Raw genomic sequence first — 57,000 nt, 5'->3', positions numbered from 1 at the left:
ACGGTCCCGGCCGGTTCGGTGACCGTCAGGGCCACCGCCACCGTCGGCGGCAAGGAAGTCACCACCACCGTCAACGCCGACTACGCCGCCGAGACCTGCGGCAGCTGACCCTCTGTTCCCGTCCGGAGTAAACATGCCCTTTCTGGAGTACACATGAACGCACGCAACCGCTTGCGCCCCATAGTCGTCGGGGCGGTCACCGTCGTCGCGGCCGCCTTCCCGTCGGCTGTCCAGGCCGAGCCCGGCGACTCGACCGACGTCGAGCTGACCGTCGACATTCCTGAGATCGAGGAGCCGGGCGTGCTCGCGCTCAGCATCGCCGGCAACGCGGTCACCCTGCGGGAGAACGGCTCGGACCTCCTCGTCCGGCAGTTCACCGGGACCCTGCCGACGGTGACCGTCACCGACACGCGCACCGCGGACGAGGTGCCGGCCGGCGCGAACTGGGCCGTACTGGGCAGTTCGAGCTCTTTCACCGGTGCCGCCGGGCAGTCCCCGATCAGCGCCGGTCACCTCGGCTGGAAGCCGCGCCTGATCGACGGAGGCAACAGCGGCCAGGTCACCGAGGGTGAAGAGGTCGTGACGGTGATCGATGACCCGACCCAGCCCGGTAACAACGTCGGCCTGACCGACCAGGAACTCCTGGTCTCCACGTACGACTCGGCCGAGGTCGCCGGCGACTCGTACACCGTGAACGCCGACCTGTACCTGCGAACCCCGGCGGACGTGGCCGCCGGCTCGTACCGAGGGACCCTGACGATCTCCCTGTTCGAGTGATCCGATCCGGCGGGGGCCACGACGGCCCCCGCCGGCCTCCGTTGTCGAAGGACTCCGCCTTGACTGTCCACCTCCCGCGCCGAGCGCTCACCGCGCTCCTCGTCGCGGCCCTCGCCATTCCCCTCACCCCGGACGCGGCGACCGCTGAGCCGGCCCGGGCCACGCTCACCTGGACGGTCCAGCCGGCCGGCGCCGGTGGCCCGGACGGCCGTCGCTGGATCGAGCGCGACCTGGAACCGGGTGCGGTGGTCACCGAACACCTGGCGGTGCGCAACCTCAGCAACACAGCCGCGGTCTTCGCCCTCACTGCAGCCGACGGGTACCTCACGGACAAGGGCCGCTTCAACATGCTCGCCTCGGACCAGCCGTCCACAGACGGCGGGACCTGGATCGCCGTGCAGAAAACGGTGCCCGTCGCGGCGAACGAGACGAAGGTGGTGCCGTTCACCATCACCGTGCCGCGAAACGCCACCCCGGGCGACCACCCGGCGGGCATCGCCGCGTCGATCGCCAGCGGCGCGGGCACGGTGCAAGTGGAGAGTCGCGTCGGGTTCCGGGTGCTGCTGCGTGCCGGCGGCGAGCTCCGCCCGGCCCTGTCGGCTGATCAAGTCAGGGTCCGCTACGAGCGCTCCTGGAATCCGCTGCGCTCCGGCACGATCCATGTGCGGTACGCGGCGGCCAACACCGGCAACGTCCGAGTCGAGGCCCGCGGCCGGGCCGAGGTCGCCGAACTGTTCGGCGCGCACGTCCGAGGCCGGAACGTCAGCGGGGGACAGCTGCTGCCCGGCAGCAATCACATGACAGACGTCCGGATCGGCGGAGTGTGGGCAGTGGGCCGGCTGCGGACCACGCTCACGCTGACCCCGTCGATCCTCGGCACCACAGAAACCAGCACCGTCGCCGCCCCGACGACCGTCACGGTGACCACCTGGGCGCTGCCGTGGGCGCAGCTCATCCTGACGGCTGCGGTCGTCGCACTGGCGCTGGCCCTGCGCACGGCGGTCCGCCTGCGCCGCCGCCGGATGACCCGGATGCTGGAGCTCGCCCGTGAGGAGGGTCGCCGATCCGCGGGCCAAGCCTGAGGTGTGGAGTTCGCTTTCCGGCGGCCTCACCGGGACATCGGCTGGACCCCATGGACGCACGGAAGCCGGTGAGCCGGCCCGGCCTCGGCGGTACCGTTCCGGCTCTCCTCGCTCAACCCGGGGGAACTGAGACGCCGCAGAGTTTGCCAACTCGGCGCGGACGGCGCCGGAAGTCCGATCGAACAACGCGGCGAACGCGGACAGGGTCCGGAGCGACATGCTCGTTCGATGAGCCGAGCCACAAACGCTACGGGGTTGCGGTGGCCGAAACCACCTGATCCTCCGTTCGGGGAACGGATGTCCCGGACCCAGAAGTCCGGGACGTTCTGCGGGCCGGCCGTCCAGAGCGGTTGCTTCCGGCTGACCGTCCGGTCATTCATCCCCGCCCATCGCCCCCGGCCCGGCAGTTGAACAGTGGTATCCCGCTCGATGCGCGGAAACGCCCTGACGGGTATTCGCTGAGGCACGCGAGACTCCGACTGAGTTCGCTGCCCCAGACTTCGGCATCGAAGACCTCTCCATTGAGAGACCTCTATGCCCAATGATGCTGGTGGTAGCACCTTCCGCGTTCACTGCCCTCCTGTTCCGTCTTTGTGTCTGCCGGCCGGACTTCGGGCCCGCGACCGGCCCCGGCTATCCGGGCGGCGGACGAGTGACCCTCACCGCGCAGACTGTCCCGGTCGAGACGGCCCGGCCGGGACAGGCCCCTGGGGACGTGGCAAGCGATGTCGTGGCGCGTAGGGTCTTGTTCGACGGCGGTCGGTCATGACCACCGCCGGCACCGCACCGCAGAAGGGCGGTAGACGCTGTGACCACTGTTTCCGCCGAGCGGCTGGCGACGTTGTTCGTCAATGTCGCCGACACGCTCGTCGACGAGTTCGACGTGGTCGAATTCCTGCAGATGCTCACGCACCGGGTGGCCGGTCTGTTCGACACCGGCGAGGCCGGGTTGATGCTGGCCGACCACCGCGACCGGTTGACCTTCATGGCCGCCTCCGACGAGAGCGCCCGGCTCATGGAGTTGTTCCAGCTTCAGTACAACGACGGCCCCTGCCTCGACGCCTTCCGCACGGCTCAACCGGTGACCAATGTGAACCTGGCCGAGGCCGGGGAGAAGTGGCCCGAGTTCGCTCCGCGCGCCGCCCTGGCCGGCTTCCGGTCGGTCCACGCGTTCCCGCTGCGGCTGCGCAAGCAGGTGATCGGGGCGATGGGCGTGTTCGGCAGCAGCACCGAACTGGATGAGGCGGACTCGCACATCGTGCAGTCCCTGGCCGACGTGGCCGTGATCGGTCTGTTGCAGGAACGCGCCATCCGCCGCGGTGAAGTACTCACCGGCCAGCTCCAGGGCGCGTTGAACAGCCGCGTCGTCATCGAGCAGGCCAAGGGGATCGTGGCTCAGTCCCGGGGCGTGACGCCGGACGCCGCGTTCGGGTTGATCCGTGACTTCTCCCGCCGCAACAACCGCCGGCTCAGCGAGGTGGCCGACACGATCGTCACCGGGTTGCCGAACCTGCCCGACCTGGGTGGCCGCTGACCGGACGCCCGAGCAGAGCCGCGACCTCCAGTTCGTTGCGGCAGCTGGACCACCCAGTCGTCCAGCCGGGAACAGAAAGGTCAGTCCTGCGGGCCGGACCGTATCCCCCTCCAACGACGGCCCGCAGGACTGACCCACTTCCGAGCAAGGTCTGTACGCTCAGCGCGCGTCGCGCAGCGGGGCTCCGACTGCGTGCAGGTGCCGGAGGGCCTGCCGGTACGACTCGACCAGGCTGGTCTCCTCGTACGGGACCCCGGCCCGCTCGCAGTAAGCCTGGACGATGGGCTGCGCCTTGGGCAGATTCGGGGTCGGCATCGCCGGGAACAGGTGATGCTCGATCTGATAGTTGGGGCCGCCCAGGGCCACGTCGGTCAGCCGGCCGCCCGTGACGTTGCGTGAGGTGAGCACCTGCTTGCGCAGGTAGTCCTCGTGACCGGTGGGGTGCGGCATGCCCTTGTGGTTGGGCGCGAAGGTCATCCCCAGGTAGACACCGAAGACTGCGTGATGCACCAGGAAGAACACCAGCGCCTGCAGCGGGGAGAGCACAAGCAGCAGCGCGGTGACGTAGGCGACCAGGTGCATCGCCATGAGGACCGCCTCCAGGCCGCGGCGCTTCATACCCGGGCGCCGCAGCGCCTTGATGCTGGAGATGCGCAGGTCGATGCTGAGCAACGTCAACAGCGGAAAGAACAGGCCGGCCTGGTGCCGGTTGACGAAACCCTTGATCCCGCGCCGGCCCCACGCCGACTCGGTCGCCCAGATCAGCAACTCGGGCTGCACGTCGGGGTCGAGGTCGTCGTGGTTCGGGTTGTTGTGGTGGCGGGTGTGTTTCTCCATCCACCAGCCGTAACTCATCCCGACGGCGACGTCGGCCGCGATCCGGCCCGCCACCTCGCTGGGCTTCTTGGTGCGGAAGACCTGCCGGTGCGCGATGTCGTGAGCGAGCAGGGCGACCTGCGAGAACACGATCCCGAGCAGCGCCGCCACGGCGACGGTCCACCAGGACGAGCCGATCAGGACGAAAGCGGCCCAGGCGCCGGCGAGCATCGCGGTCACCACGCTCGCTCGTACGGCGTAGTGAACGGGGGCCGCTCCAGCAGACCGGCATTGACAATCTGGCGGTTCAGCGCGGCGAAATCACTGCCGGTCGTCCGGGGGCGTGCCGTCACAGATGCGCTCATGGCGCGACTCCTAGAAAAAACTTGCCTGCCTCGTACGGGATTCCGCAGTGACAGACAAGGCCTGATGACAGGCCGCGGAGTCTGGACGGCCGCCGCTCATCGCCGGAGCGGATTTGCGGTCCCCATCGAATACCCGGGGGCCGGGGTGGCAAACCGGCCCGTCAGTATGGCTGTCTCACACCGGGCTACACTGATGTACGCGAGACTGCGACGACTCTCGCTGCCCCAGACCTCGGCATCGACACCCTTCTGCATCGAGGGAAGCTCATGCCTGGACCTGCTGGCGGCCCCTCCGGCGTTCTTTGTCCGCTCGACGCCTCGCCGTCCGACATTCTGGCCACGTCGACCTGGGCCGTCCGGGCGCCCCGCCGACTACAGGAGCTGCGCCTTCTGATCATGGCCGCCCAGAACGAGCTGACGGAATCTGGGCCGTTCCCTGACCGGACCATCCTGATCCGTCACTTCTACGGCCACCAGAGCCAGGCCGAGGTCGCCCGGCAGATCGGAGTCTCCCAGATGCACGTCTCCCGGCTGATCGCTCGGTCGTTGCGGCGGCTCTGCCACGCACTGAATCCGGACAACAGCTGAACCGCCCCATGTTCGCCGACCACGAAAGGCAGACCCGGTGAGCATCGAACCGTACGTGGTTTTCGTCCTCGCCGCCGTCGCCGTGGTCGTGCTGGTGCGCTGGGTCGCCAACCGCACCGGTCTGCCCGCCGCCGCCCTGCTGCCCATCATCGGGATCGCCTACGCGCTGCTGCCCGGCCCCAACATCTCCCTCGACCCGCACGTCATTCTGACCCTCGTGCTGCCGCCGTTGCTGTACAGCGCCGCCCTCGACTCGTCGCTGATCGCGATCCGGCGCAACCTGCGCACGGTCACCAGCCTGTCGGTCATCCTCGTCCTGCTCACCTCGCTGCTGATCGGCGTCGGGTTCTCGTGGTTCGTCACCGGCGCCACGCTGGCCGCCGGCATCGCGGTCGGCGCGGCCGTCGCACCGCCCGACCCGGTCGCCGCGCTGGCCGTCGCGCGCAAGGTCGGGCTGCCGCCCCGCATCGTCACGCTGATCCAGGGCGAGGGGTTGCTCAACGACGCGACCGCCCTCACCATCCTGGCCGTGGCCGTCGCGGCGGCCACCGGCAGCGGCTTCTCGGCGCCGGCTGCCCTTGGCCAATTCCTGCTGGTCACGGCGGGCGGGGTTGCCGCCGGTGGACTGGTTGCGTGGGCCAAGCGTCTGCTGTCGCGGCCGTTGAGCGGCGATCCGCTGATGGCCAACGCCGTCTCGCTGGCCACCCCGTTCGCCGCCTACCTGCTCGCCGAGGAGTTCCAGGTGTCCGGCGTCCTGGCGGTGGTCGTCGCGGGCCTGATCGTCGGCCACCACACGCCGCGTTCGGCCTCCGGCGCGGGACGGTTGCAGACCAACGCGGTCTGGCGGCTGGTCGACTTCCTGCTCGAGGGCTTCGTCTTTCTGCTGATCGGTCAGCAGCTGCCCGCGGTCATCCGGGGTCTGTCGCAGTACGACACGGCGACCATCGTCACCGCGGTCGGCATCACGGTCGGGGTCGTCCTGGTGCTGCGTCCGCTGTGGCTGCTGCTGACCCAGTCCTTGCCCCGTTCCCTGCACCTGTGGCTGGGCAGCGGCGACCGGGGCGCCGACCGGCTGACCGGCCGCGAGGTCACCGCGCTGAGCTGGTCGGGCACCCGGGGTGTGATCAGTCTGGCCGCGATCTCCACCCTGCCGCTGATCACCAGCACCGGCGCGCCCTTCCCGAACCGCGATCTGCTGCAGTTCTGCGCGTTCGTCGTCGTCCTGGTCACCCTGGTCGGCCAGGGCCTCACCTTCGCGCCGCTCGTACGCCGGCTCGGCCTGCACGCCGACCAGAACGACCAGGCCCGCCTGCGCAACGAGGCGCGCGCGGCCGCGACCGAGGCCGCCCTCACCGCGCTCGCCGAGCTGCGGGGGCAGGAGCACCACGACATCTCCGGTCAGGCGATCGACACCATGAGCGGCCAGTTGCGCGCCCGTCTCGCGCGCTACGAGGGCCGGCTGGCCCTGCTGCGGGACAGCGACTCGACCGACGCGCCGATCTCGCCGCGCTACGAGGCCGCTCTGCACGTCCGCCGGGTGACGATCGACGCCCAGCGCGAGGAGCTGCTGCGCCGGCGGGACGCCGGACAACTGCCCGACGAGGGGCTGCGCGTCCTGGAACGCGAGCTCGACCACGAGGAACGGCTGCTGCCCGACCGGCCGGCCCGGCTGCCCTGAGCCGTTTGAACACCAACCGGCCGGGCAATCCGCCGCCGGCCCCACCAGGAGGAAATATGATCACTCAATCCGACCTGCAGTACCTGAACGGCGTCGCCATCCACACCCCCGACGGCACGAGGATCGGCTCCGCCGGTCAGGTCTATCTCGACGACCGCACCGGCGAGCCGGAGTGGATCAGCATCCACACCGGCGGTGCCGGGGAGTCCTTTGTGCCCGTGGGCGCGGCCGTCCTCGCCGGCGACCGGCTCGAGATCCCGTACGCCCCGGCCCAGATCGCGGCCGCACCCCAGATCGACGCGGACCACGACCTCACGCCGGCCGACGAGGACGAGCTGAACGCCTACTACGGCCTGCGCCGCACCGGGCAACTGCGGAAGTACACGGTCAGCGACGAGACCTCATCGGAGTTCCGAGGCTGACGGCGCCACCGGCCCGGTGTCCGAGTTCACCGACGACGCCACCGGCGGCAGCGCCGGCTCCGGTTCACCGGTGCCGGTGTCCGGCGTGTCCGGACGCTCGGTGCCCGGCGGCTCCCGGTCCGGGGTGGGTTCCCCGCCCGGATGGCTGACCAGATAACGGACCGCGGTGTTGACCACCGCCAGCAGCGGGACGGCGACCAGCCCGCCGACGATCCCGGCGACGAGGACGCCGGTGGCGATGGAGAGGATCACGGCCAGCGGGTGCAGCGCCACCGCCCGGCCCATGATCACCGGCTGCAGGACGTGACCCTCCAGCTGCTGCACGGCGATCACGATGCCGAGCACGATGAGGGCCTTTACCGGGCCGACGGTGACCAGGGCGACCAGGATGGCCACGGTGCCGGTCAGCGTGGCGCCGATCACCGGGATGAATCCGCCCAGGAAGACCAGGGCCGCCAGCGGCAACGCGAGCGGGACGCCCAGCACGGCCAGGCCGATGCCGATGCCGACCGCGTCGACCAGGGCCACCAGCACGGTGGCGCGCACGTAGGAGACCAGGGTGTGCCAGGAATAGTGCCCGGCACGGGCGGCCGGGATACGGGCGCTGCGGGGCAGCAGCCGGCACAGGAACGTCCAGATCTGGCCGCCGTCGCGCAGATAGAAGAACAGCGTGAACAGCACCAGGAAGAAGCCGGCCACGAGCTCGCCGACGGTGGTGGCCGTGCTCAGCGCGCCGGTGGTGAGCGCGCCCTGGTTGTCGGTGATCGCCGTGCGTAGCCGGTCCAGGCCGTCGCTGAGCTGGGTCTGCGACAGGTGCAGGGGGCCCTGCACGAGCCAGGTCTGCACCTCGGTGATGCCGTCGGCGATCTGGGTGCTCAGATCGTCGATCTGCGCGATGACGGTCTGCACGATCAGCGCGAGGCCGCCGAACACCACGAGCAGCGCGGCGAGCAGGACGAGCCCCGCCGCCAGCGACCGGTTCGTCCCGCGCTTGCGCAGGGCGGCCGCAACCGGCTCGAACATGGCGGCCAGCAACAGCGCCACCGCCACGGGGATCACCACCACCCGCAGGAGACTGACGACGCGGATCAGCAGATAGGCGACCGCGACCAGCAGGATGATCCGCCAGGCCCAGGCGCCCGCCGTACGCACCCCGCGTGGGATTCCGTCGTCGACGGTCGCGGTGTGCTCGACGAGCATCACCGGGGAGCCGCCCCCGTCTAGTTCCGGGGCGGCGGTGAACGGGGGGATCACGGGCCCGCGCCGGGCGGCGGCGAGTCGTGCGCGTGCTCGTTGACGAGCGGTGTCGGCCCAGACCATGGGGATTGCTCGGCTCCTTCACAACAGAAAGGCGCAGCGGACCGCCGGCGACAAGCGGGGCGGATCCGGGGCGTCCGGACAGAAACGCGGTTGGACAGCAGGCCGCAGGGGTCCGGACGGCCGCCGCGAGCGGCCGGCAAGGCGGCCACGGCATCGAGCACTGTGCCCGGTCGATACCCGGGCCGCCCGGGGGCAAACAGCTTCGGCCCGCCCCGGGTGTTTCGCGTCGTCCGTCGAGGGCACCCACACTGCGGAACCGCTGCTTCGACTGGGCCGCGTCAACCGGCAAGGCCAGACCGTGAGCGCGGGAGAGGATCATCATGGGACTCGATGACAAGATCGATAACAAGGCTCAGGAAGCCGAAGGCAAGGCCAAGCAGGGCGTCGGCGAGGCCACCGACGACAAGGACCTGAAGGCCGAGGGCAAGGCCGACGAGAAGTCGTCGAAGGTCAAGCAGGCCGGCGAGAAGATCAAGGACGCCTTCAAGCGCTGAGCGTCACATCGGCAGGCCGGGCCTGCACCCGCGCGCCCGACAATTCCTGATCGGATTGCCGTCGTCGCCGCCCCCGCATACCGGGGGCGGCGATGCTCGTTTCCGACCCTTTCCTGCCTCCACGAGGACGTCCGCCATGCCTGCACCGACACTGTCAGCCGTCGTCGTGAACCCACCGAAGTGCCGGACCTCGATGAGTTGCGCGCAACCATCAACAGCACGCTCGGCGCGGACCACCATCGCGGGTTGCTCACGGACGCCGCAGTCCTCCTTCGCCGCCACACCGACAACTCGAGGAGCACCCCATGACCGACCGGCACACCGTGATCCGTTCCCGGCGCGACCTCTGCGCAGCACCGGGCCAGTGACGCCACCGTGTCCCGGGCGGCCGACGTCATGACCACTCCCGCTCGCATGAGCTCGGCCGAACGGCGGATGGCCCGCGCGGCCCCGGCGCCGGCCGACGGTTTTGTCAGCGAGATGCCCACCGTACGGGGTCTGGCTCTGCATGTCCGGCAGCGCGTGGCGTCCGGCGAAGCGCAGCCCGCATGGCTGCTCCTGCACGGCCTGGCGGTGTCGCACCGCTATCTGATGCCGACCGCGGCCGCGCTGCCCGGCTCGGTCTACGTGCCCGACCTGCCCGGCTTCGGCCTCTCCGGCACACCGTCGGCGGTGCTGACCGCCGAGCAGCACGCCCAGACCGTGGCCGCGTGGATGGACGCGACCGGCCTGAGCGGCCTGCACGTACTGGGCAACTCGTTCGGCAGTCAGGTCGCCGTCGAGCTCGCGATCCAGCGTCCCGATCTGGTCACCTCGCTCATCCTGGTCGGGCCGACGGTCGACCCGGCCGCGCCGACTGCGGGCGCGCAGATCCGCCGGTGGCTGCTCGATCTGGTCCGCGAGGATCCGCGGCAGGTTCCCATGCTGCTGGCCGACTTCCGCGACGCCGGCGGCCGGCGCGTACTGCGGACACTCGGGCACGCCGTCGATCATCACATCGAACGCCGCCTCCCCCTCGTCACGGCGCCGGTCATTCTGCTGCGGGGCCAGTTCGACTCGATCGCCTCGCCCGACTGGATCACCCGCGCGTCCGCCCTGGCCGGCTCCACCGCCACCGCCGACATCCCGGGCGCGGCGCACAACGCCGTCACCACCGCCGGGCCGGCGGTGGCCGCCCAGGCCGCCGCTTTCGCCGACCTTCAGCCGGGCTCCCGTGACAACCGCCGGATGACGCTGGGACCGACCACGTCGGCGGCCCAGGCCCGGCGCCTGGCCGAGCGGGCGCTGCACGACTGGGACATGCGCGACCAGACCGACGACGTGCTGCTGGTCACCACCGAACTGGTCCAGAACGTCAGCCGGCACACCGACGACGGCGGCGAACTGACCCTCAGCCGCCGCCACGACGCCGTGCTCATCGAGGTCACCGATACCGATCCGCGGTCTCCGCGGGTGACGAACCCGGCACCGGCCCGGCCCGGTGGCCGCGGGCTGCTCATCGTCGCCGCGACCGCACACCGATGGGGCAACCGGCCCGTCCGCTGGGCCGGCCACGCCGGCAAGACCGTCTGGGCCGAGATCGCCCGGCGGATGCGTGACTGAGACCGGCCCGCTCAGCCGGTACTCGTAGGCGTGCAGTGTCGCTCCAGAGTCCGGCCGGGGCCAGCAGGCGCGGGTCGATTTTGTGGACCAGGAGCTAGATGTGGGATCCGGCCTCCGGAGATGGTTATGACGGGCTGACACCGTACGGTCCCAACCTCAACCAGGGCACCGAGTCCACACTCGTCCTGATTTCCACTTTCAGCACCGGACTGCTCCCGGCGGCGGCTGAGCGGCGCCGAACCCGGGGTCGCCGGATCAGAACGGTGGCGCGTCCTCGCCCATCAGCACCAGCGTGACGCCACCCTTGCCGTTCTTGAGCTGCTGCACCACGACCTTGCCGGTGCTGCCGTCGGGCAACTCCAACACAAAAGTCTTTCCGACGGCGTCCTTCGGGCCGTTGCCGCTGGCGTTCGCGGGCCGGAAGTCGCCCGCCCACGGTTGAGCCCGGCCGTTGCGGACCGGCTCGGCGAACAGCGCCGCCGTCCCCGGGGTGCGGGTGCCGTCGGAGGAGACAAGTGTCGAGGCGCTGCGAAAGGTAGCCATATATCGCAACGCTATCCCAGTTCACACCCGACGGAGTGCCGGAAAGCGTGCCGATTAAATGACGCGTTCATTCTCGGACCGGCCGCTCCGCGAAAAGCAGCGTAGGGTCACTGTGCCGCACGATTTCCGCGCCGGACCAGCGGCTGTCCAGCCCGTCAGGCCAGCACGATGCCGCACGCACACCGACCCGTTCCGGGAGGTTCGACCATGTCCAAGGATTCGACGGCCAAAACGAACGTCAAGAAAAAAGGCAAGACGATCAAGGAAAAGCAGACGGCGAAACGCCTGAAGCGCGCGGAACAGAGCACCACGTCGTCGAAAATCCCGCCCACCGGCCACTGATCGTCGCGGCCACCGGGTCCGGCCGAGCACCGCCGGTCCGGCCCGGTCCGCCGCCGAGGCCGTACGGTTCAGGTATGACGAGCACCTACTCGGGTCCGGCCAAACTGCTTCTGGTCGAAGGCGCCTGCATTCCGGCATGGCCTCCCTCACCACGAGACAGCGCGGAGAGCTCAACGGCTGGGGTGGCACGTTCCGCCCGGACGAGATCACGACGGAGCTGCGCGACGCGGCCGACGCCCGCCCCGGTCGACGATCTCCCACAGTGTCGGCACCGGCCGATCGATCAGGCGAGTCTGCGGGGCGGCATGAAGACACGAACCCGCCTGGCGTTCAGGCGAACAACGAGTTCCCCGGTGCCGGTCCGGCCGGTTGGCCGAGCAGTTGACGAAGTCGAGCCAGCGCGCGGGCACTTTGAGAGGTCACTGTGCCGGTCGGCAGTCCGAGCATCTCCGCCACTGACTCGACGCTGAGGTCTTCCCAGTAGCGCAGCACCACGATGGCCCGGTCCCGCGGTGGTATGTGGCCCAGCGCGTCGAGAAGCGTGAGCCGCAGATCGGAATCCTCTCCTGTTGCGGGTGCATCGTTGAACTGCGCTGTCACCACCTCCTGAGAGCGTTTCGCCCGGTGGTGGTCCAAGAAGGCGCGGGAGAGCACCTGCCGGGCGTACGCGTGCGGGTTGTCGCGCCGGCTGATCCGCGGCCACTGGACGAACATCCGGGCCAGTGTCGTCTGGGTCAGATCGGCTGCCAGATCCCAGTCACGGCACAGCAGGTAAGCGGTGCGCCGTAGCTGGCCGGCCGAGGTGCGGGCCTAGTCGACGAAGTCGTCGTCGGCCTTGCTCACTTGTCGAACTCCGTCGGCAGGTGCGGGAAGGCGGCAGCGCCCTGCTTGTTGAGGGCCGGGTCGATCTTCACACCCCACCGCGGGTCCGCGCCCACCTCGGCGGCCTCGCGAGCGGTCAGGGCCGGCCGCATCTTCTTGCCGCCCAGCTCAGGGCATCCGTACAGGTCGAACTGCAGAAGCGTGTCGTCAGCGTGCCGGACGTACACGATGGTCTGCTGAACGCAATTGCCCGGAACGCTTATCGTCTGGTACTCGGCGCCGTTACCCAACGGGATCCAGGTGCCTCTGAGCGCAGACCTCTCGCCGGTGAGCTCGGACATGGTGCGGGTCATCACGTGCAGCCGGATCATCCCCGGCCCCTGGCCCCGGTCGAGGAAGGTCTGGACCGACACGTCGCCGCCCTCGACGACACCGGCGTACTGGCTGGTCTTGCCATCCGGCAGGTTGTCCACCAACAGTTTCAGGAGGCCGGCAGGGGTGCCCTTGACCCGAGGACTCCCGGTCGCCGGAGCGGCGCTGCTCACGCTCGGAGCCGGGGCCGCCGCGACGACTGCCGCGGGGGCCGGCGCTGCGGCGCTGCGGACGACGAAGGTGGCCGCCAGACCGGCCACGACGAGCACGGCCAAGCCGGCGCCGCTCACCCGGAGTCGCCGGGCGGTCCGCATCCGGCGGCCCTGGGAGACTGCGTCGCTCACGAGATCACCCATTGGCGGCTCGGCCCACTCGATCTTCTGAAACTCGTCGCGCATGCTGGTCATCCTCACGTCGCCGCCGATTTCAGTGTCTCCACGAACTGACGCGACCGTTCTGTTTCAAATGTGACGCAGGACACATGCAGTGGCAGCGTCGAGCGCGCCTTGAACAGCCAGCCGATCGTCACCTCGCTTCCGATCCGTGGGACCCGATCTTCCATGCTTTATCCGCAATACCGCGTCGGCGGCCGGAGCGGGGTGTGTCCGCGGCACCCGGGATTGGCACGTTGCGCAGCGCGATAGGCGGCCCGACTGGTTCAGCGGGCCGCCGTTCGGCGTGCCCGGCCGGTCTCCGGCACACGGTCCGGTCCGAACCCCGCCGCGCTCACCGGTCCCGACCGGCCGCGTTCACGGTCAGAGCGATCATCGCGACGTCGTCGTCGACCTCGGCGAACGTGGTGAGCAGGCCGGCGAGCGCCTCGACGACCGTCGGGGCGCTGGTCGGCGCCTGCTCCGCCACGAACTCCCGCAGCGTCTCGTCGCCGTACCGCGCGCCGGTCCCGGTGCGCGCCTCGGTCAGCCCGTCGCTGTAGAGGATCAGGGTGTCGCCCGGCCCCAGCGGGATCGTCCGGGCGACCAGACGCGGCTCGGCCAGGATGCCGACCAGCGTGCCACCGTCGGTGGGCTGGTAGGCGACCGAACCGTCAGCCCGCGCGACGAGGGCCGGTGGGTGGCCGCCAGAGGCCACGGTGGCGGTGTAGCCGCCGTCGCTCCGCTCCAGGATCCCGAAGATGACGGTGCAGTGCCGGTGTCCGGGCGCGGCGTAGTCCTGGTAGAGGACGGTGTTGAGATTGCGCAGCACAGCGATCGGCTCGGAGTCGTAGACGGCAGCCGCCCGCAACGTGTACCTGGCGGCGGCGGTCACCGCGGCGGCCACCACCCCCTTCCCACGGACGTCGCCGAGGAAAAAGCCCCACCGGTCACCGGACAGCGGGAAGAGGTCGTAGAAGTCGCCGCCGACCTCGTCGGCCGAGGCCATGTGGTAGTGCGAGGCCGTCGTCATGCCGGGCGGAACCGCCAGCGTCACCGGCAACAGGCTGCGCTGCAAACCGGCGACGAGCAGGCGCAGCCGGTCCCGCTCCTGGTCGGCTGCCTGCCGGGCCTGCAGGAGCTGGTTCTCGTAGGCGCGTCGCTCGCGCGCGTCGAAGACAGTCGTCCGGATCAGCAGCGGGGCGCCGTTGTGCCCCGGCTTGACGGTCGAAGTGATCAGAACCGGTAGCGAGGTGTCGTCACCGGTACGCAGCTCGAGGGCGACGCCCTTGGCCTCGCCCTGCAGCCGCAGCAGGGGTGCGTAGCGGGTCTCGAACAGGATGCGGCTGCCGGGCGCGAGCAGGTCGGCGAAGCGCCGCCGGCCGATCAGGTCCGCTCGGGCCAACCCGGTCCAGACGAGCAGGGTGGTGTTGATCTTCGCGATCGTGCCGTCCGGCAGCGTGGAGACGAAGCCGCAGGGGGCTTCGTCGTAGAGGTCGGCCAGATCGTCCTCGAGCAGGGCCGGGAACAGGTCGGTGGCCGGCGCCGGCGGTTGCGGCGCCCCGCGCCGGCGGTGCGACCGGCGACCGAGCGGCCACCCTAGGCGCGGACGCACTCGGCAGCCGGCTGTCCTGATCGATTCACCCTTCGAGTCTCTCATCCGGGAGGGGAGCACGTCGCATCCTGGTCGTGTCGTCCAGGAACCGGCGACGGCTCGCGGGTTTACCGATCCTCGCCCCGGGCACGCTGCTGACAGGCGTCAATGTCGGTCCGCACACGTCTCCCACCCGGCCCGCGGGCACCACCGCAGCACTGAGGAGATCGGCATGACCCCGCTCAGCTCTTCCCCGCCCCCGCTCCCCCGGCAGGTGACGGCCCCGATCGCGGACGCCACCGGCTGGACCGAGCTCGACGTCCAGGCCGTGGACACCGCCCGGCTGCTGGCCGCCGACGCCGTGCAGGAAACCGGCAACGGCCATCCGGGCACCGCGATGAGCCTGGCGCCGCTGGCGTACCTGCTCTTCCAGGACGTCATGCGTCACGACCCGAACGACGACCAGTGGCTCGGGCGCGACCGCTTCGTGCTGTCGGCCGGACACACCAGCCTCACCCTCTACTCCCAGCTGTACCTCAGCGGATACGGGCTCGAGCTCGACGACCTGCGCGCCCTGCGCACCTGGGGTTCGGCAACACCGGGCCACCCCGAGTACCGCCACACCCGCGGCGTCGAGATCACCACCGGGCCTCTCGGTCAGGGCCTGGCCGGCGCGGTCGGCATGGCCATGGCCGCACGCCGCGAACGCGGCCTGCTCGACCCGGACGCCGCACCCGGAGGCAGCCCGTTCGACCACCGCGTGTACGTGATCGCCTCCGACGGCGACCTCATGGAGGGCCTCACCGCCGAGGCGAGTTCCCTGGCCGGCCATCAGCAACTCGGCAATCTCATCGTCTTCCACGACGACAACCACATCTCCATCGAGGACGACACCGGCATCTCGTTCAGCGAGGACGTCCCGGCTCGCTACGCCGCCTACGGCTGGCACGTCCAGACCGTCGACTGGAAACGGACCGGCATGTACGTCGAGGACATCGACGCGCTCCGGGCGGCGATCGAGGCGGCGAAGGCCGAGACCGGCCGGCCGTCGCTGATCGCGCTGCGGACGATCATCGGCTGGCCCGCTCCGACCAAGCGGAACACCGGCCAGGCCCACGGGTCCGCCCTCGGCGCGTACGAGGTCGCGGCGACCAAACGGGTGCTCGGATTCGACCCGGAGGTCACGTTCGCCGTCGACGAGGACGTCCTGGCGCACACCCGAAGGGTCGTCGAACGCGGAGGCCGCGCACACCGGGAGTGGTTGCCGGGTTTCGAGGCCTGGCGCAGCGCTCACCCGGACCGGGCCGCGCTGCTGGACCGCCTGCAGAAACGGCAGTTGCCCGACGGCTGGACGGACGCGCTGCCCACGTTCGTTCCGGACGCCAAGGGTATGGCCACCCGCAAGGCGTCCGGGGTGGTTCTGGCCGCCCTCGCGCCGGTCCTCCCCGAGCTCTGGGGCGGATCAGCCGACCTGGCCGAGAGCAACAACACCACCATGACCGGCGAAGCCTCCTTCATCCCGTCCGCCCGGCAGACCCGCGAATGGACCGGCGGACCGTACGGCCGGACCCTGCACTTCGGCATCCGCGAACACGCCATGGGCGCCATCCTCAACGGCATCGCCCTGCAGAGCCTCACCCGCCCCTACGGCGGCACCTTCCTGGTCTTCAGCGACTACATGCGACCCGCTGTCCGACTCGCCGCACTCATGCAACTGCCGGCCACCTTCGTGTGGACCCACGACTCCATCGGCCTCGGCGAAGACGGCCCCACTCACCAGCCCATCGAACACCTCGCCGCGCTGCGTGCCATCCCCGGCCTCGACGTCGTGCGGCCCGGCGACGCCAACGAGACGGCGATCTGCTGGCGCACCATCCTCGAACACACCGACCGGCCCGCCGGCCTGGTCCTCACCCGGCAGAACGTGCCGGTGCTCGAGCGCGGCCCACACGCGTACGCCCCCGCCGCCGGCGCCGCCCGTGGTGGCTACGTCGTGGCCGGACCCGACACCGCCGCGGACGTGCTGCTCATCGGCACCGGCTCCGAAGTACAGATCGCACTCGACGCCCGCGAACTGCTCGCCGACGACGGCATCACCGCCCGGGTGATCTCCATGCCGTGCCGCGAATGGTTCGCCCAGCAACCAGCCACCTACCGCGACGAAGTCCTACCACCGGACGTACGAGCCCGGGTCAGCGTCGAAGCCGGCATCGGCCAAGGCTGGCGCGACATCGTAGGCGACGCCGGACGCATCGTCAGCCTCGAACACTTCGGCGCCTCCGCCGACTACCAACGCCTTTACCACGAATTCGGCATCACCCCACAAGCCGTCGCCCAAGCCGCCCACGACAGCATCCGCGACACCACCGGCCCCGTCCGCCCCGGCGGCGTCCAGCTCACCGCCACCCCCACGGCGGGGGGAACGGGCGACCGACCTGCCTGAACAGACCCGGGTCACCCGGCTGCGACGTGGACACCGTTTCGGCGTACTGTGAGGTTGACAATAGGAAATGATGCTGCCCTGGTCCTCGGCGGTTCCCGCAGACAGGAAGGGGTGCGGCCATGACCGGCAGCTCACATCCGGCCGCTGCGCTGATCAGGCGCGGCCGGCCCGCCGATGACCATCGTGGATGAGTTCCTCGCCCGGGTGACAGGCTTGGTGGCGGACGAGCCGGCCCGGCCCGGTGACCGCCAGGGCGTCGCGGGGATTCTGCGCCGGTTGTGCAGCGCGGCCGAACGAGCTCTGTCCGCCTCCGGCGCCGGGGTGAGTGTGCTGGCCGGCGGCGGGATGCGGGGTGTGGCCGCGGTGTCCGAGCCGGCCTACGAACTGCTCGAGGAGCTGCAGTTCTCGCTGGGCGAGGGGCCGTGCCTGGATGCGTTCGCCGGTCGGCAGCCTGTTCTCGTACCTGATCTCTCGGACGGGGCGATGGTCCGGTGGCCGGGGTACGCGCCGGCGCTGCACGGCCGAGGGGTACGGGCCGTGTTCGCGTTCCCGCTGCAGATCGGCTCGGCGCGGCTGGGGGCCCTCGATGTCTTCCGCGCCAGAACGGGGTCCTTGACCGACGATGAGTTCCGGGAAGCGTTGACCTTCGCCGACATAGCGGTGACGACGCTGCTCGACGGTCAGGCCCGGGCGGCGCCCGGGGCCGCCGCCGACGGCTTGGACGACGAGGTGGTGGGGCAGCGGGCGGAGCTGTTCCAGGCACAAGGAATGGTGGCGGTGCAGTTGGGTATCTCGTTGGTGGATGCGCTGGCCCGGCTCCGTGCGTATGCGTATGCCGAGGACAGGGCCTTGGGCGACGTGGCGCGCGACGTGGTGGCACGTAGGGTTGCGTTCGATAGCGGCCAGTCGTGACCGCCGTCGTCCGGTTGTACGGGAAGGGCGGTAGGCCGCAGTGACCACTGTTTCCGCCGAACGGCTCGCGACGCTGTTCGTCGATGTCGCCGACACGCTCGTCGACGACTTCGACGTCGTGGAGTTCCTGCAGATGCTCACCCGGCGGGTGGCCGGCCTGTTCGGCACCGGGGAGGCCGGGTTGATGCTCGCGGACGAACGCGGCCGGCTGACCTTCATGGCTGCCTCCGACGAGAGTGCCCGCCTCATGGAATTGTTTCAGCTCCAGTACGGGGACGGGCCGTGCCTCGACGCCTTCCGAACGGCTCAGCCAGTGACCAACGTGAACCTGACCGCGGCCGCAGAGAAGTGGCCCGCGTTCGCACCGCGTGCTGCCCAGGCCGGCTTCGAATCAGTGCATGCCTTCCCGCTCCGCCTGCGCAAGGAAGTCATCGGTGCGATGGGCGTGTTCGGCCGCGCCAACGAGCTGGACGAGGCGGATGCCAGCATCGTGCAGTCGCTGGCCGACGTGGCCGTCATCGGCCTCCTGCAGGAGCGCGCCATTCACCACGGCGAGGTGCTGACCAGCCAGCTGCAGGGCGCTCTCAACAGTCGCATCGTCATCGAACAGGCGAAAGGCATCGTTGCCCAGGCCCGCGGGGTGAGCCCGGACGACGCCTTCACCCTGATCCGTGACTTCGCGCGCCAGAACAATTACCGGCTCAGCCAGGTTGCCGAAAGCATCGTCACCGGCCTGCCGAACCTGCCCGACCTGAGCGGTCGCTGACCTCTCCCCGTCGTGGTGTGCCCGCCCGCGCGGTCAGGCCCCCGGCCGGTCGCCGACCGGCCGTCGGAGCAGGGCCGCGAACTCCAGTTCGGAGTAACTGGGTCGCGGGCCCGTCAAGAGCGGGTCCCGGCCCGGTCGCATCGATCGCAGTGCCTCGCCGACGCGCCGCCGGACAATCCCGGTGATCCAGATCGTGGCGTCGGCCTCCGGCGCGCGATGGCAGCCGGCCAGCCACCACACCTCGACGTAGCTGGCCGCGAGGATCTGGCCGGGTTGTACGTTGTCGGGCAGGTTCCCCAACTCGGCCCGGGCCATCGGTGAGGTCCGGTCGAACAGCGCGACGAACGCGGCCTCGTGACCGCGCGAGATCAGCTCGATCAGCGTGGAATCGCTGGCCCGGGCGAGACTCTCCGACGCGGGGTCCGCGCCGGCCCGCACTGCGGGTCCGGGATGACGAATGTTTCCGATCATTGACGCTCCAGAGCCGCGGGCCATCAGGTGCCGCCGGGGGCTGGAGCGACCGGCCCGGGGTCTGGGAACCGTGTGGCCAACGCTACGGCGTCGTGACGGGCGAAACCACCCGTTCGTCCGTCCGTGGACCGGTTTGCCGATCCGGACGACGGAACGGTGATCCTGCGGGCCGACCGTTTCCCCCCTCTGACGGCGGCCCGCAGGACCGACCAACTTCGAGAAAAGTTCGAGAGTGCCCGTTCGCGGGCCGGACGCGGACGCTCAGCGGGACGTCGGTGCGACGGTGCCGCTCCCAGCTCGCCGGTCACTGCTCGCAGCCCGCAGCGGAGCTCCGACGGCATGCAGATGACGCAGCGCCTGGCGGTAGGACTCGATCAGGCTGGTCTCCTCGTACGAGACCCCGGCCCGCTCGCAGTACGCCCGGACGATGGGCTGCGCCTTGGGCAGGTTCGGGGTCGGCATCGCCGGGAACAGGTGATGCTCGATCTGATAGTTCAACCCACCGAGGGCAGCGTCGGTCAGCCGGCCGCCCTTGACATTGCGCGCGGTCAGCACCTGCTTGCGCAGATAGTCCTCGGTGCCGTCCGGGTGCGGCATACCCTTGTGGTTGGGGGCGAAGGTCATCCCCAGATAGACCCCGAACACCGCGTGGTGCACGAGGAAGAACACCAGCGCCTGCAGGGGCGACAGCACCAGGAACAGCGCGGCCGTATAGACGATCAGGTGCAGCGCCATCAGCCCCGCTTCCAGGCCCCGGCGTTTCATGCCCGGCCGCCGCAGCGCTTTGACACTCGAGATGCGCAGATCGATGCTGAGCAGCGTCAGCAAGGGAAAGAACAGCCCGGCCTGGTGACGGTTCACGAAGCCCTTCACCCCGCGGCGCCCCCACGCCGACTCGGTGGCCCAGATCAGCAACTCGGGTTGCACGTCCGGGTCGAGGTCGTCATGGTTCGGATTGTTGTGGTGGCGGGTGTGCTTCTCCATCCACCAGCCGTAACTCATCCCGACGGCGAGGTTGGCCACGATCCGGCCCGCGATCTCACTGGGCCGTTTCGTGCGGAACACCTGCCGGTGGGCCACGTCGTGCGCCAGCAGGGCCGCCTGTGAGAAGACCAGTCCCAGCAACCCGGCCACCCCGATGTTCCACCAGGACGAGCCGAGCAGGAAAAAGAGAACCCAGGTGCCCACGAACAAAGCGAACACGACAGAAGCTCGTACGGCATAATAGGCCGGCCGCCGTTCGAGCAGCCCGGCCTCGGCGATCTTCCGGTTCAGGGTGGAGAAGTCACTACCGGCGGACTTCGGCCGTTGTTTCACTGGTGCGCTCATCGCGCGACTCCTAAGAACCTGCTGGCCGGCGCTTCAAGGGACCGGCGAGCATCAAGCTGACGAGGAGGCCGCGGAGTCTGGACGGCCGGCGCATCTCCGCCGGAGGCGGTGAGTGCAGTAAATAGATGTTACCCGCTCAGCGGGGCGGCAAACAGGTCGACCGAGGGTCGAGGTGCCGAGCGGTGACGGGCTCGGACGGCGCGACCCGCACAGTGAAGGTGCCACCGTCGAGGCAGCGAACGGTCATCATCGACCGCGGCTGACCGGCCAGATAACCGAGGCTGACGGTGCGGTCGGCCAGCACCACCTGATGCGGCCGGGCCGTCCAGCCCGCGGCGCCGAGCAACAGGCGCGTCACCGGTCCGCAGAGCTGATCGAGCGCGGGCAGCAGAACACGCAACTGCGCACCGAGGTTGTCGGAACGGGGCCACCAGCTGTCATCGAGCAGCAGGTCGTTGTCGTCGGCCGGCTCGAGCCCGGCTCGCGGGCGGGGAGCGGTAACCGGATCGGATCGATCTTCCAGAGGTGTCACTGTCGTCCCGTCGTCGGGGACCGCCGCGGGCGCGGGTCCGACCCGCGGAACAGGCGAGGACGAGGCTCACGGAGGCCGTGAGGCACACGGTCATCGGCCGCGCGCGCCGACCGGAGCCGGCACCGATGACAGTTCCACCGGTCAACGTCCACAGTACGCGCCGCACGGAGGCGGGCGCGTACTGTGAAGGAACACCGGCTTCTCGACGCCTCCTCCGACGAGCGCATCGCGCCCGCCCCTCGATGGCGCGGACGTCGCCAACAGGAGGGCACCCCCGATGACCAGAGCCACGATGACCCGCACCCCACGAGCGCCGGACGACGCCGTACGCCTGCGGATGGACCCGGTGGCGTCCCGGACCACCGCCCTCGACGGAGCCTGGTGGCCCCGGTCGACCGACGCGGCCGCGGAACTTCCCGCTCTGGTGACGGCTCTGGCCGGCCTGCGCGGTGAGATCACACACGTGCTGCTGAACTCCGCCGAGTGGGACGAGCCGCACCCGCGGCGGGTCATCGCGGGCGGCCGGGCGGTGCGGCTCGGCTGGTTCACCTCTCAACCGGCCGGGCTGATCACCGTCATGACCGACTTCGGGCATGACCGTTTCGACCTGCTGGTCGTGCCGCCGGACGCGAGTCCCGCGTGGGCCGAAACCTTGTTGGACGCCGCAGCCGATGCGGCCGACAACCGCCGTACGCCCGAACTGCTGGCCACGGCCGGGCCCACCGGCTGACCGCCGGTCGTCCACGCTCCCCCGGACCCCGGGAGCCCGGACACCGGCACCTGCTCGGCGGGAACGAAACAAGAAACGGGTCTACACTCAAACGCGCAAGCCTTCACACGAAGGCGGCTGCCCCAGACTTCGGCATCGATGACTCTCTTCTTCGAGGGGAATTCATGCCTGCTGTCGGTGCAACCTCCTCGGGCCTGAAGCGCCAGCCCGGCTGTCCGCCGTCCGATCCGCTGACGGCGATGTCGGCCCTTCCGCCCGGGCACCCCGCGCGGCCGGCGTTGCGAGACAAGGCGATCGAGACGTGGCTGCCCATGGCCGTACGGCTCGCCTCCCGTTACCGCGGCAACGGGCAGCCCTTCGACGACCTGGTCCAGACCGCCACCCTGGGACTCATCAAGGCGGTCGACCGGTTCGATCCGAACCGCGGGGTCGTCTTCGCCGGCTTCGCCATCCCGACCATCCTCGGCGAGCTCAGGCGCTACTTCCGCGACCGGGCCTGGTCCGTACGGGTACCTCGCCGCATCCAGGAGATGCGACTCTTGATCAGCACGAGCCAGGACGAGCTGACGCACGAACTGGGCCGGTCCCCGACCGCGGCTGACATCGCCGCGCACCTGGGCGCCACCGAGGAACAGGTGCTGGAAGGACTCGAAGGCGGCCTCGCCTACTCCGCGGTGTCGTTGTCCGCATCGACCGGCCGGAACGGCCATCACAAGCTCGGCGACACTCTGGGCGCCGAGGACCACGAGTACCAGCTGGTCGAGGCCCGGGCCTCGATCGAGCGCGCGATGTCCATCCTCGACCAACGGGATCGGACGATCCTGATCCTGTATTTCTACGGCAACCAGACCCAGGCCGAGATCGCCGGCCAGGTCGGGATCTCCCAGATGCACGTCTCGCGGCTGCTCACCCGATCGCTGCTTCGGCTACGCCACGTGATGGACCCGGGCCCCGCCACCGTTTGAGCACGACCCAGCCGGGTATCCGCCCACCCGCCTCACCGACCGCGAGGACATCCCGCCCATGCGTGCACCGACCACCTCCCGGCCGCCACAGCCCGGCGTTCTGCGGACCGCCGTCGTCGTCAACCCGACCAAAGTGGCCGACCTCGACGACTTGCGCCACACCATCACCGGCGCCCTGAACACCGCCGGATGGCCCGAGCCGATGTGGCTGGAGACCACGGCCGACGACCCCGGCGCCGGACAGTCCGGTCAAGCTGTGCGAGACGGCGCCCAGCTCGTCTTCGCCTGCGGCGGCGACGGCACCGTGATGGCGTGCGTGACGGCCCTCGCCGGGACCGACGTAGCCCTCGCCGTCCTGCCCGCCGGCACCGGCAACCTGCTGGCCGCGAACCTGGGCCTCACCGGCGACGTCGCGACCGCCGTCGAGGTCGTCCTGCAGGGCGGTCGCCGCCGGATCGACGTCGGCGTCGTCGGCGAGCAGAGCTTCGCCGTGATGGCCGGCATGGGCTTCGACGCCCACATGCTCGACGCGACCAACAGCACGGCGAAGAAGCACATCGGCTGGCTCGCCTACGCTGCCGGAGCGGCCAAGCATCTGCGCGACCGTCCCATGCGGATCAGCATCACCCTCGACGACCGGCTTTCGTTCACCCGCCGCCCCCGTACTGTGATCGTCGGCAACGTGGGCCGCCTGCAGGGCGGCATGCGACTGCTCAACGACGCCCAGCCCGACGACGGACTGCTCGACGTCGCCATCCTGAGCCCCCGCACCCTGCGGCACTGGGTGTCGCTCGGCTGGGACCTGCTGCGCCGCCGGGACAGCGTCGCCCGGATGGAGACCTTCACCGCTACCCGCGTGCAGATCCGCAGCAACCGGGTTCAGCCCCGGCAGCTCGACGGCGACCTCATCGAACCCGGCCGGGAACTGCTGGTCACCGTACGGCCGAATGCGCTCCTGCTCTGCGTGCCGCAGCCCGACACCGACCCTGACCTGGCCCACGACGCCGATGCGGCCCAGCGCGAAGCGGACGAGATCCGTGATGCCGTCGCCGCGCAGAAGGCGCAGTGACACCATCGGTCTCTATCGGGCTGCACGCCGGCCCATCGGGAGGAGCACCTTGATAGCCCAGGGCGACCTGCAGTATCTGAACGGTGTCGACGTCTGCGCCCCCGACGGCACGAAGATCGGCTCCGCCGGCCGGGTGTATCTCGACGACCGGACCGGCGCACCGGAATGGATCAGCGTCCGGATCGGCGTGACGGGCGCCGAGGAGTTCTTCCTGCCGCTGGAGGAGGCGACTCTCGCCGACGACCGCCTCGAGGTTCCGTTCGACCGGGCCCGGATCGAAGGCGGTCCGCGGGTCGACGGCGGTGGCATCACCACGGCCGACGAGGACAAGCTCGCCACCTATTACGGCCTCGGCTCCGGCCCGGCGCGCCTGCGGAAGTACACGGTCACCGAGCAACAGCCGGCAGCGGCGCAGCACGGGCGCTGACCGGCCCGACAACCGCGCCACCGCCGTCAGGTGCCCGGGCCGGATCCGGCCGGACCGCCTCGCGCGGCGGTCTCGTCCTCGTCCTTGACCGCGAGGTCGGCCGGACGGCCGGCGGCGCTGGTCGCCGTCAGCGCGGCCGCGAAAAGCAACAACTGGTTGATCGCGTTCAGGAAGACCAGCAGCCCCACCGAACCCGCGACGAGTTGGTAGGCCGGGTTGGCCTCGGTCAGCCGCACGTACAGACCACCGAGTGTCTTGAGCAGCTGCAGCCCGAGCGCCACCAGCAGCGCGGGCCCCAGCAACCGGCGCCACGGCATCCGTATGCGGGAAACTCCCGTCAGCGCGCCCGCGGCGAGAACCGCATTGAATCCGATGCCGATCAGCAGCCCGGCCGCCTTCAGCAGCCATTGTGACAGCTTGATGCTCGTGTCCGCTGCCTCCACCGCCTCGTTCGCGGCTGCGGTTGTCGCATACGCCAAGGCCAGCGAGAGGATCACCAGCAGACCCAGTCCGACCAGTACCAGAAGGTCCACGAGCACCCGGACGGCCAGGTTGCCCGGATACTCCGGCAGCTCCCACATCCGGCGGATCGACGACCGCAACGCGTCGATCCAGAACCACCCGGTGATCGGCAGACCGAAGAAAGCGATCACGCCGATGGTGCCCCGGGCATCGCTCAGCGCCTGCACGCTCACGCGGGGCAGGTCCTCGGCGAGGTAGCTCTCCACGGACCGGCGCACTGCCGGATCGTCCAGCACGAAGCCGAGGACGGCGACGCCCAGCAGTCCCAACGCGAACGTGGCGAAGAACGAGTAGTACGTCACGGCGGCCGCCAGCCGGCCGCCGTCAGCTCGGTCGTACCGGACGCCGGCCCGCACCAGGTGGTCCAGCCAGCCGGCGCGGTGACGCAGCCGCCGCCAGAGGACGCCGGCCGCCGACAACCGACGCTGACCTGCCACGGGGTCGTCATACCCGCCCGGCCGCCGGCTACGCCGGCACTTCCCGGCCCGCAGCGCATGGTGCGGCTTTCGCTCCGGCCGGCAGGCTGAGAGCCTCGGGATCGTCCAGACCGGTGAGGTCGATGAGGAGACCGGCCGGATGCGCGGTGAGGCAACGCCGCAGCACGTTGAAAGTCTCGATCCGCAACGTCACACTCCACCGGCCGTGGACCGCCAGGACGATGATGGCGCCGTCCTCGACGCTGTCGACGCTGATCCCGGACTGCACAGCCGGACGCTGCTCGATCACACTGCTCCTCGACAGGACACCTTGAAGTGCGCTACCGGGGGCTGGGGCAGCAGGAACGTGGTCTTCCCGGACAGCCCCGCGAGGGGCGTCACTCCGACACGGTACAGCTGCACCGGCCGATCTGTTCCGCCCGGCGACTGAACAGCCGGTCCCGGGCGGGTGCCCGATCGCCCCGGGCCGGAGGCCTGTCGAGCACGACCCGGGTAGCGTCATGACATGGCAACCACAGTGCTACGCGTACGACTCGTCGGCGGCGACCGCATGGACATCACGTGCAACGAACCCGGCATCGCCGACGAGGACGAGCTGGTGGAGCACGTGATCTCGACCCTCGCCCAGGACTCCGGAGCGTTGCGCACCAAACACGGCGAGCGCCTCGTGGTGCTCTACGGCCGAGGCGTCGCCGCGATCGAGGTCGCGCCGCGCGGCGCGGTGATCTGAAGGAGCGCCGCCCCGGCCTCGGGCATCGTCGGCCGTGCCCACTCATCGGCGTATAGTCGCGGTGAACGACCAAGACGGTCTCGGTTCGGTCGTTCCAGTCGCCCCAGCCCCCGGCGTCGCGTGTCATCCACACGTCACCTCGGGAGCGTCATGTCGCCAGTCAACACCCCGGTCCGCGCCGCTCCAAGCGGGTGGACCACCGGGCGGGTCCCGTCATGACCACCATCTCCACCAGTCAGCTGTCGAACATTTTCGTCGAGGTGGCCGACACCCTGACCGACGATTTCGACCTCGACGACTTCCTGCACATGCTCACGGTCCGCACGGCCGGCCTGATCGGCGCGGCCGCCGTCGGAATGCTGCTCGCCGACGAGAACGACGAGCTGCAGTTCAGGGCGGCCTCGCAGGACAACGCCAAGTGGCTGGAACTCTTCCAACTGCAGAGCCACGAAGGACCCTGTCTCGAAGCGTTCCGCACCGGCCGTCCGGTCATCAACGCCGACCTGCCCGCGGCGTCCCATCGCTGGCCGCTGTTCGCCCCCCGTGCGGTGGCGGCCGGATTCCAGTCGGTGCATGCCTTCCCGCTCCGGGTGCGGCGGCAGGTGATCGGCGCGTTGAACGTCTTCGGGGCGACGGTGGGAGCCGGCTTCGACAACGCTGACGTGCCGATCGTGCAGGCTCTGGCCGACGTCGCCGCGATCGGGCTGCTGCACCAACGCGCCCGGCAACGCGCGCAGACCCTGACCGACCAGCTCCAGCGTGCCCTGGAGAGCAGGATCATCATCGAACAGGCCAAAGGCGTGATCATCCACGCGTTCGACGTGAGCCCCGACGAGGCGTTCCGCCTGATCCGGGCGTACTCCCGGCGCCGCAACACCCGCATCGCCGACCTCACCGCCGCCATCGTCGCCGACCCGGCCAACGTCCCCGACCTCACCGCGTCAGCCTGACCAGGCCGCCGAGCTGCACCTGCGATGGGCGGACGGCGTACCCGGCAGGCGTACCATCAGTTCTGTCGCTCCAGACTCCGGCGGCCCCACATCGCGCCGCACGTGAATCCAGGAAGCAGACAATGACTATCGCCAAGGCAGATGTCCTCGCAGTTCTTCGTGAGCGTGGTCAGCACCACCGGGCCGACTTCGTCGACCGGGAGTTACCCGAGCGCATCGATCCTGTCCGGCACAGCGGACTGCTGGCCACACTCCACCTCGACCCGGCCGAGTTGGCCGGATCCGGGCCCGCGTGAGGGTCGGCCTCCTGGGGCCGGTGGCATGGCGGACCCCGCCGCGAGCGTACGGCCCCTGGGAACAGGTGACCGGGCTGCTCGCGGAAGGCCTCGTGGCCGCGGGCGTCGACGTGACCCTCTTCGCAACCTTGGATTCGATCACCACGGCCCGGCTCGACGGCGTGTGCCCGCGCGGGTACGCGGACGATCCGTCGACCGACGGCCGGATAGCCGAGGCGATGCACGTCTCGCATGCCCTGGCGCAGTCGCACGAGTTCGACGTCGTGCACAGCCACCTCGACTGGCTCCCCCTGGCCTTCGCGCAGCACTGCCGGGCGCCTCTGGTCACGACCGTGCACGGGTTCTCCAGCCCCCGGATCCTGCCGGCCTATCGGACAAGTGACTCCTCGTTCGTGTCGATCTCGGACGCCGACCGCAGCCCGGACCTCGACTACGTCGCCACGGTGTACCACGGCGTCGACGTCGAGGGACTTCCGTTCCACCCCGCCGGGGGGCCTGGTCTGGTCACCTTCGGCCGGATCCACCCGGACAAGGGCACCGCCGCGGCGATCGAGATCGCCCGTCAGGCCGGACGCCCGCTGACCCTGTGCGGACCGGTCCAGGACGAGCGGTACTTCACCGAGGAGGTGGAACCGCACATCGACGGTGACCGGGTCGTCTTCCTCGGGGCGGTGGGACCGCAGCACCGGGCCGAGATTCTCGGCGGCGCGGCGGCCCTGCTGCATCCGATCGACTTCGACGAGCCGTTCGGTCTTTCGGTGGTGGAATCCATGATCTGCGGCACGCCGGTCATCGCCTACCCGCGCGGCGCCCTGCCCGAGATTCTCGACGAGGGCGTCACCGGTCATCTCGTACGAGATGTCGACCATGCAGTCGCAGCCGTGGCCGCCATCCACGCGGTCGACCGGGCCGGCTGTCGTGCACGGGCTCGAGAACGCTTCAGCGGCGGCCGGATGGTCGCCGACTACCTGGCCGTCTACGAACGGCTGCTCGTCGAGGACGGGCACTGAGCCCGCTCCGCTCTTTCGACCCGGCCGGTGAGCAACCGCTGCGGGCCGATGACCGAAAGGCACGGCACATGACGATCAGGTACGGATTCCTCAGCACTCACCCACCCACCCACTGCGGCCTGGCGACCTTCAACTCCGCACTGGCCGCCCAGTTGGACAAGGCCGGCATCCCTGGCGGCGTCGTCCGCGTGGCCGCGCACGGCACCGACCGGGCGCCCGCGCCCGGCGTAGTGCACACCTGGGCGGCGACGACACCGGCCGGCTGGCGAGAGACCGCCGAGGTGCTCAACACCTTTGACATCGCCGTCATCCAGCACGAGTACGGCATCTACCCCGGCCGCGACGGCGGAGAAGTCCTCTCGGTGCTGCACCGGCTCACTGTGCCGAGCATCGTCGTCCTGCATACCGTGCTGACCCGCCCCACCCCGAGCCAGAAGTCACTGCTCGAAGAGATTGTGGCGTCGGCCGGCGCGGTCGTCACGATCACCAAGACCGCGTACGACCGGTTGCTCGCCGGCTACCGCGTCGACGCCGCCAAGGTCTCCGTGATCCCGCACGGCGCCTCCGACTACGCCGGCGCCGAGGAACGCCGGCACACCCAGCCTCACCTGCTGACCTGGGGCCTGCTGGGACCGGGCAAGGGCATCGAGTGGGCGCTGCGCAGCCTGGCGCTGCTGCAGGATCTCGAACCGGCGCCCGTCTACACCGTGGCCGGACGGACCCACCCCAAGGTGGTCGAGTTGCACGGCGAGGCGTACCGGGCGGGCCTCCACCAGCTCGGCGCGTCCCTCGGCGTCGCCCACCAGGTGCGGTACGAATCGGCTTACCTCGACGATGCGGAATTGCGAGCCCTCGTCCGCTCAGCCGATGTCGTGGTGCTGCCCTACGACTCCACCGAACAGGTCACCTCGGGTGTCCTGGTCGAGGCGGTGGCGGCCCGCATCCCGGTCGTCGCGACCGCGTTCCCCCACGCGGTGGAATTGCTCACCGACGGGCCCGGCCTGCTCGTACCCCACAAGAAGCCGGTCGCCCTGGCCGCCGCGATCCGCCGGATCGTCACCAAGCCCGCGCTGGCCGCCACCCTGCTCGACCGCAACGGTCACGGCGGACCCGCCGTCCGCTGGCCGGCCGTCGCCCAGCGTTACCACGAACTGGCCGCGACGCTGCTCACCGCCGGCGCCGGCCCGGTCGCTGTGGCCGGCCGGTGACGGTCCGGACAGCGGTCGCCGCGCCGGCCACCGGCCGGACCGTTCCGGCCCCCACCTTCGAACACCTGGCCCGGCTCACCGACGACACCGGCCTCTTCGAACACGCTCGCCACGCCACGGCCCGCCGCGAGCACGGTTACTGCACCGACGACGTCGCCCGTGGCCTGGTGGTCACCAGCCGCCAGACCGCTCCCACGGCCGAGGTGCTCCGCCTCGCCGAGTGCTATCTGAGCTTCCTCACCCACGCGCAGGATGCCCAGGGCGCCTTCCACAATCGACTCGCGTTCCAGCGCAACTGGACCGACCAGCCAGGCCTCGGCGACTGGTGGGGCCGCGCACTGTGGGGCCTCGGCACCGCCGCCGCCCGCAGCCCGGTCCCGTGGATCCGCCACGAGGCCCTCCTCGCCTTCAACCTCGGGGCAAGGTGCCGGGCCACCGCTCCGCGGTCCATGGCCTTCGCCGCGCTCGGCGCCGCCGAGGTGCTTCGCGCCGATGCGGACAACGAGCCGGCGGCGGAGCTGCTCGTCGATGCCGGCGCCGTCATCGGTCATCCTGGTCCCGACCCGAGCTGGCCGTGGCCGGAGCAACGGCTCACCTACGCCAATGCCGCCCTCGCCGAAGCCCTCATCGTCTCCGGCGACCTCCTCGACGACCCACCGGCCCGGTCCGCCGGTCTGCGCATGCTGACCTGGCTGCTGCGTATTCAGACCCGCGACGACCACCTCTCGGTGCTTCCGTCGTCAGGCTGGCAGTCCGGCGGCCCACGGCTGCGCCACGACCAGCAACCGATCGAGGTGGCGGCGCTGGCCGACGCCTGCGCCACCGCCGCCGCTCTTACCGGCGACCAGATCTGGCACACCGGAGTACGCCAGTCCGTCGACTGGTTCCTCGGCGCCAACGACATCGGCCAGGCCATGTGGGATCCGGCCACCGGCGGCGGCTACGACGGGCTCACCCTGCACGGACCCAACCTGAACCAGGGCGCTGAATCCACCCTGGCGCTCGTCTCCACCCTCCAGCACCGAAGCGGGCCGGTGCGGACGTTGCCGTCTTCCCCACCTCGGTAGTCTCCCGCCCCTGGCGGGTACTGTCAGCGGTGTCAACGCCCCGGACCCTGGCGCCGCTTCGCCCATGTCAGGGGTCGGCATGAGAACTTTCCAGATCGTCGTCTCGCCCGACGTCGTCGATGTCCTGCGTCATGAGCACGAGCAGATCCGGCAGCTGTGCCTCGACGTGCAGGGAGCTGGTCGCGACGGCAAGAAGTATCCGCTCGCCGCTCTGCGCCAGGCCGTCCATCGGCATCAGCTCGGGGAAGTCGCCGTCGCTCACCCGGCCGTTCGCAACCTCGGCCCCGACGGCGACGCTGTAGCCCTCGACCTTCAGGTGAAGGGCGACCAGCTCGACCGCTCGCTCGCCGAACTGGACCGGCTCGGAGTCGGACTGGCCGACTTCGAGGTCCGGTTCGCGGCCGTGTGCGACGGCCTGCTCGATCACGCCGCGGATCAGGAGAGAGCCGAGTTCCCCCTGCTCCGCCGGTACGTGCCGGCCCAGCGCCGGCACATGATGGCCAGCGCCATGCAGAACGTCAGGATCATGGCCCTCGGCTGACCGGCGGACCTCTGCTGAGGAGCCGCCGTCAGCGGCGGCGTCCGGCCCTGGGATCAGAAAGGCGGCGCGTCCTCGCCCATCAACGCCAGGGTGACGCCACCTCGGCCGCTCTTGAGGCTCTGCACGACGACCTTGCCGGTGCTGCCGTCGGGCAGTTCCAGCGTGAAGGTCTGTCCGACCGCACTCTTACCGAGGTCGACGGCGTCGTTCGCGGGGCGGAAATCGCCGGCCCATGGCGGAGTTCCGCCCTTGCGCCCGGGCTCGCTGAAAAGCGCGGCCGTGCCCTGGGTTCTGGTGCCGTCCGAGGAAAGAAGCGTCGAGGCAGTGCGGTAGGTAGCCATATACCGCAAGGCTATCCCCTATTTCCCTCATCCGCGGGACGGGAATAACCGGTATCAGCCTCACCGCCGGGCCCGCGGGCCGGCTGATCTTTCCCTAGCGACCAGGCTGAGCGGAAACGGTGGCCCACACTACTTTGCCGCCGTGGGTCGGCACGGCGCCCCAGTCGTCGGCGATCGTGTGAACCACTCTCAGACCACGCCCGCGGGCGGCTACCGGGGCCGACCGGGCCGGGCCCGGGGCCGCGCTCATGATCGGGAACCGGGAGTCCCCGTCGCGGACGGCGACGTGGAGCCGACCGGCCCGCCGGAACACGGTCACCACGATGTCGGTAGCGGCATGATCCACGGCGTTGGACACCAGCTCGGACACGATCAGCGCTGCATCCGGCTGCAAGTCGGGCCGGCGCCAGGCGTGACAAGCCCGCGCGACGAGGTCGCGAGCCATTCCCACGGAGCTGGGCCGAGACAGCATGCGGGCCTGCATCCGGTCGGCTCGTGACACTTTGCCACCGATCGCGATGCGCGCCTGCGACAGGCTGGCAAACACCAGCGGAGCCTCTTCCTGATGCCGCAGCCGATAATCCAGCATCGTCGCCCGGGGCGAGCAGAACATCAGGTGCACCGGCGCCGGCCCGAGCCGTGCCGTCCGCTGCACCGCCAGCCAGTACGACAGGCTCACCCCGTGCTGATCACCCACCCCCCGAACATCGATCACGATCGCCTCGCACGGCCCGGCCAGACAGTGCCGCAGGGCGTCAGTGATCTGGTGGCCGAGGTGCTCCGACCACAAGCCGTGCACCGTCATCTCGACCACGGTGGCGCTGGCGTCAGCGATGACCCTGACCGACACCCCGCCCTCGTAGGTTCCGGTGGTGACGAAGTACGGAGACCTGAGCGGCCGACGCCATTCACGCCGATCAAAGCCGGTCACCGACAGCTCTCGCCGCAGGCGCCGCCGAAGCTGAGCGATGACAGTTCGGTAGCCACGGCGTCCTCCCGAGGGGACTGCTGGATGGCACCGAGCAGATGCCCGGTGAAGAGTGCACCACCGGGGTCTCGGGCGACACTCCTACCGTACGCCTGACCGAACCGGGCGACGCCCCGCGCCACAACCCGCCCATCCGGCGCCGGTCAGGTTCATCCGCGAGGGTGTACTGGACCTGGGCCGGCTGAGATACCGTCGTGCTGGGCGGAGCGACACATCGCCCCTCCGGCTACCCCGGCCCCCGGTAGCGCACCATGTTCTGCCTAGGTGCCGGGAGCAACTGTAGTGGTAGACCAACAGTCATTCCATTCCTCAGCGGAATCACCAACTGTTCCCAGCCGGCCGGTCTCCTCGCCTGAACCTCCGTATCTGCTGACGGAAGCACCCAGCGGTGACGGGACGGGGGTCACCATCGTGGGAGACACCAGTACGGCGGTGATCGAGCTCAGGGCCCACGGCCCGTGGTCATCGTTTTTCGGCGAACAGGTCACCGCCCGATTGCGGCTGTGCCTGGCCGGGCCATCCACCGTGATCATCGTCGATCTGCGACATCTGGACGATCCGCACGCGGCCAGTCTGCCGTTCTGGCTCGCGGCTTGGCGGCAGGCCCGGCTCGCGCCGGCGCCGGCCCGGGTGGTGTTCTGCCTGTCCCCCGCGACGGCCTTGAGCCGGCGACTCCGCAACCGGCAAGGGCCCCAGCCCCGGGTGTGCGCCACTTTGGCGGAAGCGCGGGTCGCGATCACCGAACGGGCCGCCCGAGCCGACCGTTTCCAGGTCCGCCTGGCCCCGCTGCCGGCGTCCGCGCGGGCCGCACGAGACCTCGTCGCCCAGGCGTGCCACGCCTGGAACCTGGCCCGGCTGGAACCTGACAGCGCCCTGATCATGTCGGAGCTCGCCGCCAACGCGGTCGAACACGCCGGCACAGATTTCACCGCCACCGTGACCCACGCCGGCACCGGCCTGCACCTCGCCGTACGCGACAACGCCGCCCGATTTCCCCATTCGAGTGAATTGACGCTCGGCGGCCCGCAGCTCCCGCCTCTGGAACGAGGGCGAGGACTACGGCTGATACACGCGATCGCCGCCGGGTGGGGCGCCACGCCGACCCGCGGCGGCAAGGTGGTGTGGGCGTCAGTCGATCGTTCCCCGGCCGGACGTGCGACCGGCCGCGGTGGCGCTTAAACTGGGTTCACCCAGTCGTCCCAGCCCCCGGCGACACATCACTCTGTGCATGTGTCCTCCCGGGAGCCACCATGATCTCGAACCGTCCAGCGGCAGAATCCGCCGACGCCACCACCGGCGCCAGGCCGGTTGATCAGTCCGGTCCGGGCCGCGTCGAGCCTGGTCGTGTCAGTCTGTTCGATCCGAATGCGCGCCGCCTGGCCCGGGCCGCGATCGACCTCGACACCGGCCTCATCGTCCAGATCGTGCAGACGTCCGTCGACAGCGTCGGCGTGGTCTCGACGTGGGAGCAGCTCGTGCAACCGGTCTGGCGATACCTGGGATCACGAACCGGCGACAACGATCAAGACGCCGCGGCCGAACACCTCTACGTGCAGTCCGCCATGACGGCCTTGTCCGGCCGGAACCGGCCGCGCCGCCCGTCCCCGCAGTCCGTGCTGCTGGCCTGCGCCGACGAGGAGTTCCAGGTGTTACCGCTGGAGACGCTGGTCGCTGCCCTCGAGGAATCCGGCGTCTCTTGTCGTGTGCTGGGCGCACGCGTCCCGCCGGCCGCCTTGGCCACCGCGGCCCGGCGCCTGCAACCGGCTGCCGTCATCGTCTGGTCACAGAACCGGACAACCGCCGGCCCGGCCCAGATCGACGAGGTGCTCGACGCTCAACCCGGCGCGACGATCATCGCGGCCGGCCCGGGGTGGGCCACCGCGAACCTGTCCCCGCGGGCGGTTCGGTCGACCGACGTCAGCACCGCGCTGGTCCTGACTCTGGCCGTCCTCGAGGGCCACAACCAACCGCCGACGAAGCGGGCGGGACAGGTGTGGTCCGGGATGTGATCGGCGCGCCGGGTCCTCGTCCCCCCGCGCAGGCCTACGAGCCTGCCTGTTGAAGGCGAGGGCCCGCCGCCCGCACGGTGGCCGCGGCCTGAGTGACCCGTGCCGGCCGAACAGAGTCAACGAGAGCACCGCACGTTGATCGACACTGAGATGGCTGAGCGGCAGGGACGCCGTCTTCGGCCCGCGATCCCACTCGTACAGTTGTGGGAAACGCTCCTTCGAGGCAATTCGGCCCAGGCAGCGGTGATAGATCGACCGCGCGAGATGCGATCGGGTCTCGGGTTCGGCCAGCCGCACGACCTGCGCCTCCCGGCAGGCGGAGGCCAGCGTCTCCGCAACGATCTCGCAGGCCACGTCCACATCATCGAGCAGAACTGACGCGATGGTGAGCAGTGCGGCGGCGTGGTGTTCACACAGCGACCGCACCGTTGCCGCGGTCGCATCGACCGCCGGCGAGCGGTCGGCGGGGACAAAAGAGTCTTCGATCATGGGGCCCACCTCAGCGGGTCAGTGAGGGCACTTGGCTACTGACACACCGCCGGGGTCGGGAGCGGTGCATCGACCATACTGCGGGTCGCGCCGATGTACAGCCTGGAGCTGACACTCTCTTCGCCGTCGTGAATCGTCCATGGTGGCCAGCCGCGCTCCGCACCGGACGCGGTGGCCCGGTTTCACGCGGACCGACCGTCCCGACGGCGACTCAGCTCGGCTGGACTTCCTGGTGGCCGGAAAATCACGGTACCCGGACGCCCGGACAGCGATGCGTCGTTGCACCGCCGTCCGGGCGCGCTCGCGGTCCTGGTCGCGCCGTTGATGCCGGCAGCGGCGGACCTCGGACGAGCTGCGGTTTCCCCGGGCCGTTGCCATTCTCTTGCCGGGGTGCACTCCGCAGACGGTCAGGAAGAAACGTGGTCCTCCACGACTGCTGCCCCGTTGCGAGTCGACGTTCCGGGACAGGACGACTGAAGCGTCCATGTCGATCTCACCAGCCAGGCACACGTGGGCCCGGCTGTCGCCGGGCAAGGCCCGAACATGATCGTCAGATCATCGCTGGAATCAACGAAGCCGTCGGAATTCAGGGGCATGATCCCGCCTCTGCGTGGCGTGCGGCATGCCGGGTCCGGGGCAACAACCCCTCCGCGGAGCCGACGTTACCCGCGATGTGGCAAACAGCAAGGTCGCCGGAGATTCCGTCACAGCTCGCTCCGCCTCGCGCCGCGGGTAAAGTCCGATCATGGACGTCGTCGTGGTGGGCGCAGGCATCGCCGGGCTGTCGTGTGCACGGGCACTGGCCGCGGGCGGGGCACGGGTCCGCGTCGTCGAGCGTGGCCGGGTGGTGGGCGGCCGGCTCGCGAGCAAGCGCTACCACGGCCGGTACGCCGACATCGGCGCCGCCTATCTGGTCGCTGACGATCCGGATTTCGCCGCGCAGCTGAGCTCGTGGGAGTCGCGCGGACTCGCCCGGCCCTGGACCGACACCCTGCGGGTCCATCCCGGCGGCGCCCCGGCCACCGGACCGATGCGATGGGCGGCCCCCGGCGGCCTGCGCTCGCTGGCCGCCGACCTGGCCGCCGGCCTCGACGTGTCGTTGTCGGCCCCGATCGACGCGGTGCCGGCTGACGCGGACGCCGTCGTGCTGGCCATGCCCGGTCCACAGGCCGTACGGCTGGGACCGCCGCCGTCCATCGTCGCGGCGGCGAAGGCGCAGACCTGGAATCCGGTGATTGCCGCCGTTCTCACGTATCCGTCCCGCGAATGGGGCGAGTGGCACGGCGCCTTCGTCAATGACCACCCCGCCCTGGCCACCGTCTGCGACGACGGCGACCGCCGAGGCGACCGGGCCCCGGTCCTGGTCGCCCATTCGACCCCGGGGTTGGCCGCCCAGCACCTCGACCACCCGGAGTCGGCCGGTCCGATCCTGGCCGAGGCCGTCGGCGAGGTGCTCGGCCTCTCTGCCGCGCCGGAGGTGCAGGTGCACCGCTGGACTTATGCCCAGCCCGAGCCCGTCGACGCCCGATACGCCGTCGACGGCCGGGTCTGGCTCTGCGGCGACGCCTTCGGACGCCCACGCGCCCAGACCGCGTGGCTGTCCGGCCGCGCCGTGGCGCAGGCCCTGCTCGGCTGAGCCACCGAGAAGACCGATCCGGCCGACGCTTCACCGTGATCCACTGTGGCCGCATTGATTGACAGTTTTCTGTGTTGGGTGCACGCTAAGTGCCATACGACGCGTGTTCGCCGGGTGCGCGTGACCCGGCCGGGGCACAGCGGTCGGCGCCGGCTTCCGGCGCCCGTGCGGTGACGACAGGGCAGCTCACCTCACGTCCCGATGGCGTTCGACGCCGGGTGACCTCTGGCTGCCGGGCCGAGATCCCCAGCTTTTCCGCATGGGCTGTGCGCGCCCGCGGCAATCCCGCGCGCCCGGCCCGGCCTCCCCCAGGAGTGACGATCATGAAGATCAGACGCAGACTGCTGTACGCCCTGGCCTCGATGCTGACCCTGGCCGGTCTCGCCCTCGCGGCGCCCCGGCCGGCCTTCGCGGCCGCGCTGACCGAGGTGACCAGCTTCGGCAGCAACCCGGGCGGGATGCGCATGCACATCTATGTTCCGGACACACGCCCGGCCAACCCGGCCATCGTGGTCGCCATGCACGGCTGTGGCGGCTCGGGTCCGGGCTTCTATTCCGGCAGCGAATTCGCCGCGCTGGCCGACCGGTACGGGTTCCTCGTGATCTACCCGTCCGCGATGCAGGAAGCCGGCTTCGGCAAGTGCTTCGACACCTGGTCGGCCGCCGCCAAGCAGCGCAACGGTGGCAGCGACCCGGTTTCGATCGCGTCGATGGTGGCCTACGCCGGCCAGCGCTACGGCGGCGACCAGAACCGCGTGTACGCCACCGGAAGCTCGTCGGGCGGCATGATGACCCAGCACATGCTCTCCCTCTACCCCGACCTGTTCAAGGCCGGCGCGTCCTTCATGGGCGTGCCGTTCACCTGCTTCGCCAACGCGGCCGACTATCCGCCCGGCGGCCAGTGCACCGGGGGCAGCATGAACCGCACGCCGCAGCAGTGGGGCGACGCCGTCCGTCAGGCGTCAGCCGGCTACACCGGGGCCCGTCCGCGGGTGCAGCTGTGGCACGGCACCAACGACACCCTCGTTCCGTACTCGTTGCTGCAAGAGTCGATCGAGCAGTGGACCAACGTGTTCGGGCTCAGCACCACGCCCTCGTCCAGCGACACCCCGCAGCCGAGCTGGAACCGCCGCCGCTGGGCCGACCCGGCGGGCACCGTCCAGGTCGAGGCCTACAGCATCCAAGGCGCCGGGCACAGCCTGCCCAGCACCGGCATGGCCGCGGCCGCCATCGCCTTCTTCGGGCTCACGACGCCGCCCACCACACCCCCGACGACCCCGCCGACCACTTCGGCCTGCCGGGTCACCGCAGCGGTCAACGCCTGGAACACCGGGCTGACCACGAACCTCACGATCACGAACACCGGCAACGCCCCGATCACCGGCTGGACCCTGGCCTTCGACCTGCCCACGGGGCAGACCGTCACCGGTGGGTGGAACGCCTCCTACGCGCCCACCTCCGGACGGGTCACGGCCACCCACGTCAGCTACAACGCGAACCTGGCCGCCGGCGCGTCCATCAGCATCGGCTACCAGGCCACTCACACCGGCAACAGCGGAGCCCCCACGGCGTACTCCCTCAACAGCTCCACCTGCACCACCGGCTGACGAGGGCAGTCGCGCACGGCTGAGGACCGGGCGGACGGCATGGCGGCACGTCGTCCACCCGGTTCCGAAGCTCGGACGGCGCGCCGCCCCGGGATCCCGGGGCGGCGGGCCGGCATGGGAAGATCCTCGGAGCCGCCGGCCGCGCGGGTTCGCCCCGCCCGGCGCCGGCGCCAGCCCCCGATCCTGCCGGAGCCGTCGCGTGACCAGGCCGTACGACATCGACGAGATCTTCCCCGACGACGCCACGGGCACGGTGAGCCTGCCCCGGCGGCAGGCCGGCAGCTCACCCCAGGACCTGGCGGTGACCCTGCTCGCCGACTACACCCTGGGCACCGGGGCCGAGCTGCCGTCGGCCGCCATCGTCGCCCTGCTGGCCGAGGCGGGCGTCAGCCCCGCCGGGGCCCGGACCGCTATCAGCCGACTCGCCCGACGTGGCGTGCTGCAGGTGCGGAGGCAGGGACGGCGCAGCGCATACCGGCTCACCAAAGAGGCAGCCGCCTTCCTGTCCATCGGAGGCAGCTCGATCGTCTCGCCGGCCACCGGCGCCGAACGGTGGGATCAGCACTGGACTCTGATCGCTTTCTCCCTTCCGCAGGCCGAACGCACGCGGCGACAGGAACTCCGCGATCAACTGCGGTGGATGGGGTACGCCCCGCTGTACGACGGTCTGTGGATCTCACCGCACGATCTGCCGGACAAGGCCCGGGCGCACCTGTCCGGCTTCGCCCCCGGCACCATGACCGTCTTCCGGGCCCGCCACGTCGAGCTCGGCGCCCGAACCGGCCGGGCGCCGCTGCAGGCCTGGGACACCGCGGCCATCGCCCGCGAGTACGAGGATTTCCGGCAGCACTGGCACCTCGGGCCGGCCCGGATCGAGGCCGGGCGGCTGACCGGGGCCGAGGCGGTCCGGGCCCGCACCGAGGTGATGGACGCCTATCGGCGCCTGCCCGTCCTCGACCCGCGCCTGCCTCTCGAGCTACTCCCACCGGGATGGCCCCGGGAACCCGCTCGTGAGTTGTTCGTCGCCGTCTACGACGGCCTGGCCGCCCGCGCCCAGGACCATGTCCGCGCCGTTGCGGCCGAGTTCTCCGACGGTCCGGTCGACGGCATCCGCGCCCACACCGTCGCCGATCTCGCCGCCGGCCTGAAGCCCGACCTCTCCTGACAGGCCGATGTTCTCGCCCTGGACGTGCATGCCACTGCTCCTCAGCGCGGGTGGGCCGATAACGCCGAAGGCATCCGATGGCGAAGAGTCGCGCGATAGTGTCAGCTACGAGCGAGAGGTGCCTGTGTGTCGACCCGAGCCAGGATAAACAAGCCCGTCGTACTCCTCGTCGACGACGACCCCGATGTCTGCACCGTGATGGGTCGCATGCTCGACGTCCGTGGATTCCGGGTCCTGACCGCCACTGATCCTCGAGGGGCCATGACCATATGCGAGCAGCAGGGCGCCGACATCAACGTCCTCATCGCCGACCTCTCGCTCCCCGGTGACCTGAACGGCGACCTGGCACGTCGCATCACCGACGCCCACCCACACATCAAGACCGTGTTCGCTACCGGAGTTCCCCGGCACATCGCCTTGGCGACCGGGCTCGTCCCGCCTGATGCCCCCTATTTCCAGAAGCCGGTCAGCGCCGACGCCCTGGCCGGCCTTCTCCGTAGCCTCTGGCAAGATCCAGCGGCCGGTCGGCAGTGAAACGCTGACGAGGCGCCTCAGCCCGCGGGCGAATCCTCGACACCGACACCTTGGCCACTGCCGCCGTTCTCGTCGACCAAACCCTCCCAGATCCCCAGCGAGCGCCAGTTCAGCGACGGGTTGGCGGCGGCATCGGCGGCCAGCTCGGCGTCGTCGAGCAGGGTGACCAGGCGGTCGCCGGGCAGCCGGGGGCAGCGAGCCATCGTCCGGCGGACAAACACATCGGGGTCGGTGGTCAGAAGGTCGATCACCGCCGGGTCCGCGGCCGGGTCGTGGGCGACCAGATCCCGTACGCGGGGATCGGGGTGATCGGCGAACCGGGCCAGCCCGGCCCGGGGAAACTGCGGCCGGGCCAGCAGCTGGGTCCGGTGCCACCCCTCGAGGAAGCAGCCGAGCAACAACTCACCCGAGGCCCCGGATGAGTTCAGGGCCAGCGTGGCTCGCACCTCGGCATCGGGATCGGCGGCGAGCCGCTCGACCACCTCGGGTCGCAGGTCCGCGCGCTGCGCCGCCCGGCGGCGAAGCCGCGGATTGGCCGAGCGGGCCCACAGCGAGGCCAGCTCCGGTTCCAGGTCGGCCTGTCCGTCCAGGATCGCCTGTTCCGCTTGCGAGACGTACGCATGATTCGCTACCGCTTGGCGGACGGCGTCATCGGGATCGGCCTCCAGGGCCGCGACCTGATCGGCGGTCAGGCCGGCCCGGCCGGCGATCACGACGCGGACTTCGGCCGCCGGATGGTGTGAGAGCGACTCGACGAGGGCGGGCGAGAGCGTGGGGTTGCGGGCGATAGTCCGTACGGCGTCGACGTCGTCGGAGGTGGCCACCTGCTCGGCCAACGCGGGCGAGAGCGGCCGCTCCAGCACGTGCCAGAAGGCATGACAGTGGTGTTCGGGCAGGTCGGCCGGCTGCATGATGCGCTCGTGCTCGGCGATCGTCGCGGCTGCGGCCGACGCCACTTCCGGATCGGGATCGTCCAGCATGGCCGGCAGATCGTCGCGCCGCAGGTTGGGCACCGCGGCTCGGCGCACCCGCGGATCAGGATGCCGGGCAGCGACGGCGACCCGCTTCCAGTCCGCGAAGAAGAGCTCCGCGAAGAGCTCGTTGCTGGTGTGCAGCACGTCGTCCGCTGGGTCGAGCAGGTCGGTCATCAGCGGGATCAGCAACTCCGCGGGGAGCGGATGCCGGGTGCTGAAGACGCTGACGCGGACCCGCCAATCGGGATCGGTGAGCAGGCGGCCGCGAAGCGCCGGGGCCAGCCCCACGTGCCGAGCGAGAGCGCTCCGGACCTGGCGCGACTCGTGGGCGGCCATCCGCTCCTGCACTTCCACAGGCAGGGAAGCGCGAGCCGCGAGCCCACGGGCCACCGGCTCCGGCCAGCGCTCCATCAGGCTCAGAAGCGCAGCGGCGGGGACCGACGGATTCTCCGCCAGCCCCCGCAGGACGAGATCGCGCTGCAACTAGGCGCCGATCCGGGGCAGCAGCCGCTCGAGACCGGTCCAGATGCGCGTCGAGTTGTGTGAGTGCCAGGCCGCGCCCGACCAGTACGTGTGGTTGCGCCCTGCAGGGCGTTGAGGCGGCGAGGGTGTCGCCCGGGTGGTTCGGCACCCCGACGGTTCCCGGGTGCCGGAGCTGATCGAGCTGGCCACCTCTAACGGGTCAGGCCTGCGGATCCGAGACGCCGGTTCGGCCGGACCGGCGCATTCCGAGAAAATTCTTAAAAGCGTTACGCCGGTCGCGGAAATTCGGCCGGACAATCACCTTCTTGAATGCCCAGTAACATCCTGGCAACATCACCCTTTGAGGTGGGAGCGCTCCCATTTGCCCCGTCCCCATCAGAAGGGCCAGTTCCCCATGAACTCCCGTATCCCCCGGCGCCGTCGCCTGCTGCTGCTGGCGGCGGCGGCCAGCACAGCGGTCGCCGCAAGCATCGCGGTGATCGGCACCGCCGAGGCCGCCAGCACCCTCGGCGCCTCGGCCGCACAGACCGGACGCTATTACGGCGCCGCGATCGCCGCCGGCCGGCTCGGCGATTCCACCTACACCCGGATCCTCACCTCGGAATTCAACTCGGTCACGCCCGAGAACGAGATGAAGTGGGACGCCACCGAGCCGCAGCAGGGCCGGTTCAATTACACCAACGGCGACCGCATCCTCAACCAGGGCCTGTCCAACGGCTCCAAGGTGCGCGGACACGCCCTGCTCTGGCACGCCCAGCAGCCCGGTTGGGCCCAGTCGCTGTCCGGCACCGCGCTGCGCAACGCCGCCATCAACCACGTGACCCAGGTCGCCACGCACTACAAGGGCAAGATCTACGCCTGGGACGTCGTCAACGAGGCCTTCGCCGACGGCGGCTCGGGCGGTCGGCGCGACTCCAACCTGCAGCGCACCGGCAACGACTGGATCGAGGCGGCCTTCCGCGCCGCGCGCGCCGCCGACCCGGCCGCCAAGCTCTGCTACAACGACTACAACACCGACGGCATCAACGCGAAGTCGACCGGCATCTACAACATGGTCCGCGACTTCAAGTCCCGGGGCGTCCCGATCGACTGCGTCGGCTTCCAGTCCCACCTCGGCACCGGCATCGACTCGACCTACCAGGCCAACCTGCAACGCTTCGCCGACCTCGGCGTCGACGTGCAGATCACCGAGCTCGACGTCGCCCAGGGCGGCAACCAGGCCAACATCTACGCCACGGTGACCAGGGCGTGCCTGGCCGTGTCCCGCTGCACCGGCATAACCGTGTGGGGCATCCGGGACACCGACTCGTGGCGTGGCGGCGAGAACCCGCTGCTCTTCGACGGCTCCGGCAACAAGAAGGCCGCGTACACCTCGGTGCTGAACGCCCTCAACGCCGGCGGCACGACCACGCCTCCCACCACCCGGCCGCCGACAACCCCGCCGACCACGAACCCGCCGACCGGCGGCGCCTGCAGCGCCACCGTCACGCTCAACTCGTGGAACGGCGGCTTCGTCGCCAACGTCAAGGTCACCGCGGGCTCGGCCGCCGTCAACGGCTGGACCGTGAGCACGTCCTTGCCGTCCGGCAGCGCGATCACCGGCGTCTGGAGCGCGACGAACACCGGCACGTCGGGCGCGGTCAGCTTCCGCAACGTCGCCTACAACGGGCAGGTCCCGGCCGGCAGCTCCACCGAGTTCGGTTTCCAGGGCACCGGCACCGGCCCGGGCAACCTCACCTGCGCCGCCGCCTGATCCCGTCTCCCGCCGGCCCGGGGTGGCCGGGCCGGCGGGACCCCTGCGCCCAGAAAAGAGCCGAAGATGTCCCGCACCCGCACCCGCCTGCGCCTCTGGCTCGCCGCGAGCCTCGTCCTGGCCGTCGGCGTCGCCGGCGCCACCGTCACCACCAGCGCCCAGGCCGCCGCGGGTTGCCGGGTCACGTACTCGATCACCAACCAGTGGGAGGGCGGATTCGGCGCCGCCGTGACCGTCGACAATCTCGGCGACCCGCTCACCGGGTGGCAGCTCGGCTGGTCGTTCACCGCCGGGCAGAGCGTCACGCAGCTGTGGAACGGCACCGTCACGCAGTCCGGTGCGCAGGTGACGGTGACCAACGCCGCCTACAACGGCAGCGTGCCCAGCGGCGGCAGCGTCTCCTTCGGCTTCAACGGATCCGGTTCGGCCAACCCGGCCCCGGCGAGCTTCACCCTCAACGGCGTCACCTGCACCGGAGCCACGACGCCGACGACACCTCCGGTCACCACACCCCCGGTCACGCCCCCGCCCACCACGCCACCACCGGACCCGTCGGCCCCGGCGACGTTCACCAACCCGGTCGTGTGGCAGGACTTCGCCGACGGCGACATCATCCGGGTCGGCGACGCGTACTACTACTCCGCCTCGACCATGCACTACTCGCCCGGCGCGCCCGTCCTGCGCTCGTACGACCTGGTCAACTGGGAGTACTACGGCCACTCGGTGCCCCGGCTCGACTTCGACTCCGGCGCCTACGACATGTCCGGCGGCCGGGCGTACGTCAAGGGCATCTGGGCCTCGGCCTTCAACTACCGCCCGGCCAACAGCACGTACTACTGGCTGGGCTGCACCGAGTTCAACCGCACGTACGTCTACACGTCGGCCAACGCTGGCAGCGGATGGTCCAAGAAGGCGCGCATCAACAAGTGCTACTACGACGCCGGGCTGTTGTTCGACAACGACACCCCGTACGTGGCGTACGGCAACGGGACGATCAGCGTCGCCCAGCTGTCGTCCGACCTGACCTCCGAGGTACGGTCGCAGACCGTCTACACCACGCCGTCGAGCATCGGCACGCTCGAGGGCGCCCGGATGTACAAGCGCGGCAGCTACTACTACATCTGGCTCACCCGGCCCGCCAACGGCCAGTACGTGCTGCGTTCGACCAGCCCGTTCGGCCCGTACGAGCAGCGTCAGGTCCTGCTCAACCTGCCCGGCCCGATCTCCGGCGGCGGGGTGCCGCACCAGGGCGGCCTCGTGATGACGCAGAGCGGTCAGTGGTGGTACATGGCCTTCACCGACGCCTACCCGGGCGGCCGGATGCCTACGCTGGCCCCGATCACGTGGAGCAACGACGGCTGGCCCGTGCTGCAGACCGTCAACGGCCGCTGGGGGGCGAGCTACCCACGGCCCAACCTGCCGTGGCACCCGGTGGCCCCGATGACCGGCAGCGACTCGTTCACCGACAGCACGCTGGGCCCGCAGTACGAGTGGAACCACAACCCGGACACGTCCAAGTTCAGTGTGGGCAACGGGTTGCGGCTGTCGACCGCCACCGTCACCAACGACCTCTACAACGCCCGCAACACCCTGACCCGGCGCATCCAAGGCCCGTCGTCGACGGCCACCGTGCAGCTCGACTACTCGTCGATGGCCAACGGTGACCGGTCGGGCCTGGCCATGCTGCGCGACCGCTCGGCGTGGATCGGCCTCCGTAAGGACAACGGCACCACCCGGGTCTCGATGACCGACGGGCTGAGCATGTCGACCAGCGGGTGGTCGACCACCGGCACCGGCAGCGAACGGGCCGGCGCGGCGGTCAGCGGCGGCCGGATCTGGCTGCGGGTCAGCGCCGACATCCGGCCCGGGTCCGGGCGTACGGCGACGTTCTCGTACAGCACCAACGGCACCACCTTCACCAACCTGGGCCCGGCCTTCACGTTGAACAACGACTGGCAGTTCTTCATGGGCTACCGCTTCGGCCTGTTCAACCACGCCACGCAGGCCCTGGGCGGCGCGGTCACCGTCAACCAGTTCGCGGTGAGCACGCCATGAGCAGAGTCCGCAGCCTGCTCGCCCTGTGCGCGCTCGTCCTGACCGTCCTCGTCGTTCCTGGGCCGGCACGCGCCGACAACCCGATCGTGCAGACCATCTACACCGCCGATCCGGCGCCGCTGGTGCACGACGGCCGGGTCTACCTCTACACCGGTCGCGACGAGGACGGCTCGACGTACTTCACCATGAAGGAATGGCGGGTGTGGTCGTCGGCCGACATGGTCAACTGGACCGACCACGGCTCGCCGCTCAACCTGGCCAGTTTCAGCTGGGCCAGCGACAACGCCTGGGCCGGGCAGGCCGTCGAACGCAACGGCAAGTTCTACTGGTACGTCCCGATGAAGGTGCGCGCCACCGGGCGCATGGCCATCGGCGTCGCCGTCGCCGAGAGCCCCACCGGCCCGTTCCGGGACGCGCTGGGCCGCCCGCTGGCCGACACCAACGAGATCGACCCGACCGTGTTCATCGACGACGACGGCCAGGCCTATCTGTACTGGGGCAACCCCAACCTGTGGTACGTCAAGCTCAACCCGGACATGATCTCGTTCAGCGGCAGCCCGACGAAGATCGCGTTGACCACGGCGGGCTTCGGCTCCCGCAGCGGTGACGCCAACCGGCCCACCCTGTACGAGGAGGGGCCCTGGGTCTACAAGCGCGGCGGTCTGTACTACATGGTCTTCGCCGCGAAGTGCTGCTCGGAGTTCATCGCCTACTCCACCGCGCCCGGGCCGCTCGGGCCGTGGACCTACCGCGGGACGGTGATGCCCACGCAGGGCAGCAGTTTCACCAACCACCCAGGCATAGTCGACTTCGCCGGCGGCTCGTACTTCTTCTACCACAACGGCGCGTTGCCCGGCGGTGGCGGTTACACGCGTTCGGTCGCGGTGGAGAAGTTCAGTTATCGCTCCGACGGCACCATTCCGACCATCACCATGACCACGGCCGGGGCGCCGCAGGTGGGCACCCTGGACCCGTACCGCCGCCAGGAGGCCGAGACCATCGCCACCGAGTCGGGTGTCGAGACCGAGGCGTTGAGCGGCGGCGGGCGCAGCGTCAGCTTCATCGACAACGGCGACTGGATCAAGGTCAAAGGCGTTTCCTTCGGTACGGGATCCGCGAGCTTCACGGCTCGGGTCGCCTCCGCCGGAAGCGGCGGCCGGATCGAGCTGCGGCTCGACAGCAGCACCGGCACCCTGGCCGGAACGTGCACCGTGCCCGGCACGGGCGGCTGGCAGACCTTCACCGACGTCACCTGCCCGGCCGCCGTGAGCGGCACCCACGATCTGTACCTGCGGTTCACCGGGGGCAGCGGGAGCCTGTTCAACGTCGACCGCTGGCAGTTCGCCCCGGCCGGCACCACCACCCCGCCGCCCAGCACCACGCCCCCGCCCACCGGCGCCGGGTGCACGGCCTCGTTCCGCACCACCAGCACCTGGAGCGGCGGGTTCCAGGCCGAGGTCACCGTCACGGCGGGCTCGGGCGCGGTCAACGGCTGGCGGGTCGGCTGGACCCTCGCCTCCGGGCAGAGCGTCAGCCAGGTCTGGAACGGCTCGCTGACCACCAGCGGCACCGGCGTGACGGTCGCCAACGCCTCGTACAACGGCGGCCTGGCCCCTGGCGCCTCGACCACCTTCGGCCTGCTGGCCACGGGCAACCCCTCGACGCCGGCGCTGAGCTGCGCCACCGCCTGACCCGACGACAAGGAGAAAAGTCGTGCGACATCTCGGCCCCCTCAAAGCCGCGGCCCTGGCCGCCGTGCTGGCCGCCACGGGCATCGCCGTCGCGACCGGTCCGGCGCAGGCCGCAACCGGATGTTCCGTCCGGTACACCGTGACCTCGCAGTGGCAGGGCGGTTTCGGCGCCGAGGTCGCCGTGACCAACCTGGGCGACGCCGTCAACGGATGGACCCTGACCTGGACGTACGGCTCGGGTCAGCAGATCACCCAGGCCTGGAACGCCACCGTCACCCAGTCCGGCTCGGCCGTCACGGCCCGCAACGCGAGCTACAACGGCTCGATCGCCACCGGCGCGACCGTCTCCTTCGGCTTCAACGGCTCGTGGACCGGCAGCAACACGGTGCCCACGGGCTTCGCCGTCAACGGCGTGACCTGCGGCGGCGGAACCACCCCGACGACACCGCCCACCACCCCGCCGACGACACCGCCCACGACACCCCCGACGGGCAGCGGCGGCTGCGGACGGACTCCGACGCTGGCCGACGGCACCCACACGATCCAGAGCGGCGGCAAGAGCCGGAGCTTCATCCTGCGTGTGCCCCGCGGGTACAACAACAGCACCCCGTACCGGATCATCTTCGCCTTCCACTGGCGGGGCGGGTCGGCCACCGACGTCAGCTCGGGCGGCACCAGCGGGGCCGCGTGGTCCTACTACGGCCAGCAGGAGCAGTCGAACAACACCGCGATCCTGGTCGCGCCGCAAGGCCTCAACGCCGGCTGGGCCAACAGCGGCGGCGAGGACGTCACCTTCGTCGACGACATGATCCGGCGCCTCGAGAGCGACCTGTGCGTCGACCCGAGGCTACGGTTCGCCACCGGGTTCAGTTACGGCGGCGGGATGAGCTACGCCCTGGCCTGTGCCCGGCCCACGGTCTTCCGCGCCGTCGCCGTGTTCTCCGGCGCCCAGATCAGCGGCTGCAGCGGCGGCACCCAGCCCGTCGCGTACCTCGGCATCCACGGGATCAGCGACAACGTGCTGTCCATCGCGCAGGGCCGGGCGTTGCGGGACAAGTTCGTCGCCAACAACGGCTGCACCCCGCAGAATCCCCGGGAGCCGGCCGCCGGCAGCCGGACCCACATCACCACCGCGTACGCCGGATGCCGGGCCGGACATCCGGTCGTCTGGGCCGCGTTCGACGGCGGCCACCTGCCCGGCCACGTGGACGGCACGACCGCCGAGAGCGGCGTCACGACGTGGACCAAAGGCGAGGTCTGGAAGTTCTTCTCGCAATTCCAGGGAGCATGATGAGAAAGAGAATCACCACTGCCCTCGCCTCGGCCGCCGGCGTGCTCCTGGCGTCGGCCGCCGTCGCGGTGGCCCTGCCGGCCGGGGCCGCGGCCGCGGGCTGCTCGGTCAAGTACGCCGTGTCGTCGCAGTGGCAGGGCGGGTTCAACGCCGACGTCGCCGTGACCAACCTCGGCGACCCGCTCACGAGCTGGGCCGTCACGTGGACGTACAGCGCCGGCCAGACCGTCACCCAGGCCTGGAACGCCACCGTCACCCAGTCCGGCTCGGCCGTCACGGCGCGCAACGCGAGCTACAACGGCTCGGTCGCGACCAACCAGACCGTGTCGTTCGGGTTCAGCGGCTCGTCGGGCAGCACCAACCCGGCGCCGGCCAGTTTCGCCGTCAACGGTGTGACGTGCACCGGCGCGACGACGCCGACCACACCGCCCACGACCCCGCCGACCACCCCACCCACCACCCCACCGACCGGTGCCGCGGACATCACGGTGAACGCGGCCACCAAGTACCAGACGGTCGACGGTTTCGGCGCCGCGACGCCGATCTGGGGTGGCACGTGGTCCACGGCCGAGACGCAGACGCTGGTCGGGCTCGGCGCGGGGCAGTTGGGGCTGTCGATCGTACGGACGGGCATCTCGCCGGTCTCCGGTGAATGGTCGACGCAGGTCAACGCGCTCAAGGCGGCCAAGTCGTCCGGCTCCGGGGTGAAGATCCTGGCCTCGCCGTGGACTGCCCCGGCCGCGTGGAAGACCAACAACAGCCGGGTCAACGGCGGCAAACTCAAGACCGACTACTACGACGACTACGCCGGTCACCTCAACAGCTACGTGCAGTACATGCGCGGTCAGGGCGTGCCGATCGACGTCACCTCGGTGCAGAACGAGCCGGACTGGCATCCCGACTACGACTCGATGGACTGGAGCGGCACCGAGCTGCGCACCTTCGTCCGCGACCAGGGCGCCAAGGTGCAGAACACCAAGCTGATGGTGGCCGAGGCGGTGAACATGAACTACGGCTACACCGACCCGACGCTCAACGACGCGAGCGCCCGCAACAACATCGGCTACATCGGCGGGCACCTTTACGGCACCGAGGACTCCGGGCGGCTCAAGCCGTACACGCTGGCCGAACAGAACAACAAGCCGGTGTGGATGACCGAATGGAACTTCCACGAGGCTGACGGCAACGGCTCCAACATCTGGGGCAACCCGGGCAACCAGGCCGTCTGGGACGAGACGCTCGACGACATCATGCGCACGGTCCACAAGTCGATGGAATCGAACTGGAACGCCTACATCTGGTGGTACGGCAAGCGCTACTACTCGTTCATCGGTGACGGTGAGGCCGCGTACGGCACCACCGCCGGGGCTCCGCTCAAGCGGGGTTACGCGTTCTCCCAGTACGCCAAGTACGTCCGCCCCGGCTACCAGCGTGTCGCCCTGGCCAAGAGCTCCAAGGCGAACCCGCTCGAGGTGACTGCCTACTCCGGCGGTGGCAAGACGACGCTCGTGGTGCTCAACCGGTCGAACACGGCCGTCAGCAACGCCGTGCTGCAGGCGCCGCAGAACATCACCCGGGCCGAGCACTACCTGACCTCCCGTACGGACAACGCTGCGGCCCAGCCCACCAGCGTGAACGGCGCCCAGGTCACCGTCTCCGTCCCCGCTCGCAGCATCTCCACGGTCGTGCTGACCCACTAGGAAAGGACCCCGATGCATCTCAGGAACAGAAAGGCCGGTGTCACCGCGGCCGGTGTCGGCTTGCTGGCGGCAACCGGTGCGCTCGTGGCTCTGCCCGCCGACGCCGCCGCCGCGGGCTGCTCGGTCAGCTATGCCGTGTCGTCGCAGTGGCAGGGCGGTTTCAACGCCGACGTGGCGATCACCAATCTGGGCGACCCGGTGAGCGGCTGGACGCTGACCTGGTCGTACGGGTCCGGGCAGTCGGTGTCGCAGGCCTGGAACGCCACGGTGACCCAGTCCGGCTCCGCCGTCACGGCCCGCAACGCCAGCTACAACGGCTCGATGGCCACCGGCGGTCAGGTGTCGTTCGGCTTCAGCGGCACGTGGACCTCGGCGAACCCGGTGCCCTCGAGCTTCGCGCTCAACGGCGTGACCTGTACGGGCGGCACCACCACCCCGCCGGCCACCACCCCACCGGTCACGACGCCGCCGGTGACCACGCCGCCCCCGACGACACCGCCGGCCACGTGTTCCCTGCCGTCGTCGTACCGCTGGAGCTCGACCGGCCCGCTGGCCCAGCCGAAGTCCGGATGGGCCTCCCTCAAGGACTTCACCATCGCCCCCTACCAGGGCAAGCAGCTCGTCTACGCCACCACCCACAGCAGCAGCGCCACCGGCGGCTGGGGCTCGATGAACTTCGGCCTCGTCGACAACCTCAACCAGCTCGGCTCGGCCACCCAGAACACCATGAACCAGGGCACCGTCGCGCCGTCGCTGTTCTACTTCGCACCCAAGAACATCTGGATCCTGGCCCACCAGTGGGGCCCGACCTCATTCTCCTACCGCACCTCGACCAACCCGGCCAACGCCAACGGCTGGTCGGCCGCGCAAACACTGTCCACCGCGAAGATCACCGATTCCGGCACCGGCGTGATCGACCAGACGATCATCGGCGACGACCAGAACATGTACCTCTTCTTCGCCGGTGACAACGGCAAGATCTACCGCCAGATCATGCCGATCGGCAACTTCCCCGGCAGCTTCGGCGCCAACTACACCACCATCATGAGCGACACCTCAGAGAACATCTTCGAGGCGCCGCAGGTCTACAAGGTACAGGGCCAGAACCAGTACCTGATGATCATCGAGGCCCGGACCAGCTCGTGGGAGCGCTACTTCCGCTCGTTCACGGCGACCAGCCTGAGCGGCACCTGGACCCCGAACGCAACCACCTACAACAACCCGTTCGCGGGCAAGGCCAACAGCGGAGCCACCTGGACCAACGACATCAGCCACGGCGAGCTGCTGCGCACCAGCGCCGACCAGACCAACACCATCGACCCCTGCAACCTGCAACTGCTCTACCAGGGCCGCGCCACCAACTCCGGCGGCGACTACGGCCTGCTGCCCTACCGGCCCGGCCTGCTCACCCGGCAGCGCTGATTCCACCCGATACGGCCGTCGCGATCATGGGTCGCGGCGGCCGTCGGCGGGTGCTCGAAGGCCTTGACGACAACACCCTCGAAGGCATCGCTCCGGGTGACATGCGGCGGCGACGACCTCCCCCGTCTACCGCAGCACCGCCGACCTGCGCAAACTGCTGCAACAGACCAGTGGGACAACGTTGGCTCCCACGACGGCGGCACATCACGCCCGCGCACGGTTCACCGCGCAGCTACACGCTCGACGTGACGCCCCGGGCGCAGTCGAGGCTGTGGTGCCACGTCTGGTAGATCCCCGCGAGTACCTGCACCGTGATGAACCCCTGGCGGCCGCCGAGGTCAGCGATCATTGTCCATCCACGACCGCAGATCCGCAGAGGCGACGCGCCGGACGAAGACACCTTGCGGATCTGCCGGCCCGTCATCAGCGCCGCGCTCAACGACCTGGCCACCACGGCCCCGTGATCCCGCAAAGGGCGGGCGGCGAGGTGCCAGCCCGGGTTCGGGGACAGCCAAGATGATCTGGTCGGGTCAAACGCAGGATCCTTGAACGGAACGGTCTCCCCCAACTACGCGGCGGAACCCTACCGCCAGTCCAGGCCAGAGGTAGCCCATTCACGTGGACGCCGCGCCCAAAACGGGGGGTTTTCGGGGGGCATACTTCGCCAACAAAAGTGGTGACCTGCGTTTCCGCAGGTCACCGCTTAGATTTTGTCGGGCTGACAGTGTCCTGGCTCAGGACATAGGAAACCCCTGTCTCAAGACATAGGCAACAGTGTGTCGGGACATCGGAAACGCTGGATGCGTTGATCGTGTGGAGTGTCCAAAGCCCGTCTCGTGATCACCGCTGTCGTTGTCGAGGGTCGTAGCCAGGCCGAGGTCGCCCGTGCCTACGGGATGTCCAAGGGCTGGGTGTCCAAGCTGATGGCTCGTTACCGCGCCGAGGGCGAAGCCGCCTACGAGCCTCGCTCACGCCGCCCGCACACCTCACCCACCGCACTCGAGCCATCGACGGTCGAGCTGATCGTGGCCGCGCGTAAACACCTCACCGAACGGGGACTGGACGCCGGCCCTGACACCATCCGGTGGCACCTGCAACACACCCACGAGGTCACGGTCTCGCGAGCCACGATCGCCCGGCACCTCACCGCCCAAGGCCTCGTCGTTGCGGAGCCGGCCAAACGACCCAGGTCGTCTTACATCCGCTTCGCCGCGGAACACCCAACGAATGCTGGCAAGCCGACTTCACCCATTACCGGCTCACCCACCCCGACGGCCGGCCCGGCGCCGACATCGAAATCCTGTGCTGGATCGACGACCACTTCCGCTACGCCCTCAGGGTCACCGCTCACCGGCGCGTCACCGGCCCCACCGTGCTGCACATGTTCCGCGAAACCGTTGCCAAATACGGGATCTCGGCGTCCACGCTGACCGACAACGGCATGGTCTTCACCACCCGGCTGTCCGGCGGCAGCCAACGCGGCACCCGCGACGCAACGGCCTGAAACACGAACTACACCGCCTGAAAATCACGCAAAGAACTCCCGGCCGAACCACCCCATCACCTGCGGCAAAGTCGAACGATTCCACCAAACCCTTAAACTCTGGCTCCACGCCCAACAACCGCGACCAGTAACCATCACGCAATTACAAGCTTTGATCGACACCTTCGTCGACGAGTACAACCATCGCCGGCCCCACTGATCCCTGCCCCACCGGGCCACCCCCGCCACGGCCTACCACGCCCGCCCGAAAGCCACCCCCGGCGGCACCGGCGGCACCGCAACCCACGACCGGATCCGCCAAGACCGGATCAGCAAAGCCGGCACCGTCACCCTGCGCGTCGCCGGCCGGCTGCGCCACATCGGCGTCGGCAAGACCTACGCCGGAACCTACGTCACCCTGCTCGTCCAGAACCTCGACGTCCGCGCCCTGCACGCCACCACCGGCGAACTCCTCAGAGAACTCACCATCGACCCGCAACGCGACCACCAGCCCACCGGCCGGCCACCCGGCCCAACCCGAACAACAAAACGCCCGAACCCACGAAAACGTAGGTCCGGGCGTTTCCGATGTCTTGAGACATCACAACGTCGGGCTGACAGGATTTGAACCTGCGACCCCTTGACCCCCAGGCAACTTATGATCTTGGGTGAGCTCGGCCAACATGCCGATGACCTGCATGACTTCGTCCACCGCCGTCTACGGACATCCGTCATCGTCACCCGCGATTGTCACCCAGTTAGTCACCCGAGGCTGGTCGGATCGCTGTCTTCACAGTGCCGTACCAGCCATCTGGCGAACCGTCTTCAGTTCGCCAGTCCATGGAGTCCACACCAACCTCGATCCGGTATACCGGGTTGTATCCGGTGTCTTTGATCTTCTCGAAAAGCGTGAGGGCGCCTGCCCAAGCCTCGGCCATCGTGGAGTGCCGAGTCTTCGTCGCGGCGAAGATATGTGTCACCGAGTCACCAAGGATCTTGACGCTCCATCCCAAACTGGACGTATCGAGGGCATGTTCGCGCAAGGTCGCGACGAGTTGATCGTACGAAGTCATCAGACAATGCTTCACGGCTGCGGGGACAAGTCAAGGACGGCGATCGATGATCACGCTGTCGTGTCCAACGGCGTGGCAACCAGAAGGGTCGATCGACCTCGTGCGACGTGGAGGCTGAGATCAACTGGAGTCTAGCCACAAGACAAGATAGTTTGGCCGGCGGCTCGACGGTTGCTCCACTATGTTCTAGATCACGACTTCGGCCCTTCGCGGGAAGCAGGAAGCAATGGATTGGGTGGCACTGCTTCAGTCAGTCGCTACAGTCGCGACACCAGTAGGCGCCGCTGTTGGTGTGCTCAGCCGCAAACGGCGTTTGCGTACGAATATCAAGGAGAATCTGGCCCTCGCGGAGGAGCTTGACACGAATACGGTTCTAAAAGAGCACACACCAGTCGCACTCTGGATGCATAAAAGAATCGTAGTTGATGTGGCAAGGCTTACGGGCGAAAAGCTGGGAACGCCTAAGAAGCCAGTAGCATGGGGAACCGTCGTATTTGCCCTCATACTGGCGGGCCTACTTGGAGCAGTCACTTACTACTGGAACCGCAACGATTTTGCTTGGTATTCAATCTTCCCAGCAACCATATCGGCCTTACTGCTTATCTCAGTAGCCGGTATGTTCATGAATCGAGACATTGCTCCCGATAGCGCGGAAATACCAGCGAACGCAACGCCTTTGACCTGGGCGAATCCTGGAGAAAAGATTGCCGCTTCAATTGCAATGTCTGCAGAAGAAGCAGAAGAGCGTTATGCCGATTATGGCCAAGTCGGTGTTGCCGTGAGGTTTGTCAGCCTCCTACACGCGGGGAAGTACGAAGAAGCACTGGAGCTGGCGGAACCGAACTGGCTGCTGTGTCGCGTACAGGACTGGTTAGTAAACAACAAAACCAAGATCAGCGATGATGAAGCGGAGCTCGCCCTGCTTGCCGAGTCGCTCTCCTCTAGGCGAGAGCCTGAAGAACTGTGGCGTGCGTTCACATCTATAGAAGCCGCGCAATTTAGCGAAGCATGGAAGGCTTTTGATCCTGAAAGCATAGGAATCGCGAGCCGGGAACGGCTCATTGGCAACGACTATGCGAGAGTAATTCTGACGCCAATTGGGGGCTCCAGTGGTTACGTAGTTGAAACCGCCACTCACCTGGCCAACGCGCTAGTTATTCTGGTACATCGTGATACCTCAAAGTGGATTGTTTCGAGCCACTTGGGGATTGCCCCTCCAGCACCCGGGTTGCCGCCTGCATGGTGGATCCTGCCCAGTGCAGACGGTTAGATCGCTGATAGATAGCAGCTAGAGCCGCATTCAGTCCGACCAACCCGGCTGAGGCTCGAAGTAGATGTGCAACTCAAGCATCGGATCGTCGCCTGACGGTTCATAGCTATGCCGTCGCCAGTGAACCGCTTGAATCTCAACAGCTCCGTCTTTGCTCGCAACCCATTGTGCCGCGCGATTGAACAACTCTGCTTCGGTGTTAGCGCCGAGATATATCGCGCGTACGTTCTTATCTACACTCGGTTGATCTTGATCCACCGAACAACCTCCAGGCAAGCGGGCCGCCGGTCGCATCGACGACATTGAGCCCCTAGTGTAACTACATGACTGCGGAAGGTAACCACGCGGCTGAAGCCAATGACCGGCTCGTCATCACACGCGACATGCTGATCAACGAACGGCGTTGCACCCTCAGAGTCACTGTCGCTGACGGCACAGCGAGCGTCTCGTTTGACGCCACCGAAGTCGATGCCAGCACGGTGGGCAACCTGCACGGCACTATCGCGCTCGGCGACCTGGTGCCGGTCACGAGAGCTCTCACCATGACGCTGAGCAGTGCTGCCAAAGCGCTCGGCCTGACCAAATCGGAATACGCCGCCGAGCTCGACGAAGTCCGACGTTCCCATACGCGGGCCGGGCAGCCGTGGTCGGCCGACGAAGATGCCCGACTCATAGAACGCTATCGTGCGAGTGCTTCGCTGCTCGAACTCAGCAACGAGTTCGAGCGCAACATCGGCGGTATCGCCTCTCGCTTGAAGTTGCACGGCTTCCGACTGCCGTCAAGACGTGATCCCACTGACGATGATCCGACCCTCGACTACGCGGACATCACCGACTCCGACCCGGACTGGCCATAACAGGAGAGCTCGCTCAGCCATCCCGTCACCCTCGACCCGCCCATCGTGGGAGCGGGACCCCGCCGGCACCCGCCGCGTCAAGACGGCCTTGACACTAGGCACCCACGCCGGTGGGCGCCGGCGGGGGTCTGCTCGGCTTGCCCGGGCCGAGGGTGACGGGGTGTGCGGCCATCCCAGAGCCGGAGCGCCCCCGCCGGAGGCGCAGTAACCGCAACCACTTCTCGGCCCGCCCCGCGCTACGGCCATGCGTGGACAGCTCGGTCGCGCCGCCCACGCCGTACCCCGGGCGGCCGCCTTGACCGCACCCGAGACTTTCGCCAGTCCTTCGGCAGGCCCGACTCCTTCGCGCTTTTCCACGAGTGTCGCTGGGGAGCGCTTAGCGTGCCGCCGCCCGCATCCCCCGCGGGCGGCGGTGCGCTGCCCCCAGCGACGGAGTGAGCGGCCCGCTTCGGGCCGCCTTGAAGACGTACAGAAAGTTTGAACAGCTATTCGGCGGCTGACCGGTGTTCCTACCGGAAGCTCGTCGCACGAGCGGCATCGATCACGTGAGCGGCTTGTTCCGGCGATAGCTCGGCGCTGTTGATTTCGACGTGGGCTGTTGGTAGCACTGGTGTCGCATCCCATGCTTCCAACCTAGCCAGGTGGTCGCCAGTCCCCCGCGCAATGATGCGCTCTATGGCCGTTTCACGAGGGCACCATACGTACACCGTTAGCCAGCTTGTCGCTGTGGTCCCCTCGACTACCTTGTGGATTGCTTCAGGCTGACCCAAATGGAGTATCGGGATACCGTCAGCGAGCTCGTCCGCGAGCCCCTGACGGTCTACGACATAGCTGGCGTTGTAACGCTGATTCTCCCAGACGACCTCGCCGTCTTTGCGCAGCGCAGCAAGGTCTCCGGGTTCGATCATGCGGTAACCCGTCGTGCGTCCGGGACCAGACTTTAGCCTTCGGAATAGCCGGTACGCCGGGTTGAGCCCTACCAGAGCCTCCGTGATGGTGTCCTTACCTGCGGCTGGAGGACCGTAGAGAATCACACCTTCGGTCATAGCTCT

General features: G+C 69.3%; 57 protein-coding genes and 3 pseudogenes (2 of these 60 running past the window's edge). 41 read left to right on the top strand and 19 right to left on the bottom strand.

The window, feature by feature from the left end:
* From M1L60_RS13410 to M1L60_RS13395, 4 genes are all read left to right on the top strand, one after another.
* Positions 1-108: the end of a ThuA domain-containing protein gene (locus tag M1L60_RS13410; RefSeq protein ID WP_253237714.1), read on the top strand. Its footprint begins 3,741 nt before the window's first position; only the last 108 of its 3,849 coding nucleotides appear in the window; the start codon falls outside the window, past its left edge; the stop codon is at positions 106-108.
* Between the two features lie 45 nt (positions 109-153).
* The gene (locus M1L60_RS13405; protein WP_253237713.1) at positions 154-777 is read left to right on the top strand and encodes a hypothetical protein; all 624 of its coding nucleotides are present in this window, start codon (positions 154-156) and stop codon (positions 775-777) included.
* A 59-nt stretch (positions 778-836) separates the two neighbouring features.
* Positions 837-1,859 (top strand): DUF916 domain-containing protein, encoded by a 1,023-nt coding sequence (locus M1L60_RS13400; protein WP_253237712.1) that lies wholly within the window; start codon positions 837-839, stop codon positions 1,857-1,859.
* 808 nt (positions 1,860-2,667) lie between these two features.
* Entirely contained in the window at positions 2,668-3,393 is a 726-nt protein-coding gene (locus M1L60_RS13395; RefSeq protein WP_253237711.1) for a GAF and ANTAR domain-containing protein, read from the top strand.
* 159 nt (positions 3,394-3,552) lie between these two features.
* On the opposite strand, the pseudogene M1L60_RS13390 reads toward M1L60_RS13395, so the two are convergent.
* Positions 3,553-4,574, bottom strand: a pseudogene (locus tag M1L60_RS13390) (fatty acid desaturase family protein).
* 267 nt (positions 4,575-4,841) lie between these two features.
* Here M1L60_RS13390 and M1L60_RS13385 point away from each other — a divergent pair.
* The 3 genes from M1L60_RS13385 to M1L60_RS13375 are packed head-to-tail and all read left to right on the top strand — an operon-like array spanning position 4,842 to position 7,262.
* Positions 4,842-5,162 carry a sigma factor-like helix-turn-helix DNA-binding protein gene (locus M1L60_RS13385; RefSeq protein WP_253237710.1) on the top strand — a complete coding sequence of 107 codons (321 nt, stop codon included), beginning with the start codon at positions 4,842-4,844 and terminating at the stop codon, positions 5,160-5,162.
* 37 nt (positions 5,163-5,199) lie between these two features.
* A complete protein-coding gene (locus tag M1L60_RS13380) occupies positions 5,200-6,840 on the top strand; it encodes a Na+/H+ antiporter (protein WP_253237709.1) in 1,641 nt (546 codons plus the stop codon).
* Positions 6,841-6,896: 56 nt separating this feature from the next.
* A complete protein-coding gene (locus tag M1L60_RS13375; RefSeq protein ID WP_253237708.1) occupies positions 6,897-7,262 on the top strand; it encodes a PRC-barrel domain-containing protein in 366 nt (121 codons plus the stop codon).
* Here M1L60_RS13375 and M1L60_RS13370 read toward each other — a convergent pair.
* Complete coding sequence (locus M1L60_RS13370; RefSeq protein WP_253237707.1) at positions 7,242-8,516, bottom strand: AI-2E family transporter; 1,275 nt, start codon at positions 8,514-8,516, stop codon at positions 7,242-7,244. The two genes, M1L60_RS13375 and M1L60_RS13370, sit on opposite strands and share 21 nt — an antisense overlap.
* Before the next feature lie 386 nt (positions 8,517-8,902).
* On the opposite strand from M1L60_RS13370, the gene M1L60_RS13365 reads away from it, so the two are divergent.
* Both M1L60_RS13365 and M1L60_RS47565 read left to right on the top strand, forming a co-directional pair.
* Positions 8,903-9,076, top strand: coding sequence for a CsbD family protein (locus tag M1L60_RS13365; protein ID WP_253237706.1), 174 nt, complete (start codon positions 8,903-8,905; stop codon positions 9,074-9,076).
* Positions 9,077-9,472: 396 nt separating this feature from the next.
* Positions 9,473-10,678 carry an alpha/beta fold hydrolase gene (locus M1L60_RS47565; protein ID WP_274622878.1) on the top strand — a complete coding sequence of 402 codons (1,206 nt, stop codon included), beginning with the start codon at positions 9,473-9,475 and terminating at the stop codon, positions 10,676-10,678.
* A gap of 255 nt (positions 10,679-10,933) precedes the next feature.
* Here M1L60_RS47565 and M1L60_RS13355 read toward each other — a convergent pair whose 3' ends face one another.
* The gene (locus M1L60_RS13355) at positions 10,934-11,221 is read right to left on the bottom strand and encodes a hypothetical protein (RefSeq protein WP_253237705.1); all 288 of its coding nucleotides are present in this window, start codon (positions 11,219-11,221) and stop codon (positions 10,934-10,936) included.
* 207 nt (positions 11,222-11,428) lie between these two features.
* Here M1L60_RS13355 and M1L60_RS46935 point away from each other — a divergent pair, with 207 nt between their 5' ends.
* Positions 11,429-11,563, top strand: a complete 135-nt coding sequence (locus tag M1L60_RS46935) for a hypothetical protein (RefSeq protein ID WP_256516418.1) — start codon at positions 11,429-11,431, stop codon at positions 11,561-11,563.
* Between the two features lie 330 nt (positions 11,564-11,893).
* On the opposite strand, the pseudogene M1L60_RS13350 reads toward M1L60_RS46935, so the two are convergent.
* The 4 genes and pseudogenes from M1L60_RS13350 to M1L60_RS47780 form a co-directional block, all read right to left on the bottom strand.
* Positions 11,894-12,355 (bottom strand): annotated as a pseudogene (locus M1L60_RS13350) (SigE family RNA polymerase sigma factor); the annotation flags it as partial.
* 47 nt (positions 12,356-12,402) lie between these two features.
* On the bottom strand, positions 12,403-13,155 hold the full coding sequence (locus M1L60_RS13345) for a hypothetical protein (RefSeq protein ID WP_253237704.1): 753 nt from the start codon (positions 13,153-13,155) through the stop codon (positions 12,403-12,405).
* Between the two features lie 11 nt (positions 13,156-13,166).
* Positions 13,167-13,319 (bottom strand): hypothetical protein, encoded by a 153-nt coding sequence (locus M1L60_RS13340; protein ID WP_253237703.1) that lies wholly within the window; start codon positions 13,317-13,319, stop codon positions 13,167-13,169.
* Between the two features lie 164 nt (positions 13,320-13,483).
* Complete coding sequence (locus M1L60_RS47780) at positions 13,484-14,743, bottom strand: PP2C family protein-serine/threonine phosphatase (RefSeq protein WP_253237702.1); 1,260 nt, start codon at positions 14,741-14,743, stop codon at positions 13,484-13,486.
* A gap of 211 nt (positions 14,744-14,954) precedes the next feature.
* Between M1L60_RS47780 and tkt the strand changes: the two genes are divergently transcribed.
* From tkt to M1L60_RS13320, 3 genes are all read left to right on the top strand, one after another.
* A complete protein-coding gene (gene tkt / locus M1L60_RS13330; protein ID WP_253237701.1) occupies positions 14,955-17,165 on the top strand; it encodes a transketolase in 2,211 nt (736 codons plus the stop codon).
* A gap of 174 nt (positions 17,166-17,339) precedes the next feature.
* Complete coding sequence (locus tag M1L60_RS13325) at positions 17,340-18,077, top strand: GAF and ANTAR domain-containing protein (protein WP_253237700.1); 738 nt, start codon at positions 17,340-17,342, stop codon at positions 18,075-18,077.
* Between the two features lie 40 nt (positions 18,078-18,117).
* Complete coding sequence (locus M1L60_RS13320; RefSeq protein WP_253237699.1) at positions 18,118-18,843, top strand: GAF and ANTAR domain-containing protein; 726 nt, start codon at positions 18,118-18,120, stop codon at positions 18,841-18,843.
* A 33-nt stretch (positions 18,844-18,876) separates the two neighbouring features.
* On the opposite strand, the gene M1L60_RS13315 is transcribed toward M1L60_RS13320, so the two are convergent.
* From M1L60_RS13315 to M1L60_RS13305, 3 genes are all read right to left on the bottom strand, one after another.
* A complete protein-coding gene (locus M1L60_RS13315; RefSeq protein WP_253237698.1) occupies positions 18,877-19,314 on the bottom strand; it encodes a hypothetical protein in 438 nt (145 codons plus the stop codon).
* A gap of 261 nt (positions 19,315-19,575) precedes the next feature.
* Positions 19,576-20,643 (bottom strand): fatty acid desaturase family protein, encoded by a 1,068-nt coding sequence (locus M1L60_RS13310; RefSeq protein WP_253237697.1) that lies wholly within the window; start codon positions 20,641-20,643, stop codon positions 19,576-19,578.
* Positions 20,644-20,779: 136 nt separating this feature from the next.
* Complete coding sequence (locus M1L60_RS13305; protein WP_253237696.1) at positions 20,780-21,175, bottom strand: DUF5994 family protein; 396 nt, start codon at positions 21,173-21,175, stop codon at positions 20,780-20,782.
* A 277-nt stretch (positions 21,176-21,452) separates the two neighbouring features.
* Between M1L60_RS13305 and M1L60_RS13300 the strand changes: the two genes are divergently transcribed.
* The 4 genes from M1L60_RS13300 to M1L60_RS13285 all read left to right on the top strand — a co-directional run bounded on the left by M1L60_RS13300 (position 21,453) and on the right by M1L60_RS13285 (position 24,366).
* A complete protein-coding gene (locus M1L60_RS13300; RefSeq protein ID WP_253237695.1) occupies positions 21,453-21,905 on the top strand; it encodes a DUF5994 family protein in 453 nt (150 codons plus the stop codon).
* Positions 21,906-22,069: 164 nt separating this feature from the next.
* Positions 22,070-22,870: a SigB/SigF/SigG family RNA polymerase sigma factor gene (locus M1L60_RS13295; RefSeq protein WP_253237694.1), complete on the top strand. Its 801-nt coding sequence runs from the start codon at positions 22,070-22,072 to the stop codon at positions 22,868-22,870.
* A 58-nt stretch (positions 22,871-22,928) separates the two neighbouring features.
* Positions 22,929-23,939 carry a diacylglycerol/lipid kinase family protein gene (locus tag M1L60_RS13290; protein WP_253237693.1) on the top strand — a complete coding sequence of 337 codons (1,011 nt, stop codon included), beginning with the start codon at positions 22,929-22,931 and terminating at the stop codon, positions 23,937-23,939.
* A 49-nt stretch (positions 23,940-23,988) separates the two neighbouring features.
* Entirely contained in the window at positions 23,989-24,366 is a 378-nt protein-coding gene (locus M1L60_RS13285; RefSeq protein WP_253237692.1) for a PRC-barrel domain-containing protein, read from the top strand.
* Between the two features lie 26 nt (positions 24,367-24,392).
* On the opposite strand, the gene M1L60_RS13280 is transcribed toward M1L60_RS13285, so the two are convergent.
* On the bottom strand, positions 24,393-25,325 hold the full coding sequence (locus M1L60_RS13280) for a YhjD/YihY/BrkB family envelope integrity protein (protein WP_253237691.1): 933 nt from the start codon (positions 25,323-25,325) through the stop codon (positions 24,393-24,395).
* A 28-nt stretch (positions 25,326-25,353) separates the two neighbouring features.
* A complete protein-coding gene (locus tag M1L60_RS13275; protein WP_253237690.1) occupies positions 25,354-25,614 on the bottom strand; it encodes a hypothetical protein in 261 nt (86 codons plus the stop codon).
* A 216-nt stretch (positions 25,615-25,830) separates the two neighbouring features.
* On the opposite strand from M1L60_RS13275, the gene M1L60_RS13270 reads away from it, so the two are divergent.
* The 7 genes from M1L60_RS13270 to M1L60_RS13240 all read left to right on the top strand — a co-directional run bounded on the left by M1L60_RS13270 (position 25,831) and on the right by M1L60_RS13240 (position 31,127).
* Positions 25,831-26,055 carry a hypothetical protein gene (locus M1L60_RS13270; RefSeq protein WP_253237689.1) on the top strand — a complete coding sequence of 75 codons (225 nt, stop codon included), beginning with the start codon at positions 25,831-25,833 and terminating at the stop codon, positions 26,053-26,055.
* A gap of 215 nt (positions 26,056-26,270) precedes the next feature.
* On the top strand, positions 26,271-27,005 hold the full coding sequence (locus M1L60_RS13265; RefSeq protein WP_253237688.1) for a GAF and ANTAR domain-containing protein: 735 nt from the start codon (positions 26,271-26,273) through the stop codon (positions 27,003-27,005).
* Positions 27,006-27,127: 122 nt separating this feature from the next.
* Positions 27,128-27,301 (top strand): hypothetical protein, encoded by a 174-nt coding sequence (locus M1L60_RS13260; RefSeq protein ID WP_253237687.1) that lies wholly within the window; start codon positions 27,128-27,130, stop codon positions 27,299-27,301.
* A complete protein-coding gene (locus M1L60_RS13255) occupies positions 27,298-28,311 on the top strand; it encodes a glycosyltransferase family 4 protein (protein WP_253237686.1) in 1,014 nt (337 codons plus the stop codon). Before M1L60_RS13260 ends, M1L60_RS13255 begins: the two co-directional genes overlap by 4 nt.
* A 68-nt stretch (positions 28,312-28,379) precedes the next feature.
* Positions 28,380-29,519 (top strand): glycosyltransferase, encoded by a 1,140-nt coding sequence (locus tag M1L60_RS13250; protein WP_253237685.1) that lies wholly within the window; start codon positions 28,380-28,382, stop codon positions 29,517-29,519.
* Positions 29,516-30,586 (top strand): glycosyltransferase, encoded by a 1,071-nt coding sequence (locus tag M1L60_RS13245; protein WP_253237684.1) that lies wholly within the window; start codon positions 29,516-29,518, stop codon positions 30,584-30,586. Before M1L60_RS13250 ends, M1L60_RS13245 begins: the two co-directional genes overlap by 4 nt.
* 79 nt (positions 30,587-30,665) lie before the next feature.
* Positions 30,666-31,127, top strand: a complete 462-nt coding sequence (locus M1L60_RS13240; RefSeq protein WP_253237683.1) for a hemerythrin domain-containing protein — start codon at positions 30,666-30,668, stop codon at positions 31,125-31,127.
* 53 nt (positions 31,128-31,180) lie between these two features.
* On the opposite strand, the gene M1L60_RS13235 is transcribed toward M1L60_RS13240, so the two are convergent.
* Together M1L60_RS13235 and M1L60_RS47775 are read right to left on the bottom strand one after the other, a co-directional pair.
* Positions 31,181-31,468, bottom strand: coding sequence for a hypothetical protein (locus M1L60_RS13235; RefSeq protein ID WP_253237682.1), 288 nt, complete (start codon positions 31,466-31,468; stop codon positions 31,181-31,183).
* A 94-nt stretch (positions 31,469-31,562) separates the two neighbouring features.
* Positions 31,563-32,318 carry an ATP-binding protein gene (locus M1L60_RS47775; protein WP_253237681.1) on the bottom strand — a complete coding sequence of 252 codons (756 nt, stop codon included), beginning with the start codon at positions 32,316-32,318 and terminating at the stop codon, positions 31,563-31,565.
* 549 nt (positions 32,319-32,867) lie between these two features.
* On the opposite strand from M1L60_RS47775, the gene M1L60_RS47770 reads away from it, so the two are divergent.
* The 6 genes from M1L60_RS47770 to M1L60_RS13200 all read left to right on the top strand — a co-directional run bounded on the left by M1L60_RS47770 (position 32,868) and on the right by M1L60_RS13200 (position 39,896).
* Positions 32,868-33,635: an ATP-binding protein gene (locus M1L60_RS47770; RefSeq protein WP_253237680.1), complete on the top strand. Its 768-nt coding sequence runs from the start codon at positions 32,868-32,870 to the stop codon at positions 33,633-33,635.
* Positions 33,636-33,706: 71 nt separating this feature from the next.
* Positions 33,707-34,465, top strand: coding sequence for a MerR family transcriptional regulator (locus M1L60_RS13220; protein ID WP_253237679.1), 759 nt, complete (start codon positions 33,707-33,709; stop codon positions 34,463-34,465).
* 1,234 nt (positions 34,466-35,699) lie between these two features.
* A complete protein-coding gene (locus M1L60_RS13215) occupies positions 35,700-36,590 on the top strand; it encodes an NAD(P)/FAD-dependent oxidoreductase (RefSeq protein ID WP_253237678.1) in 891 nt (296 codons plus the stop codon).
* Between the two features lie 323 nt (positions 36,591-36,913).
* Positions 36,914-38,197: an extracellular catalytic domain type 1 short-chain-length polyhydroxyalkanoate depolymerase gene (locus M1L60_RS13210; protein ID WP_253237677.1), complete on the top strand. Its 1,284-nt coding sequence runs from the start codon at positions 36,914-36,916 to the stop codon at positions 38,195-38,197.
* Between the two features lie 199 nt (positions 38,198-38,396).
* Positions 38,397-39,362, top strand: coding sequence for a PaaX family transcriptional regulator (locus M1L60_RS13205; protein WP_253237676.1), 966 nt, complete (start codon positions 38,397-38,399; stop codon positions 39,360-39,362).
* A 126-nt stretch (positions 39,363-39,488) separates the two neighbouring features.
* Entirely contained in the window at positions 39,489-39,896 is a 408-nt protein-coding gene (locus M1L60_RS13200; protein WP_253237675.1) for a response regulator, read from the top strand.
* A 17-nt stretch (positions 39,897-39,913) separates the two neighbouring features.
* On the opposite strand, the gene M1L60_RS13195 is transcribed toward M1L60_RS13200, so the two are convergent.
* Positions 39,914-41,281 (bottom strand): hypothetical protein, encoded by a 1,368-nt coding sequence (locus M1L60_RS13195; protein ID WP_253237674.1) that lies wholly within the window; start codon positions 41,279-41,281, stop codon positions 39,914-39,916.
* Positions 41,282-41,747: 466 nt separating this feature from the next.
* On the opposite strand from M1L60_RS13195, the gene M1L60_RS13190 reads away from it, so the two are divergent.
* The 9 genes and pseudogenes from M1L60_RS13190 to M1L60_RS48260 all read left to right on the top strand — a co-directional run bounded on the left by M1L60_RS13190 (position 41,748) and on the right by M1L60_RS48260 (position 52,968).
* Positions 41,748-43,106, top strand: coding sequence for a glycoside hydrolase family 10 protein (locus M1L60_RS13190; protein WP_253237673.1), 1,359 nt, complete (start codon positions 41,748-41,750; stop codon positions 43,104-43,106).
* 66 nt (positions 43,107-43,172) lie between these two features.
* Complete coding sequence (locus M1L60_RS13185; protein ID WP_253237672.1) at positions 43,173-45,161, top strand: family 43 glycosylhydrolase; 1,989 nt, start codon at positions 43,173-43,175, stop codon at positions 45,159-45,161.
* On the top strand, positions 45,158-46,852 hold the full coding sequence (locus M1L60_RS13180) for a family 43 glycosylhydrolase (protein ID WP_253237671.1): 1,695 nt from the start codon (positions 45,158-45,160) through the stop codon (positions 46,850-46,852). The genes M1L60_RS13185 and M1L60_RS13180 overlap by 4 nt, the downstream gene beginning before the upstream one ends.
* Before the next feature lie 22 nt (positions 46,853-46,874).
* Positions 46,875-48,143 (top strand): cellulose binding domain-containing protein, encoded by a 1,269-nt coding sequence (locus M1L60_RS13175; protein WP_253237670.1) that lies wholly within the window; start codon positions 46,875-46,877, stop codon positions 48,141-48,143.
* Positions 48,143-49,843: a cellulose binding domain-containing protein gene (locus M1L60_RS13170; RefSeq protein ID WP_438862100.1), complete on the top strand. Its 1,701-nt coding sequence runs from the start codon at positions 48,143-48,145 to the stop codon at positions 49,841-49,843. Before M1L60_RS13175 ends, M1L60_RS13170 begins: the two co-directional genes overlap by 1 nt.
* Positions 49,844-49,855: 12 nt before the next feature.
* Positions 49,856-51,265, top strand: coding sequence for a non-reducing end alpha-L-arabinofuranosidase family hydrolase (locus M1L60_RS13165; RefSeq protein ID WP_253237668.1), 1,410 nt, complete (start codon positions 49,856-49,858; stop codon positions 51,263-51,265).
* An 818-nt stretch (positions 51,266-52,083) separates the two neighbouring features.
* Positions 52,084-52,398 (top strand): annotated as a pseudogene (locus M1L60_RS48265) (helix-turn-helix domain-containing protein); the annotation flags it as partial.
* Positions 52,350-52,769 (top strand): DDE-type integrase/transposase/recombinase, encoded by a 420-nt coding sequence (locus M1L60_RS13160; RefSeq protein WP_253237667.1) that lies wholly within the window; start codon positions 52,350-52,352, stop codon positions 52,767-52,769. The pseudogene M1L60_RS48265 and the gene M1L60_RS13160, both read left to right, overlap by 49 nt.
* 55 nt (positions 52,770-52,824) lie before the next feature.
* A complete protein-coding gene (locus tag M1L60_RS48260) occupies positions 52,825-52,968 on the top strand; it encodes an integrase core domain-containing protein (RefSeq protein WP_369077228.1) in 144 nt (47 codons plus the stop codon).
* On the opposite strand, the gene M1L60_RS13155 is transcribed toward M1L60_RS48260, so the two are convergent.
* Entirely contained in the window at positions 52,912-53,256 is a 345-nt protein-coding gene (locus M1L60_RS13155) for a hypothetical protein (RefSeq protein WP_253237666.1), read from the bottom strand. The genes M1L60_RS48260 and M1L60_RS13155 overlap by 57 nt on opposite strands.
* A gap of 250 nt (positions 53,257-53,506) precedes the next feature.
* The gene (locus M1L60_RS13150) at positions 53,507-53,821 is read right to left on the bottom strand and encodes a hypothetical protein (RefSeq protein WP_253237665.1); all 315 of its coding nucleotides are present in this window, start codon (positions 53,819-53,821) and stop codon (positions 53,507-53,509) included.
* A gap of 292 nt (positions 53,822-54,113) precedes the next feature.
* On the opposite strand from M1L60_RS13150, the gene M1L60_RS13145 reads away from it, so the two are divergent.
* Entirely contained in the window at positions 54,114-55,091 is a 978-nt protein-coding gene (locus tag M1L60_RS13145) for a hypothetical protein (protein WP_253237664.1), read from the top strand.
* Positions 55,092-55,414: 323 nt separating this feature from the next.
* Positions 55,415-55,948 carry a hypothetical protein gene (locus M1L60_RS13140; protein ID WP_253237663.1) on the top strand — a complete coding sequence of 178 codons (534 nt, stop codon included), beginning with the start codon at positions 55,415-55,417 and terminating at the stop codon, positions 55,946-55,948.
* A 509-nt stretch (positions 55,949-56,457) separates the two neighbouring features.
* Here the strand turns inward: M1L60_RS13140 and M1L60_RS13135 are convergent.
* Complete coding sequence (locus M1L60_RS13135) at positions 56,458-56,856, bottom strand: kinase (RefSeq protein WP_253237662.1); 399 nt, start codon at positions 56,854-56,856, stop codon at positions 56,458-56,460.
* A gap of 134 nt (positions 56,857-56,990) precedes the next feature.
* Positions 56,991-57,000 carry the end of a GntR family transcriptional regulator gene (locus tag M1L60_RS13130; RefSeq protein WP_253237661.1) on the bottom strand. The gene runs 824 nt beyond the window's last position, so the window shows 10 of its 834 coding nt (coding positions 825-834); the start codon falls outside the window, past its right edge; the stop codon is at positions 56,991-56,993.

Source organism: Paractinoplanes aksuensis, assembly GCF_024137025.1.
GTDB lineage: Bacteria > Actinomycetota > Actinomycetes > Mycobacteriales > Micromonosporaceae > Actinoplanes > Actinoplanes aksuensis.
This window is presented reverse-complemented; position numbering and strand designations above follow the sequence as displayed.

Excerpts from the sequence above, each read along its gene's own strand:
- M1L60_RS13405 (WP_253237713.1), top strand. The coding sequence starts at position 154 with ATGAACGCACGCAACCGCTTGCGCCCCATAGTCGTCGGGGCGGTCACC.
- M1L60_RS13385 (WP_253237710.1), top strand. The coding sequence starts at position 4,842 with ATGCCTGGACCTGCTGGCGGCCCCTCCGGCGTTCTTTGTCCGCTCGAC.
- M1L60_RS13375 (WP_253237708.1), top strand. The coding sequence starts at position 6,897 with ATGATCACTCAATCCGACCTGCAGTACCTGAACGGCGTCGCCATCCAC.
- M1L60_RS13365 (WP_253237706.1), top strand. The coding sequence starts at position 8,903 with ATGGGACTCGATGACAAGATCGATAACAAGGCTCAGGAAGCCGAAGGC.
- M1L60_RS47565 (WP_274622878.1), top strand. The coding sequence starts at position 9,473 with ATGACCACTCCCGCTCGCATGAGCTCGGCCGAACGGCGGATGGCCCGC.
- M1L60_RS13355 (WP_253237705.1), bottom strand. The coding sequence starts at position 11,221 with ATGGCTACCTTTCGCAGCGCCTCGACACTTGTCTCCTCCGACGGCACC.
- M1L60_RS46935 (WP_256516418.1), top strand. The coding sequence starts at position 11,429 with ATGTCCAAGGATTCGACGGCCAAAACGAACGTCAAGAAAAAAGGCAAG.
- M1L60_RS13345 (WP_253237704.1), bottom strand. The coding sequence starts at position 13,155 with ATGCGCGACGAGTTTCAGAAGATCGAGTGGGCCGAGCCGCCAATGGGT.
- M1L60_RS13340 (WP_253237703.1), bottom strand. The coding sequence starts at position 13,319 with ATGGAAGATCGGGTCCCACGGATCGGAAGCGAGGTGACGATCGGCTGG.
- tkt (WP_253237701.1), top strand. The coding sequence starts at position 14,955 with ATGACCCCGCTCAGCTCTTCCCCGCCCCCGCTCCCCCGGCAGGTGACG.
- M1L60_RS13325 (WP_253237700.1), top strand. The coding sequence starts at position 17,340 with ATGACCATCGTGGATGAGTTCCTCGCCCGGGTGACAGGCTTGGTGGCG.
- M1L60_RS13315 (WP_253237698.1), bottom strand. The coding sequence starts at position 19,314 with ATGATCGGAAACATTCGTCATCCCGGACCCGCAGTGCGGGCCGGCGCG.
- M1L60_RS13310 (WP_253237697.1), bottom strand. The coding sequence starts at position 20,643 with ATGAGCGCACCAGTGAAACAACGGCCGAAGTCCGCCGGTAGTGACTTC.
- M1L60_RS13300 (WP_253237695.1), top strand. The coding sequence starts at position 21,453 with ATGACCAGAGCCACGATGACCCGCACCCCACGAGCGCCGGACGACGCC.
- M1L60_RS13295 (WP_253237694.1), top strand. The coding sequence starts at position 22,070 with ATGCCTGCTGTCGGTGCAACCTCCTCGGGCCTGAAGCGCCAGCCCGGC.
- M1L60_RS13290 (WP_253237693.1), top strand. The coding sequence starts at position 22,929 with ATGCGTGCACCGACCACCTCCCGGCCGCCACAGCCCGGCGTTCTGCGG.
- M1L60_RS13270 (WP_253237689.1), top strand. The coding sequence starts at position 25,831 with ATGGCAACCACAGTGCTACGCGTACGACTCGTCGGCGGCGACCGCATG.
- M1L60_RS13265 (WP_253237688.1), top strand. The coding sequence starts at position 26,271 with ATGACCACCATCTCCACCAGTCAGCTGTCGAACATTTTCGTCGAGGTG.
- M1L60_RS13260 (WP_253237687.1), top strand. The coding sequence starts at position 27,128 with ATGACTATCGCCAAGGCAGATGTCCTCGCAGTTCTTCGTGAGCGTGGT.
- M1L60_RS13250 (WP_253237685.1), top strand. The coding sequence starts at position 28,380 with ATGACGATCAGGTACGGATTCCTCAGCACTCACCCACCCACCCACTGC.
- M1L60_RS13240 (WP_253237683.1), top strand. The coding sequence starts at position 30,666 with ATGAGAACTTTCCAGATCGTCGTCTCGCCCGACGTCGTCGATGTCCTG.
- M1L60_RS13235 (WP_253237682.1), bottom strand. The coding sequence starts at position 31,468 with ATGGCTACCTACCGCACTGCCTCGACGCTTCTTTCCTCGGACGGCACC.
- M1L60_RS13220 (WP_253237679.1), top strand. The coding sequence starts at position 33,707 with ATGATCTCGAACCGTCCAGCGGCAGAATCCGCCGACGCCACCACCGGC.
- M1L60_RS13215 (WP_253237678.1), top strand. The coding sequence starts at position 35,700 with ATGGACGTCGTCGTGGTGGGCGCAGGCATCGCCGGGCTGTCGTGTGCA.
- M1L60_RS13210 (WP_253237677.1), top strand. The coding sequence starts at position 36,914 with ATGAAGATCAGACGCAGACTGCTGTACGCCCTGGCCTCGATGCTGACC.
- M1L60_RS13195 (WP_253237674.1), bottom strand. The coding sequence starts at position 41,281 with ATGGAGCGCTGGCCGGAGCCGGTGGCCCGTGGGCTCGCGGCTCGCGCT.
- M1L60_RS13190 (WP_253237673.1), top strand. The coding sequence starts at position 41,748 with ATGAACTCCCGTATCCCCCGGCGCCGTCGCCTGCTGCTGCTGGCGGCG.
- M1L60_RS13185 (WP_253237672.1), top strand. The coding sequence starts at position 43,173 with ATGTCCCGCACCCGCACCCGCCTGCGCCTCTGGCTCGCCGCGAGCCTC.
- M1L60_RS13180 (WP_253237671.1), top strand. The coding sequence starts at position 45,158 with ATGAGCAGAGTCCGCAGCCTGCTCGCCCTGTGCGCGCTCGTCCTGACC.
- M1L60_RS13170 (WP_438862100.1), top strand. The coding sequence starts at position 48,143 with ATGAGAAAGAGAATCACCACTGCCCTCGCCTCGGCCGCCGGCGTGCTC.
- M1L60_RS13165 (WP_253237668.1), top strand. The coding sequence starts at position 49,856 with ATGCATCTCAGGAACAGAAAGGCCGGTGTCACCGCGGCCGGTGTCGGC.
- M1L60_RS13150 (WP_253237665.1), bottom strand. The coding sequence starts at position 53,821 with ATGACTTCGTACGATCAACTCGTCGCGACCTTGCGCGAACATGCCCTC.
- M1L60_RS13140 (WP_253237663.1), top strand. The coding sequence starts at position 55,415 with ATGACTGCGGAAGGTAACCACGCGGCTGAAGCCAATGACCGGCTCGTC.
- M1L60_RS13135 (WP_253237662.1), bottom strand. The coding sequence starts at position 56,856 with ATGATCGAACCCGGAGACCTTGCTGCGCTGCGCAAAGACGGCGAGGTC.